Origin of the sequence: Zobellella endophytica, from assembly GCF_003012775.1 — a bacterium.
GTDB classification, from domain to species: Bacteria; Pseudomonadota; Gammaproteobacteria; order Enterobacterales; family Aeromonadaceae; genus Oceanimonas; species Oceanimonas endophytica.
This window is the reverse complement of the sequence record NZ_PXYG01000010.1, coordinates 56383-111188: the sequence shown is the minus strand read 5'-3', so window position 1 is coordinate 111188 and position 54806 is coordinate 56383. Positions and strand designations below refer to the sequence as shown.

The following is a 54806-nucleotide window of genomic DNA, read 5'->3' as shown; positions in this document are numbered from 1 at the left end:
TGACTTCATTTGCCCTTGGCATGGGTACTCTCCAGAAAATCAGACGCCGCATCTTAGCCAAGGCCAGAGGGCCGCACCATACCCCGGACCCAGGATTTGAGATCACGGCGACAAATACCGCCCTGCGGGAAGATGCATCCTACCCCTGCAGCACCTTGTCCAGGGCCCGCTCGAAGGTCGCCACGGTCCGCTCCACATCCTGCAGCTTGTCGAGCCCGAACAGGCCGATGCGGAAGGTCTGGAAATCCGCCGGTTCGTCGCACTGCAGCGGCACCCCGGCGGCAATCTGCAGCCCTTCGGCAGCAAACCTGCTGCCGTTCTTGATGGCCGCGTCCGTGGTATAGCACACCACCACCCCCGGCGCGGCGAAGCCGTCGGCGGCCAGGCTCTTGATGCCCCGCGCCGCCAGCAGCGCCCGTACCCGCCCGCCCAGTTGCTGTTGCCGCTGCTTGAGCAGGCCAAAGCCCAGGCTTTCGGTTTCCCGGATGGTATCGCGGAAGCGGGTCAGGGCGTCGGTGGGCATGGTGGCATGGTAGGCATGGCCACCCCGTTCGTAGGCTTCCATGATCTGCAGCCACTGCTTCAGGTCACAGGCGAAACTGCTGCTCCGGGTGTCCTCGATGCGTTCCCGGGCAAGCTGGCTCAGCATCACCAGGCCGCAGCAGGGCGAGCTGCTCCAGCCCTTCTGCGGCGCGCTCAGCAGCACATCCACCCCGCAGGCCTTCATATCGACCCAGATGGTGCCGGAGGCGATACAATCGAGCACCAGCAGGCCGCCCACTTCATGCACCGCCTCGGCCACGGCCCTGATGTAGTCGTCGGGCAAGATCATGCCGGCGGCGGTTTCCACATGGGCGGCAAACACCAGCGCGGGCCGCTGCGCGCGGATGGCGGCCACCACCTCCTCGATGGGCGCCGGGGCAAAGGCCGCCTGGGCCCCCTCCTCCACCGGCCGCGCCTTGAGCACGGTTTCCCGCGCCGGGATCCGCCCCGCCTCGAAGATCTGGCTCCAGCGATAGCTGAACCAGCCGTTGCGGATCACCAGGCAGTCGCGATCGGTGGCGAACTGGCGCGCGACCGCCTCCATGCCGAAGGTGCCGCTGCCCGGCACCACCACCACCGAGTGGGCATGGTAGAGCGCCTTGAGGCTGGCGGAGATATCCCGCATCACCTGCTGAAAGCGTTGCGACATGTGGTTAAGGGAGCGGTCGGTATACACCACCGAATATTCCAGCAGGCCATCGGGGTCGACATGGGACAGTAATCCGGACATAGGCACCTCTCGTGTAAGCGTCGGAATTCAATACTGCCCAATCTGTTCACAAATAACAAAGACCCGGTACACAAAAATCCGTCGCCGTCCCCCCTGCCAGCATGGCCCCCGCCGGTGTTACCATGGGCACACTATTTTCAACCAGGACGACGATACACAATGAGTGAACAGTTCAGCCTCGAAGGCCATCCCTTTATTCCCCTGCATAACCTGCTGAAAGTGATCGGCTGGTGCGACTCCGGCGCCGTGGCCAAGGCGGTGATCGACGACGGCCAGGTACGGGTGAATGGCGAGGTGGAAGTGCGCAAGCGCTGCAAGATAACGGCCGGCCAGGCTGTCAGCTTCGCCGGCCAGGAGGTGGTCACGGAATAAAAACAAAAAGCCCTGCAGCGATGCAGGGCTTTTTGTTGAATCTGGTCGGCATGAGAGGATTCGAACCTCCGACCCCTTCGTCCCGAACGAAGTGCGCTACCAAGCTGCGCTACATGCCGTCAACGGGGCGAGAATTTACATAAACGGCGCGGGCCTTGCAAGCTCTTTTTCAATAAACCCCTCAATTAGGCCCCATCAACCGCCGGCTCCAGTCGTCCACCTGTCCCGCGGCCAGGTAATCTGCTGCTTTTCCACGCCAACTGGTTGATAAACAATCCAATTCGGCCAGCTCCTGCAGCCCGGCCGGATCGAAGGCCTGGTTGAACACAATATCGCCGGCCCGTTTCACCGGCATCTGCGGGCAGGGCCGTTCCACCAAAGCCATGTGCGCCTCGGGGGCCACCATGCCCTCTTCCAGCACCCGCAGCAGCCAGCCGGCCCGGCCGTTGGCCTGAACCAGCACCGAGAAAAAATCGTATCCGAAACGGGCGTTGAGCTTGTAGCAGGGGGAGCGGGGCTGGCTTATCTGCACCAGGGCGCCGTCCAGCCGGTAGATATCGCCGATGCAGGCCTGCTGCTCCAGCAGGCCGGTGCCGGAGAGGTTTTCGCCGAAGGCACCCGGCGCCAGCAACGCCGCGGCATCGGACAGACCCATGCCCCGGAACCAGTGTTGCCAGAAGCCGTAATGCTCACGCGGGTAGTAGTGCAGCGCCCGCTCCGGTCCGCCGTGAAAGCGGGTGGACACCTGGGTGTCGTCCGTCAGACCGGTAAAGCTGCAAAACTGGGCACGGGTCACGGGCCGCTTGTCGATGGCACTTTCGATGCGCGGATCCAGCATCTGCGCCTTGCCCGTCAGAATATTCACTTGCATTACAGCCTCCCTGTCAGCCATAAAAACACGAGTATGATAAGACAAAGCCCTGCCACTCAGGGTAGATTGAGTCTATAACAAGGTATCGGCCCTGACCGGCCGTCATGCTTATCAAGGAACCGGGCGTTATGTACAAATTGCTGTTGCTGCTGGCGCTGTGCAGCCTGTCTGCTCAGGCTAAACTGGTGGTGAACATACCGCAACCCGCCAGCGTACCTCCCCACCATGATTACTACCGGCAGGTACTCAACCTGGCCCTGGAAAAGAGCGGTGAGCCCTTCGTGGTCAACCCGGTGCCGCTGAACGACTCCCAGTTCCGCATCGCCCAGATGCTGTACCGGGGACAGCCGGTCAACCTCGCCTGGCTGGGCACCTCCGCCGAATACGAGCAGAAACTGTTGCCGGTACCGGTACCGCTGCTGCGCGGGCTGTCCGGTTTCCGGGTCCTGATCATCAACCGGTCGCGCCAGCCGGATTTCAGCCAGGTGCAGAGCCTCGACGAGCTGGCGGCCTTTACCGGGGTGCAGGGCATCGGCTGGAGCGATATCGAGGTGCTCAAGGGCGCCGGGCTCAAGATCAGCGCCGCCCGCCGCGCCGGCATCCTGGACATGCTCAACCGCAACCAGCACGTCGACTACTACCCGCGCAGCCCCATCGAAGCGCATGGCGAGCTGCGGGCCAACGCCGAGCAGTATCCGCTGCTGACCGTCGAGCCCAGGCTGCTGCTGCATTACCCCTTCGCCGTTTATTTCTTCGTCAGCCCGCAAGAGCCCGAACTGGCCGAGGCCCTGGCCCGGGGACTGGAACGGGCCTATACGGACGGCAGCTTCATGGCTCTGTTCGAGCGGCATCCGCTGGTCCGGGACAGCCTGCTCGAGCTGCGGCTCGAACGTCGCCTGCGCCTGGACATCGCCAACCCGGATCTAACCCCGGCCACCCGCGCGTTGCCGGCCCGCTACTGGCACCCCGGCGCCCAGCCTTGAAAAAGCGGGGATTACCGCACACTATCTTGGAACAACGGCCATCTTTGGGAGCAACCACCAGGTGAACATCGCCTTTTTCAGCTGCCAGCCCTATATGCAGCAGCCCTTCGCCGAGCAGAATGCCCGATACGGTTTCGACATCACCTGGTTCGAGGTGCGGCTGGAAGCCCATACCGCCCCGCTTTGCAGGGGCTTCGACGCCGTCTGCGTGTTCGTCAACGACAAGGTCGACGCCGAAGTGATCACGGTGCTGGCCACCGGAGGCGTCAAGGTCATCGCCCTGCGCTGTGCCGGTTACAACAACGTGGATCTGGACGCGGCCCGGGCGGCGGGCATCACCATAGTCCGGGTACCGGCCTATTCGCCGGAGGCGGTGGCCGAGCATACCGTCGGGCTGATGCTCACCCTCAACCGTCATATCCACAAGGCCTACCAGCGCACCCGGGACGCCAATTTTTCCCTCAACGGCCTGGTCGGCTTCAACATGCACGGCAAGACCGCCGGCGTAGTGGGCACCGGCAAGATAGGCGTCGCCACCCTGCGCATCCTCAAGGGCCTGGGCATGACACTGCTGGTGCACGACCCCTACCAAAACCCCGAGGCCCTGGCCCTGGGCGCGCGTTATGTGCCGCTGGCGGAGCTGTTCGCCGAGGCCGACGTCATCAGCCTGCACTGCCCGCTGTTCAAGGAAAACTACCACCTGCTCAACCGGGACAGCTTCGCGCAGATGAAGGACGGGGTGATGATCATCAACACCAGCCGGGGCGGCCTGCTCAATGCCGAACACGCCATCGAGGCCATCAACGGCGGTAAGATCGGCGCCCTGGGGCTGGACGTGTACGAAGAAGAGGAGAACCTGTTCTTCGTCGACAAGTCCAGCGAGATCATCCACGACGACACCTTCCACCTGCTGTCAGCCTACCCCAATGTGATCATGACCGGGCACCAGGCCTTCCTCACCCGTGAGGCCCTGGCCGCCATCGCCGACATCACCCTCGACAACCTGCAACGGCTTTCCCGCGGGGAGCCCTGTGATAACAAGATCAACTAAGGAGCACAGCATGAAACTCGCTTTTGCCGCCACCACCGCCCTGCTGCTGACCGCCTGCGCCGGTGGGCTCGACACCGCCCACTCCGACCTGCAACACCAGCGCTGGACCCTGGCCACCGTCAATGGCGAGCCGGTCGCCGTCGACATCGGCTCGGAGCTGGCCATCGGCGAGCACATGGCCATCAGCGGCCTGGCCGGCTGCAACCGCTTTTTCGGCAGCGCCAGGGTCGAACAGGGCCGGCTCAGGGCGGATCCCCTGGCCAGCACCAAGATGGCCTGCCTGTCCGGCCGGATCCAGCGGATCGAAACTGCGGTACTGACCACCCTCAACCAGGGCGCCGCCATCAGCCTCGACGACCAACAGCTGACCCTGACCGGCAGCGACTACACCCTGGGCTACCGGCTGGCCGAGGCGGACTGATATCATGAGCGAACATTTCCTGATCTGCCCGGCCTGCGGGGCCAAGAACCGGGTGCCGGCGGCCCGGCTGCTACAGGCCCCCCAGTGCGGCAAGTGCAGGGCGGCGCTGCTGCCCGGCGCGCCGCTGGAGCTCGACGGCCCCCGGCTCGATCGCCTGCTCGCCCACGAAACCCTGCCGTTGGTGGTCGACTTCTGGGCGCCCTGGTGCGGCCCCTGCAAGATGATGGCGCCGGTGTTCGCCACCGCAGCCGGCGAGCTGGCCGGCCGGCTGCGCCTGGCCAAGCTGGATACCGAGGCCCACCAGGCCGCCGCCGCCCGCTTCGGCATCCGTTCCATCCCCACCCTGCTCGTCTTCTCCGGCGGCAAGGAACTGGCCCGCCAGTCTGGCGCCCTGCCCGCCGGCCAGCTGCGCCAGTGGTTGAGTCAGTTTTATTGAGTAGAAACGGTTAACCTGCCCGAGCACGCGACCGATGGGCCGCGTGCTCCCCTCCCTTCCTTGGCGTCATATCGCTCATCTTCACGCCTTGAAACGCGGATGAAGGGCCAGCAGTAACTTCAAATTTATTGAATAACTAACTCTAATATCCCCGCTGGCTATCCCTGCCCGGTCGTCCACAATAGTCCTATCACCACAACGGAGGGACAAGATTATGGGCAAGCTGGTAGAAGGCGTCTGGCATGACGTCTGGTACGACACCAAAGCCACCCAGGGCCGTTTCGAGCGCAGCCAAAGTCAGTTTCGCCACTGGATCACGCCGACCGGCGAGGCGGGTCCCAGTGGCCAAGGGGGCTTCGGGGCCGAGCCGGGCCGTTATCACCTCTATGTGTCCCTGGCCTGTCCCTGGGCCCACCGCACCCTGATCATGCACAGCCTCAAGGGGCTGGAGGACATGATTTCCGTGTCCGTGGTGCACCCGGTGATGCTGGAGCACGGCTGGACCTTCGCTACCGACTTCGAGGGCGCCACCGGCGACGGCCTCCATGGCTTCGACTACCTGTACCAGCTCTACCTCAAGGCGGATCCCCGCTATTCCGGCCGGGTCACGGTGCCGGTATTGTGGGACAGGCAGCGGCAGACCATCGTCAGCAACGAGTCCGCCGACATCATCCGCATGCTGAACGGCGCCTTCGACGGCCTCGGCGCCACCCCGGGCGACTACTACCCGCCGGATCTGCGCGAGGAGATCGACGACATCAACACCCGGGTCTACGACCAGGTCAACAACGGCGTCTACCAGGCCGGCTTCGCCACCGATCAGCAGGCCTACGACGCCGCCGTGTCGGCGCTGTTCCACGGGCTGGACCGGCTGGAACAGCGGCTGACCGGCCGGCGCTATCTGGCCGGCGACCGGCTGACCGAGGCCGATATCCGGCTGTGGACCACCCTGGTGCGCTTCGATGCGGTCTATCACACCCATTTCAAGTGTGATCGCCGTAAAATAGCGGAATATCCCAACCTGTACGGCTATCTGCGCGATCTGTATCAACTCCCTGGCGTGGCCGATACCCTGGATATGGCCCATATCCGCCATCATTACTTTCGCAGCCACCCGACCATCAATCCCCACGGCATCGTCTCCGTGGGACCGGTCCAGGACTGGCGCCAGCCCCACGACAGGGCCAACCGTTTCAACTGAGGAGCAACCGATGCCATCCCGTAAGATCACCGCCCTTTATCCGGCCATGGAAACCCGCGACGGCGCCGGCGTGCGCCTCCAGCGCGCCCTGGGCCAGCACCAGGATCAGCGCATGGATCCCTACCTGATGATGGATCATTTCTCCTCGATTGATGCCGCCGACTATATCGCCGGCTTCCCCGACCATCCGCACCGGGGCTTCGAGACCATCACCTACATGCTCGACGGCCACATGCTGCACCAGGATCACATGGGCAACCAGGGCCACCTCAAGGCCGGCGACCTGCAGTGGATGACCGCCGGGCGCGGCGTCATCCACTCGGAAATGCCCCAGCAGGAAGCGGGTCGGATGCGCGGCTTCCAGATCTGGCTCAACCTGCCCGCCGCGCTCAAGATGCAGCCGGCCAGCTATCAGGACATCCCCGGAGCCAGCCTGCCCCGGGCCCCGCTGGACGGCGGCGGTGAGCTTATCCTGCTGGCCGGCGAGCTGGAGCTGGCCGGGCAACGGCTGCGAGGGCCCATCCACAGCGAGCATACCCGACCGCTGATCGCCGACATCCGGCTGGCGCCCGGCGGCGGCCTGAGCCTGCCGCTGGCGGCCGAACTCAACGCCCTGGTGTACGGCTTCGAAGGCGAGGCCCGCATCGCCGGTCAGGTGCTGTCCGGGGAGCACTGCGCCCTGCTCGGCGCCGGCGACCGGCTCGAACTGGCGGCGGGCGAGGCCGGCGCCAGGCTGCTGCTGCTGGCGGGCCGCCCCCTGCATGAACCCGTGGTGCAATATGGCCCCTTCGTGATGAATTCCGTTGCCGAAATTGAGCAGGCGATAATGGATTACCGGGCGGGCAAACTGGTATAAAGAGGTTTTTATTCCGTTAGGTATGCCCCATGGACGCGCTTGAGCAAGATCGCTTGAAACGTATTCTTTCCAACACCCGCAGCATCGCCCTGGTCGGCGCCTCCAACCGCCCGGATCGGGCCAGCTACCAGGTGATGGAGTATCTGCTGCAACACGGCTACCAGGTTTATCCGGTCAACCCGCAGCTGGCCGGCGCCGTCATCCTCGGCCAGACCTGCGTGGCCGGCCTGGAAGACCTGGATCAGCCGGTGCAACTGGTCAACGTGTTCCGCCGTGGCGAGTTCGCCGCCGACATCGCCCTGGAAGCGATCGAGCACGAAACCCTGTGCCTGTGGCTGCAGGAGGGCATTACCAGCGAGCAGGCCGCCGAGTCCGCCGCCGAGGCCGAACTGGAATACGTGGAAGATCGCTGTATCAAGGTGGTGCACCAGCAGTTGCTGGGATAATCTGAGTCAAAAGGGGCCATAGGCCCCTTTCAGCTTGATGGCAACGTCGTTGTCATGACCGCATAAGCCGTTCCCTTTGTCCGCCTGTTCTGACATAGACGTTGACTGTCCAGGTAAGCCTGAAGGTTTGCCAGCAGTCTGCTTTTTCTTTTATCGGGTGTCCGCCTCCAACCTGGCCGGCACGCCCGCTTCCTGCTCCGGCGCTTCCGCCCGCTGACCCAGCAGCCGCAGCCCCAGCCCCATGACCCCGGCGCTGGCAATCAGCCCCAGCCACCAGGGCAGGCCGTAGGCCACGGGAACGATGGCGCATACCGTGCTGATCACCCCCACGAACAGGGCGTAGGGCAACTGGGTGCGCACATGCTCCACCAGGCCGCAACCCGAGGCCATGGCCGCCAGCAGGGTGGTCTCGGCCAGCGGCGAACAGTGATCGCCCCATACCGCGCCGGCCAGCACCGCCGCCACCGAGGCGTAGAACAGGTGCATGGCTTGCGGATCGCCGGCCAGGCCGTGGTGCTGCAGCACCGCCCAGGCCAGGGGCACCACCAGTGGCATCATGATACCCATGACTCCCCAGGAGGAGCCGGTGGCGAAGGCGGTGAAGGCAGACAGCAGGAAGACGCTCACCGGAATAAGCTCGGGACTCAGGCTGTCGCTCAGCACACTTACCAGATAGTCGCTGGTGTGCAACGCCTCGTTCACCGACGACAGCGCCCAGGCCATCATCAGTATGGTGATCGGCAGCAACATCGACTTGACCCCCTCGAACCAGTAGTGGGCGGTCTCGTCCATACTGAGCAGGCCCTGCAGCCGGGTCATGGCCAGCGCCACCAGGGTACTGAGCAATGAGCCCCACATCATGGCGGTAAAGGAATCGCCGTTGCCGAACACGTCACGCAGGCTGGCTTCGGCGGGAAAACCCAGCTCGCTCATGCCGGTGTACCAGATACCGCCCAGGGTGGTGAACACCAGCACCGTCATCGGGATGATGGCATTCAATGCCCGATGGGGGATGCCCGGCTTGGCGTCGATACTGGCCTCTTCGGCGATGGCTTCCCGGTCGGTGAGCGCCTCGTCCTGCTCGCCGTGCTGCTGTACCGCCCGGATTTCCGCCTTCAGCATGGGGCCGAAGTCGCGGCCGCTGAGGCTAATCATAAACACGAACAGCAGCGCCAATATCGGGTAGAAGCTGTAGCCGATGGCGGCCAGGAACACGCCGTAGGCAGAGCCCTCGAAGCCCTCCAAAGGCCGCAACGCCTCGTCGATCAGCCCCACCTGAAAGCCTATCCAGGTGGTCACCAGCAGGATGGCGGATACCGGCGCGGCGGTGGAGTCGACGATATAGGCCAGCTTTTCCCGGGAGATGCGCAACTTGTCGGTGATGTTGCGCATGGTGTTGCCGACGATCAGCGCGTTGGCGTAGTCGTCGAAGAAGATGGCGGTACCCAGCAGGCCGGTGGTGGTCTGGGCGCTGCGCCGACCGCGCACGAAGCGGGTGATATGGCGGGCGATGCCGACGGTGCCGCCGTTGCGGGAGATGATGCCCACCATGCCGCCGATCAGCAGGCAGAACAGCACCACCGACATGTGTTCCGAGTCACTGGCGGCGGTCAGCACATGCACATTGACCGAATCCAGCACACTGGTCAGCAGCCGCTCGCCCGCCAGGCCATAGCCCAGCCAGCCGCCGATGCAGATGGCGACGAACAGCGCCAGTATCACCTGGCGGAACACCAGCGCCAGCAGGATGGCGAGCAGGGCCGGCAGCACCGACAGCCAGGCGGCGATGGCCGGGCTTTGAGCCTCTGCCAGCACCCCGCCGTTGGCGTCCACCAGCGTCAGGGCGGCACGGTCGGCATCGGTCACCAGGCCCTCCACCACCGCCTCGCCGCCCTCGAACTGCAGGCCGTGGCGTTCGCCGTCCAGCGCCAGCCACAGGGGCTGCGCCGGTATCCCTTCCACCGTGACCTCGAAGGGCACGCCCTTCAGTACCAGGGCCGGCGGGCTCAGTTCCCATTCCTCCCCCGCGGCCCTGAGGCCGCCCGGCCACAGCAGCACCAGGGCCAGCAGGGCCGTCAGCAGCCGCCCGAATGATTGTTGATATCCTTCCATGGTTTTTTCCTCTTTACACCGAACGCAGATACCAGTCGTACTCCTGAGAGCTGACATGGCGCATAAACAGCTGCCGCTCGCCGTAGCGGTTGGCGTGGTAAACCCGGCAGAACTCCGCCCCCAGGTAGGACGGCAGCACCTCGTTGCGCTGCCACTGATCCAGCGCCTGGATCCAGCTGTTGGGCAGGCTGGGAGGATGACTGGCGTAGGCGTTGCCGGTCACCGGCGTCGGCGGACTCAACCGCTGGCTGATGCCGAGGTGGATGCCCGCCAGTATGCTGGCCACCAGCAGGTAGGGGTTGGCGTCGGCGCCGGCCACCCGGTGCTCCAGCCGGCGCGCCTCGGCGCTTCCGCCGGGAATGCGCACCGCCACGGTGCGGTTGTCGGCGCCCCAGGTCTGGCTCATGGGCACATAGAAACCGGGCTGGAAACGGCGGTAGCTGTTGGCGTTGGGGGCGAACACCACCATCGACTCGGGCATCAGCGCCAGCACCCCGGCCACCGCCTGGCTCAGCGTCTCGCTACCCAGGCCCTGGTCATTCTCGCTGGCGAAGCAGTTGCGGCCCTGCTCGTCAAGCAGGCTCACATGAATATGAGTGCCGCTGCCCGCCTCCTGGTTGTAGGGCTTGGCCATAAAGGTCGCCTCCATGCCGTGGCGGGCCGCCACCCCCTTGATCAAGCGCTTGAGCAGCACCGCCTCGTCGCAGGCCTGCATGGCGTCGGCCCTGTGCTTGAGGTTGATCTCGAACTGACCCGGGGCGCACTCGGCGATGGCGGTGTCCACCGGCAGCTGCTGGGTCAGGGCCGACTGATGAATGCTTTCGATAAAGTCGCAGTAGTCGTCCAGATCCGACAGGGAATACACCTGGCACTGCTTGTCCCGCTTGCCGGTCACCGGCGACAGGGGCGGCTGCAGCTGGTGCTGGCCGTCCCGCTCCCGGTCCACCACGTAAAACTCGGTTTCCACCGCCACCACCGGGGTCAGCCCCAGCTCGGCGAAGCGGTCCAGCACCCGCCGCAGCACATGACGGGGATCGTAAACGAAGGGGCTGCCATCGTTTTCAAACATGCTCATCAGCACCTGGGCGCAGGGCCGGTCCTGCCAGGGCACCCGGCTCAGGGTGCCCGGCACCGGGAAGCACAGCCGATCCCCCTCTCCCTGATCCAGACCCAGCCCGGTTTCTTCGATGGTATTGCCGTTGATATCCAGCGCGAACAGCGATGCCGGCAGGCAGACCCCTTCTTCGTAGGCCTTGAGCAGGCTGTCCCGGGGGATGCGCTTGCCGCGCACCACCCCGTTGATGTCGCCGATCATCAGGTCGATGGAATTGATATCCGGGTTCTGCTCCAGAAACGCCCGGGCCTCTTGCATGCCCCTGTCACCCATAGTGAACTCCATGTTGTCTTTTAATAACCACCCCAAATTCAATATCGTTATAAAATAATCAACATGCCAGGGCAATCCACCAGACGGAAATAAAGTTAAATTGTTGTAACAAACAGTTAACCACATCACATTTTAGGCATAAATACGGATTTTTATTCCCTTTTCACTCTGGCATTAACGGCCGTCACGTGCTCTTATTCTTTACATGAGCAACACCGCTGGTGTTGAATATATAAAACAATCATATTTATCGGGTAGCAATATGGAAAGAAAAATGCACAACCCCGTGGTGGGCGTCAGCGCCTGCCAGCGTCAGATAGAGGGGCATGGCTGCCATATGGTGGTTAACAAGTACGTCACGGCCCTGCGCCAGTCGGCGGAGGTGGAGGTGGTGCTGCTGCCGGCCCTGAGCGAGGGACTGAACCCGGCGATCCTGGCCCGGCTCGACGGCCTCTGCCTGACCGGCAGCTACAGCAATGTGGAGCCCCGCCATTTCGGCCAGGCTCCCTGGCCCGGCGACTGCCGCTACGATCCGGCCCGGGACGGTTCGGCCCTGTCGCTCGTCCATGAAGCCCGCCGCCTGCAGCTGCCCCTGCTCGGCATCTGCCGGGGGCTGCAGGAAATGAACGTGGCCTACGGCGGCAGCCTGCGCCAGCCGTTGCAGGAGCTGCCCGGCCTGCTCGATCACCGGGAGCCGGCCGCCGACGACATGGACGAGCACTACCGGCCCGCCCACGGTATCCGCCTCAACCCGGACGGCCTGCTCGCCCGGCTCACCGGCGAGCCGGCCTTCGAGGTCAACTCCCTGCACCAGCAGGGCATCGACCGGCTGGGCCAGGGCCTGCTCGCGGAAGCCCTGGCTCCCGACGGCCTGATCGAGGCCATCAGCGATCCGGCCCAGCCCTTCGCCCTGGGCGTGCAGTGGCACCCGGAATGGCGCAGCGACGAGCATCCGCTCTACCGGGCCATCTTTACCGCCTTCGGCGCCGCCTGCGCCCGGCACCGGCAACGTATCCTCGCCTGAAAAAGGCGCTTTATTCCGAAAGAGGGACAGGCTACTGCCCGCCCCGCTAGCACTTAAACAGCTGTTCCAAACCGTGATAGGTCATTTGGGACAGCGACCGGGTAGCGCTAAGCAGACCCTCCGCGCCAGGGATGGCGCGGCGGAGCCCCGAGGGGGCGAGCTTGTCTCGCCGGGACGAACTGTTTCAGCCAAACCGAACATCCAGAGAATGTTCGCAGTTGGCTGAAACAGTGAGTGCCACACCTCACGGCGAGTCTGTGTGCGGTATCCGGTCGATGTAGCACCATTGGGAACTGTTACTCGAACAACCCTGAACACGCCTGAACAGGCCCGGACGACAAGGACATCATCATGCAACAACACGACACCCACACCCTGCGCCAGGACGACGGTCGCCACCACCTGCATCCCTTCACCGACACCAAGGCGCTGGGCAGCGGCAGCCGCATCATCACCGGCGCCGACGGCATCTATATCCACGACTCCGAAGGCAACCGCATCCTCGACGCCATGTCCGGCCTCTGGTGCGTCAACCTGGGCTACGGCCGTCGCGAGCTGGTGGAGGCCGCCGCCACCCAGATGACCGAGCTGCCCTACTACAACAACTTCTTCAAGACCGCCCACCCACCGGCGATCAAGCTCGCCAAAAAGCTGACCGAGCTGGCGCCCGAGCACATCAACCATGTGTTCTTCACCGGCTCCGGCTCCGAGTCCAACGACACAGTGGTGCGCATGGTGCGCCGCTACTGGCAGCTCAAGGGTCAGCCGAACAAGACGGTGATCATCGGCCGGCGCAACGGCTACCACGGCTCCACCCTGGCCGGCGCCAGCCTGGGCGGCATGGCGCCGATGCACGAGCAGGGCGGCCCCATGCTGCCGGACGTGGAGCATATCGCCCAGCCCTACTGGTTCGGCGAAGGCCGGGAAATGAGCCCGCAGGAATTCGGCCTGCTGGCGGCCCGCTCCCTTGAGCAGAAGATCAAGGAACTGGGAGTGGAACGGGTGGCCGCCTTTATCGCCGAGCCGGTGCAGGGCGCCGGCGGCGTCATCATTCCGCCCGACAGCTACTGGCCCGAAATTCAGCGCATCTGCGACCAGTACGGCATCCTGCTGATCGCCGACGAGGTGATCTGCGGCTTCGGCCGGCTGGGCCAGTGGTTCGGCAGCCAGCACTTCAACATCAAGCCCGATCTCATGCCCATCGCCAAGGGACTGTCTTCCGGCTACCTGCCCATCGGCGGCGTGCTGGTCGGCGACCGGGTGGCCGAGGTGCTGATCGAGCAGGGCGGTGAGTTCTACCACGGCTTCACCTATTCCGGCCACCCGGCCTGCGCCGCCGTGGCACTGCGCAACCTGGAGCTGATGGAAGAAGAAGGCATCATAGCGCGAGTGCGCGAAGTCACCGCGCCCTACTTTGCCAAGCAGTGGGCGACCCTGGCCGATCACCCCCTGGTGGGCGAGGTGCGCAGCCTGGGCTTGCTCGGCGCCCTGGAGCTGGTGGCCGACAAAGCCACCCTGGCCCGCTTCGAGCCGGGTGTCGGCGGCCAGTGCCGGGACAACTGCTTTGCCAGCGGCATCGTGATGCGCTCGGTGGGCGAGACCATGGTGGTGTCCCCGCCCCTGGTGATCACCGAGGCGCAAATAGACGAGCTGGTGCGCCTGGCCCGCCAGAGCCTGGATCTCACCGCCCGCCAACTGGGCCTGATGGACTGAGGTTAGCCGATGAGTGAAAAAACCTTTGCCGACTGGCAGGCCCTGAGCGAAGGCCTGCAACCCGAGGGTCGGGCCTTTGTTCAGGGACGCTACTGCGAGGCGGCGGGCGGTGATCGCTTCGCCACCCTCAACCCGGCCAACGGCCTGCCCCTGACCCTGGTGGCCAGCTGTGACGAGCAGGACGCCGAGCTGGCGGTGGGCCACGCCCGCGCCGCCTTCCGCCGGGGCGACTGGTCGACACTGGCCCCGGCCGGGCGCAAGGCCGTGCTGCTGCGACTGGCCGGGCTGGTGGAACGACATGCCGAGGAGCTGGCCCTGCTCGACAGCCTCGACATGGGCAAACCTGTCCGCGATGCGCTGCAGGTGGATCTGCCCGCCGCCGTGCACTGCCTGCGCTGGAACGCCGAGGCCATCGACAAGATCTACGGCGAGGTGGCCCCCACCGGCCCCGACAGCCTGGGGCTGGTGACCCGTGAGCCGCTCGGGGTGGTGGCCGCCCTGGTGCCCTGGAACTTTCCGCTGATGATGGCCTGCTGGAAAATCGCCCCGGCGCTGGCCGCCGGCAACGCGGTGATCCTCAAGCCCTCGGAGAAATCGCCGCTCAGCGCCATCCGGCTGGCGGCCCTGGCGCGGGAGGCGGGCATTCCCGACGGGATCCTGCAGGTACTGCCGGGCTACGGCCACACCGTGGGCAAGGCCCTGGCCCTGCACCCGGAGGTGGACGCCCTGGCCTTTACCGGCTCCACCCGGGTGGGCAAGCTGCTCACCCAGTACGCCGGCGAGTCCAATATGAAGCGCACCTTTATGGAATGCGGCGGCAAGAGCGCCAACATCGTCTTCGCCGACGCCGGGGATCTGGAGCGGGTGGCGCGGGAGGCCGCCCAGGCCATCTTCTACAACCAGGGCGAGGTGTGTATCGCCGGCTCCCGGCTGCTGGTGGAAAACACCGTCAAGGAGGAGCTGGTGGAGCGGATCCTGCACCACGCCCGGGCCTGGCAGCCGGGCCATCCGCTGGACCCCCAAAGCCCCATGGGCGCCATCGTGGACGCCGCCCAGCTCGACGGTATCTGCGGCCATGTGCACCGGGCCCTCGCCCAGGGCGCCCGGCTGCGCCTGGGCGGCGAGCCGGTGCTTACCGACGGCGGCGGCTGTTATTTTCCGCCCACGGTGTTCGACGAGGTGCACAACGGCATGGCCCTGGCCCGGGAGGAAATCTTCGGCCCGGTGCTGGCGGTGATCGGCTTCGACAGTGCGGACGAGGCGGTGGCCATCGCCAACGATTCCCCCTACGGCCTGGCGGCGGCGGTGTGGACCCAGAGCCTGGACCAGGCGCTGACCACGGCGCGACGGCTGGAGTCGGGCCAGGTGTTCGTCAACAACTACGCCGGCGGCGACATGACGGTGCCCTTCGGCGGGGTCAAGCAGTCGGGCAACGGCCGGGACAAGTCGCTGCATTCCCTGGCGGAATACAGCCAGCTGAAGACCACCTGGATAGCCCTGAGCGGCCACTGAGGTTTCCTTTACCAAAACGGAGGGCTCCATCATGGAGCCCTCCGCTTGATGGCCAGGTTGTCTGCCATGCCCGTAGAGGTCGGCCAAAGGGCACGATTCCGCCGACACGCTGTGAATACCTCCCTGTACGCTCTCTGTTTCGTCCCTGAAACAGAAGGTCGGCCGAGTCGTGCCCTTTGTCCTCCTTTAGGCACTGATACCGCCTGTTGGCGGCAGCCAACTCGGCAACCAGGGGAGAGGCAATAGGGAGTCCTCCGCCGACCGTGAAATGCCAGGGATGGCATTTCCGAGCGTACAGGGGGCGAGCTTGCTCGCCGTGATGAGTCGTTTCAGCCTGACCGAACATCCAGTGAATGTTCGCAGCAGGCTGAAACGGCGAGTGTCAGGTTCCGAAGCGTGTCGTCGGAGGTGGCCCTGTTGCCTCTTATCTACGCTCACAACAGACGGCCCGATGTGATTAATGGCCAAGCTCCGGAGGCCCTATGCGGGAGCGATCATCTTGCCGATAAGCCCACAGAGGGCCTGCAGCTCCCGCCGCACCGGCTCCTCGAAGGGAAAGCCGATATTGATGCGCAGACAGTCCCGATAACGATCGGAGGCGGTGAACAACGCGCCGGTGCGGATATCCAGCCCCGCCCGTTCCGCCGCTCGATCGAGGGCATCGCCGTCCAGCCCCGGCACCTGGATCCACAACACCAGGCCGCCGTCGGGCTGGCTGATGCGGCACCCTTCGGGCAGGTGGCGGACCAGATAGTCGAGATACAGCGGCTTGTGCCGGGCCAGCCGGTCACGGCTGCGCCTGAGGTGCCTGGCGTAGGCACCGCTGTCGATAAAATCGGCCAGCGCCAGCTGCATCAGGGTCGGCACCCCCAGCGCCCGTTGCACAAAGGGCCGGAAATAGCGGCCCGGCCGGCACCAGCCCAGGCGATAGCTGGGCGACAGGGTCTTGGACAGGGAGCCGCACCAGATCACGAAGCCGCCCTCGTCATGGTAGGCGGCCGGCAGCGGCACATGCGGGTGGTGCGCCAGCTCGAGGTAGACATCGTCCTCGATCACCGGCACCCGGTAGCGGTTGGCCAGCTGCGCCAGCCGCCGCTTCTGCGCCACCGACATGGTGATGCCCTGGGGGTTCATGTGCGTGGTACAGAACAGTCCCGCCTGCACGGTGCCGAGCCGCAGGTGGTGCTCCAGCTGCGCCAGATCGATGCCCTCTTCCAGCGACGGGATTTCCACGATGCGCAATGACAGCTGCGCCAGCACCTCCAGCAGGCCGTTGTAACAGGGCGAGCTGATGGCGACGGCGTCACCGGGCCGGGTACAGACTTCGAGCGCGGTCTTCACCGCGTCCATGCAGCCGTGGCCGATCACCAGCTCGTCGGCATCCATCGCGAAGCCGCACTGGCCGAAGTGGCCGGCCAGGGCCTCGCGCAGCGCCTCCTCCCCCTGCGGCGCCGGATAGCGGTCGAGGCGTTCGGCGGTCGCCCTCATGGCCCGGCGGAAGCTGCGCTCCAGGGCGGCCCGGCTGGCCTCCTCCAGGGACAGGCGCGAGGTGCCCAGGGGGCCGCTCAGGGTGGCGGGGTGGCGATAGGCCACCGCGGGGGTGGCGAGCCGGCTTTCGAACGGCGCCCATTCGGGCCTTTGGGTGGCGGGGCGGCGCGATGCGACGAAGAAACCCGCCTTGGGCCGCGCCTCCAGCCAGCCGAGGGATTCCAGCTCGGCGTAACAGCTGACGGCGGTGGACAGGCTGACCCCCTGCTGCCGGGCGAACTGCCGCAGCGACAGCAGGCGATCGCCGGCGGCGAGCCTGCCCGCCCGGATGTCGCCGATAAATTTCTCCGCCAGCTCCCGGTATTTCGCCATGCCCACCTCATCTGTACCCATTAAATTTCCAAAAATTGTATCTGTACCGATTTCTGCCCGCAAGCGACACTGGCTCCGTCACATATCAACAGGGGGAACGGGATCTATGCAGGGTCGGGATTTATTGCTCATCGTATCGGTGATGGCGATTTGGGGATTCAACTTTTCGATGATCAAGCTCGGGGTCACCGGGATGGATCCGTTGTTGATCGCGGCGGCGCGCTTCGCCTGCGCCACCTTTCCCATCATTTTCTTTATTCGCCGGCCCAAGGTGCCCTGGCGCTACCTGATGGGCTACGGCCTGCTGTTCGGCACCGGCATCTGGGGCATGGCCTCGTGTGCCATCACCTTCGGCCTGTCGTCGGGCATGGCGTCGGTGCTGTTGCAGCTCGACGTGCTGACCACTGTGCTGGTGGGGGTGCTGCTCTACAAGGAGATCATCTCCCCGCGCATGTGGTTCGGCATGGGGATGGCGCTGGTGGGCCTGGTGGTGTCGATCCTCTACACCAACGGCAACGTGACCCCGGCGGGGGTAGCCTTCATCCTGATCTCCGCGATCTGCTGGCCGCTGGCCGGAGTCATGGTGCGCCAGTCGGGCACCCGCTCGCCCTTCGCCTTCAATATCTGGGGCATGCTGTTCGCGCCGCTGCCGCTGATCGGCCTGAGCCTGCTGTTCAACGGGGTGGAGGTGCTTGAGATCACCTACCGGCAGTGGAACGCCGAGGCCTGGATCTCGGTGCTGTTCCAGGCCTACCCCACCACCCTGTTCGGCTACTGGGTGTGGAACAAGATGCTGCTCAAATACCCCATGAGCCAGATGGCACCGCTCACCCTGCTGGTGTCGGTGTTCGCGCTGGCCAGCGGCTACCTCATCTACGGGGAGCGGTTGTCCGCCGCCCAGTGGGTGTCGTGCAGCGCTTTCCTGCTGGGCGTCGGCCTGGTGCTCTACCGGGGGCCCTTGCCCGGCGCGGCCAGGGCGGCGGGGCAAAAGGCGGCTCCTTAAGGTTGATCGCGCCGGCCTTGATGTTTCAAACACGGGTCCGGCAGCAGCGAGGGCGTCCTATGGTGGCACTTTCGGTTTGTGGACGAAGTTGCCTGAACAGCTCGAGTCGGCCTTTTGAACGGATAGTGGTAAACTCCCGGCCATCTTTTTCGTTGCGGGAAAATCCTTTATGACTATCGGCATTATCGGCGCCATGGAGCAGGAAGTGGCCGAGCTCAGGTCCCGGCTGGCGGATGCCCAGACCACCACGGTGGCGGGCTGCGAATTTTACCGGGGCCGGCTGGCCGGCAGGGAGGTGGTGATCACCCGCTCCGGTATCGGCAAGGTGGCCGCCAGCATGGCCACCACCCTGCTGCTCGAGCGTTTCGCTCCCGCCTGCGTGATCAACACCGGCTCCGCCGGCGGCTTCGATCCGGCGCTGCACGTGGGCGACGTGGTGATCTCCAGCGAGGTGCGTTTCCACGACGTGGACGTCACCGCCTTCGGTTACGAAATGGGACAGATGGCGCAACAACCGGCGGCCTTTGCCGCCGATCCCGCGCTGATCGAACTGGCCCGGGAATGCCTGGCCGAGCAGCAGGACATCGCTTCGGCGGTGGGCCTGATCTGCACCGGTGATCAGTTTATGCACCGGGAAGACCAACTGAACAAGGCCGTCACCGATTTTCCCCTGATGAAAGCCTGCGAGATGGAGGCCGGCGCCATCGCCCAGGTGTGCCACCAGTTCCGGGTACCCTTCGTGGTGGTGCGCGCCCTGTCCGATATCGCCGGCAAGGAGCAGGCCGAGTCTTTCGAAGCCTTCCTGGACGTCGCGGCCCGCCACTCCTCCGCCATGGTGCTCGCCATGATCGAGCGGATGCAGGGCTGACTCCCATGCCCTACCCCGCCCTGTTCGAGCAACCACTCACCCTGCTGAGCATCGCCGTGGTCCTGAGCCTGCTGCTGCCCGCCGGCACGGTGCAGGGCTGGCAGCTCAGGGGCCTGGCCTTGCTCGGGACCCGCCTCAACGGTGAGCACTACTCGGCCCGCTACCTGCGGGCGGCGGGCGCCGCCCTGCTGCTGTGCCTGCTACTGCCGCTGCTGGCCGCCTACTGGGCCCTGGCCACGCTGGCCCCCTGGCCGGCGCTGCTGGAACCCCTGCTACTGTGGTGCTGCCTGGATCTGGGCCGGCTCAGCCGCGCCCTGCCCCGGTGTCTGGCCCAGATAGAGACGCAACGTCCGCTGGCCCGGCTGACGCTGGCTCCCCTGTGCCTGCGCCAGACGGATCCGCTGTCGCCCCTCGGCCTGCACAAGGCGGTGGCGGAAGTGGCGCTGCTGCGCCTGGCCGGTGACTTCGCCCTGCTGTGCTGGTACCTGGCCGGGGGCATCTACGCCGCCCTGCCGTTTGCCCTGCTGCGCGGCCTGGTGCAGGCCTGGCCGGTCAAGCTCAGCCACTGGCGCGCCTTCGGCGCCACCCCCTCCCTGCTGTACCGGGCCATGGCCTGGCTGCCATTGCAGCTGCTGGCGCTGACCCTGCTGATTTACCCCGGCTCCGTCCGGGCGGCGAAAGCCTGGCCCCAGGGACGGTTGTGGCCCTATCCCGCCGCCGGCCGCCTGCTGGCCGTGGCCGCGGCAGGAATCGACGTCGGGCTCGGCGGCCCGCGCCGTTACACCGATGCCACCGATTACTACCCCAAGCTCGGCAGCAGGAACTATATCAACGAGACCGGTGCACGGGCGCTGTTGCGGCGCCTGCTGATGGCTTTGCTGTTCTGGTGGACCTTGGCCTGGGCCGCGATACTGGCGCCGCTGCTCCATGGTTAGGCCGCTGCTCCTGTTGCTGACGCTGCTGGCCGGCGCCGGAGCGACCGCCGCCGAACCGGCCCGCCGTATCGTCAGCCTGACCCCCCATATTACCGAGATGCTGTTCGCCATCGGCGCAGGCCCGCAGGTCATCGCCACCGACGAGGCCAGCGATTATCCGCCGGAAGGCACCGCCCTGCCCAAGGTCGCCAATTACCGATCCATCAACCTGGAACGGATACTGGCACTGCAACCCGATCTCATCGTCGCCTGGCGCAGCGCCCAGCACCTGCAGCTTCAGCCGCTGGTACAACTGGGCATCCCCGTCGCCTATTCCGAGCCGGCGCAGCTGCGGGATCTGGCCGACGAGCTGGAATACCTGGGCAGGCTGACCGGGCGGGAACAGACCGCCGCCCGGGTCGCCGAGCACTACCGGCAACAGTTGGCGGAGCTGGCGCAGCGACACCGCCAGGCCGCCCCGGTGACGGTGTTTTACCAACTGGGCGCCACCCCGCTGATGTCGGCCAACGGCAGCACCTGGATGGGGCAGGCGATCCGCCTCTGTGGCGGCATCAATATCATGGCCGACAGCCAGGCACCCTATCCCCAGGCGGACACCGAGTTTGTGCTGGCCCGGGATCCGGACGCCATCCTGGGCGAGAGCGCAGCGGAATTGCACTACTGGCGACAATGGCCGGCCTTGCAGGCGGTGCGCCGGGGCCATCTGTTGACGGTGAACGCGGACTTGCTGCACCGTATCACCCCCCGCACCCCGGAGGGCATCCGCCAGCTGTGCCAACAGCTGGACCGGGTGCGGGTCGATTAGGGGCGCCATTGTGTTCGGCTGGTCGCCTCTATACAATGGCGCCCCTTTTATTCGAGGTAGAGAGAAATGCTGCCCCTGGTCGATGCGGTATTCTACTGGAGTGATTTGTTCGGCACCGCCGTGTTCGCCTTTTCCGGTGTACTGGTGGCGGGCCGTTTGCGCATGGACGGCTTTGGGGTGATAGTGCTGGCGGCGGTCACCGCCATCGGCGGGGGGACCATCCGGGATCTGATCATCGGTGCCGAACAGGTGTTCTGGGTCGCCGATACCGTCTATCTGTGGGTGATACTGGCCACCGCCCTGCTTGGGCAGTATATCGCCCGGCTGCCACGCCGGCTGCCCTGGTACATACTGCCGCTGGCCGACGCCTTCGGCCTGGCGCTGTTTACCGTGATCGGCACCGAGAAGGCGCTGGGCCACGGTACTTCCGGCATGGTGGCGGTGGTGATGGGGGTGATCACCGGGGTGGCCGGTGGCATGATCCGCGATGTGCTGGCCCGGGAAGTGCCCATGGTGTTGCAGCGGGAGATCTACGCCACCGCCTGCATCCTGGGGGGAGTGCTCTATACCGGCTCGCTGTCGCTCGGGGTAACTCCGCTGCTGGCCACCCTGCTCGGCATGCTGGGTACCTTTGTGCTGCGGGTCGCCGCCATTCGCTGGCACCTGTCGTTGCCGGCCTTTTCCCTCAACCGGTAGAGAACGGGAAGCGGGAGAGAGAAACAACAGAAGCAGGCCATTGGCCTGCTCCCGTAAGGCTCAACAAGCCCGCTTTAAGCACCGGGCCGGATTCAGGCCACCGTCACCCGGGCGAACTTGCGCTTGCCCACCTGGTATACCGCCTGGCCGGGTTGCACCACCAGCTTGCCGTCGTCCAGCTTGTCGCCGTCCACCTTGACCGCACCCTGCCTGATCATGCGCAGCGCCTCGGAAGTCGAGTCCACTAGGCCGGCATCCTTCAGCAGGTTGGCGATGGCGATGCCTTCGGCACCGGCAGTCAGGGTGACTTCCGGCAGATCCTCGGGAATGGCATTCTTCTGGAAGCGCAGCACGAAGTCCTGGTGCGCCTGCTCGGCCGCCGCTTCACTGTGGTACCGGGTGATAATTTCCTTGGCCAGCAGTATCTTGATATCGCGTGGGTTGGCGCCTTCGGCCACCTGGCGGCGCAGTCCGGCCAGCTCGTCCAGGCTGCGCCGGGACAGCAGCTCGAAGTAACGCCACATCAGTTCGTCGGACAGGGACATGATCTTGCCGAACATCTGCTCGGGAGCCTCGTCCACGCCGATGTAGTTGCCGGCGGACTTGGACATCTTCTTGATGCCGTCGAGCCCTTCCAGCAGCGGCATGGTCAGCACCACCTGGGGCGACTGGCCCGCGTCCTTCTGCAGCTCGCGGCCCATCAGCAGGTTGAACTTCTGATCGGTGCCGCCCAGTTCCACATCCGCCTTCAACGCCACCGAATCGTAGCCCTGCAGCAGGGGGTACATGAATTCGTGGATGGCGATGGACTGGCCCGAGCCATACCGTTTCTTGAAATCGTCACGCTCCAGCATCCGCGCCACCGTCAGCTTGGAGGCGAGCTTGATCATGCCGGTGGCGCCCAGCTCGCCCAGCCAGCTGGAGTTGTAGACGATCTGGGTCTTGTGCGGGTCCAGCACCTTGAACGCCTGCTCGGCGTAGGTCTTGGCGTTGTCGGCCACCTGCTCGGCGGTGAGCGGAGGACGGGTGCTGTTCTTGCCGCTGGGATCCCCGACCTGGGCGGTGAAGTCCCCGATCAGCAGCAACACCTCATGGCCCAGATCCTGGAACTGACGCAGCTTGTTCAGAATGACGGTGTGCCCCAGATGGATATCTGGCGCCGTGGGATCCATGCCCAACTTGATCCGCAGCGGCCGGCCTTCCTTCAGTTTGGCAACCAGTTCTTCTTCAACCAGTATCTCTTCGGCACCGCGCTTGATTTCCGCTAATGCCGCTTCCAGTTGGGACATGGCAACTATACTCCTGTGCTGTGAACGTAGACGACCTAAACAAATAAGGAAGGCATATTACTGGAATGGCGGTAAAATTGGAAAGACTGTAAAATCCGCCAGGGATTCAGGGAAGAGCCAAGCATGCCTGTGATCAGAATATTCAAGTTGTTACCCCGCGGCCATCGCATCGCCATCGGCGCCCTGAGCGCCGCCATGCTGCTGCTGCTGCTGGCTCCCACCGAGTCGGCCCTGGCCAGCCGGGATCAGGCGGATCCGCGCCAGAACGAGGGCGAACGCCGCCGGCTGGCCCTGGAAGTCGAGGACCGGCCCTTCGACGACGAGGGCCATGCCGCCAGGGAAGTCGTCGTCAGGGTCGCGGCCGGGGACACCCTGTCCTCCATTTTCGCCCGCCAACGTCTCTCTTCGGCCCTGCTGCACGATATCGGCCAACTGGGCGAGCACGCCGAGCTGCTGAAAAAAATTCACCCCGGTGATCGGCTCACCTTCCAGCTCGACCACCAGGGAGGGTTCAGCGCCCTCAGCTATCCCCTGGACGCCGCCCGCACCCTCGACATCCGCCATACCGCCCGGGGCATACAGAGCCGGATCCTCAGCGCCGAACTGGAACAGCGAACCCAGTATGCCCAGGCCGAGGTCAGTTCCAATTTCTGGAATGCCGGGGTCACCGCCGGACTGAACCCGGGGCAGATCCTGAGTCTGGCCGCCATGTTCGCCTGGGATCTGGACTTCGCCCTGGATATCCGCGCCGGCGATCGTTTCGCGGTACTGTACGAGCAGAGTTACAAGGACGGCATCCATGTGGATACCGGCCACATCATCGCCGCCGAGTTCATCAATCAGGGCAAGGTATACCGGGCGGTACGCCACGAGGATGGCAACTATTACTCTCCCGAAGGGCGTGCCATGCGCAAGAGTTTTCTGCGCGCGCCGGTTAACTTTTCCCATATCAGCTCCAACTTCAACCCGCGCCGGCTGCACCCGGTCACCGGCCAGATCAAGGCGCACCGGGGCATCGATTACGCCGCCCGCACCGGCACCCCGGTGGTGGCGGCGGGCAGCGGCGTGGTGGTGGAGTCCGGCTACAGCCAGTTTAACGGCAATTACGTGGTGATCCGCCACGACGACACCTACCTCACCAAGTACCTGCACCTGCATCAGCGCATGGTCAAGAAGGGGGAAAAGGTGAAACAGGAGCAGCAGATCGGTACCGTCGGCGCCACCGGCCGGGTGACGGGACCACACTTGCACTATGAATTTCTGGTCAATGGCGTGCACCAGGACCCCAAGACCGTCAAACTGCCCCTGGCGGCCATACTGTCGAACGCGGAGCTGGCCCGCTTCCGGCCCGAGGCCAGCCGGTTACTGGCCCAGTTGGATAGGGTCAGCGAGATCATGCTGGCAAAACAGTAACAAACGCCCGGGCAAACCCGCAGGGACTGCCCGGGCGTTTTCCTGCCAAAATATATCTTCATGTAAAACTTTATGTGAAAATTGTGCGCTACGCCGGGTTTCGCTGCTCCTGCCGTTGTTATATTGACTGGCAGCGCGAACAGGCGGGCATGGTGCGGGCTCAAGCCGTTGATGAACTCGCCATCTGCCCTGCTGCTGCGCCATCGACGGCCCCCGCCTTCTACAGTCGGGCCTCGCTAAACTCACTAATGGAATGAAGAGTAAGAATAATGAGCGGATATCAGCATATTCTCGTCACCATCGATCTTTCCCCCAATTACCAGAAGGTATTGGACAAGGCCGTCGCCCGGGCCAGGACCAACCGGGCCAAGCTTTCCATCGTCCACGTCAATCTCAAGATGCAGAGCCTGTACAATCAGATGTACGAAGTGTTCACCCACGAGCTGCAAGACCAGCCGCTGCTGGCCGCCAGAAAGGAGCTGGAGCAGATGCTGGCATCGGTGGACTATCCGCTGGAGAAGCAGATACTGATCAGCGGTGATCTGGTAGAGCAGGTTTGTGAGGCCATACGGTTCTGCGAGGCGGATTTGCTGATCTGCGGTCATGAACACCACCTGTTTCGCCAGCATTCGTCCGTGGCTCATCAGCTTATCGAGAACATTGACTGCGATCTGCTGGTCATCCCCCTCGGCAAATAAGCAGCGGGGGGGCGATGGCCCCCTGCTCACTCAGCCCGGAGAACACTCGCCGGAAATGTGAAGCTCAATGGCTGGAAAAACCTTCGAGGTCCGCCAGTCGCTGTTGCCAACGTTCGGCTTCCGCCTGGGGATCGGGATAGGGTAAGGAGGGGTGTTTGCCCCAGATGGGGCCAGGCCAGGCATCGTCGCCGATAAAACGGGCCACGTGATGCAGATGCAGTTGCGGCACCATGTTGCCAAGCGCGGCAACGTTGAGCTTGTCCGCCGCCAGTTCCGTTTCCATCAGGCGGGCCAGGGCGCAGGACTCCCGCATCAGCTGTTGCTGATCCTCCTCGCTCAGCCGGTGGATCTCCCGGATGCCGTCCCGCCTGGGCACCAGGATCAGCCAGGGGTAGCGGCCGTCTTTGGCCAGCAGCACCCGACACAGGGACAGCTCGCCCAGCACCAGGCAATCCGCCGCCAGTTGCGGATGCAGCCGAAACTCGCTCATGCCCGCTCTCCGAAGTGACGGCGCAGATAGGCGATGATATCCATGGACTCGTACAGCCAGTAATACTGTCCTGGCGCGTGCTCGATGCGCAGGCAGGGCACCATCCGCTGACCGCCGCCGGCCAGCAGCGCCTGCAGGTGCGCCGGCTCGTTGGTGTCGTATTCCGTGATCTCGAGATCCAGCTCACCGATCACCGCCTTGACCCGCTGACAATAGGGACACCAGGCCTTCTGATAGAGCGCCAGCTTGTCGAGCGAGTCCACCACCGGCGCCGGCGCGCCTTCATGATCGGCTCCCTTGAACCAGTCGAACAAAGACATGGGGCAACCTTACACGCTGAAGGAAGAGCCGCAGCCGCAGGTGCTGGTGGCATTGGGGTTGGTCACCAGGAAGCGGGAACCTTCCAGGCCTTCCACATAATCGACGGTACCTCCCACCAGATACTGCAGGCTCATGGCGTCCACCACCATGATGACGCCGTTCTTCTCGATCACGGTGTCTCCGTCGTTGGTTTTCTCGTCGAAGGTAAAACCGTACTGAAAGCCGGAACAACCACCACCGGTGATGTAGACTCTGAGCTTGAGCTCGGGGTTTTCTTCCTCCGAGATCAGGGCTTTAATCTTGTTGGCCGCCGAATCGCTCATCTGGATCGGCAAGGGGACTGCATCGCTCATCACTACCTCTTGTGGTTGGTTACCGGAGAAATTATCCAATACCCGAGTAAACAGTTCAAGTATTGTCCGGGATCGGCCAGTTCAGGCTCAGGGTTCTGTTGCTCCTGTCATCCAGTTCCAGCTGCAGTTCCAGGGTCTGCGCCCGGGTCTCGGCGGGCAGCGCCAGGCTGCCCGACAACACCTGGAAATGACGGAAGTCCAGGGTGACGGGCGCCACGCCCAGGGCCTCCTCGTTGAGGGTGACCGTATTACCGCCCTGCAGCGCCCGGATACGCAGCCGGGCCGTCCCGGTTACCCGGGTGCCGGCGCTGCCCGGCTGCAACAGCACCAGCCGGTAGCTGAACCGGCCCGGTTCACCCTGGGCCATGATCTCTTCCTGGGCCAGCAGCAGCTCGGGGCCCTCGTCCGGAGCCAGCACCTGGCGGTACAGGGCCAGTTGCTGCGCCTGCTCGGCCAGCAAGCGGGACTGCTCCTGCAGTTGTGCCAGTTGGCTGCTCTCCGCCGTCAGCAGGGCCTGCTGCTCCACCTTCAACGCCAGCAGTTCCTGCCGGCTCCGCTCCTGCTGCTCACGGCTCACCGCCACCGCGGCCTGCATGTCCCGGTGGCGCAACCCCAGGTAGGCGGCCACCACCACCAGCGCCAGGTTGAGTATCAGGGAGCACAACAGCAGACGACTGAAAACAGGCTTGCTCATCATCGGGAACCCCGCCAAAAAAGAGCGCGAATTGTGCCAAAGCCGGAACCCCGGCGCCAGCAGGAAAACGGCGGCGATTCTCGCCCCCGCCGGTTTTTGTTATAGTCTGGCCACCCTGGCCGCAAGCGCCACCTCCGACCCTATTCAAAGGATGACGACATGTCCAAGTCTGATGATCTGTTTGCCCAAGCCCGCCGGGTGATCCCCGGCGGCGTCAACTCCCCGGTGCGCGCCTTCAACGGCGTGGGCGGCACCCCCCGTTTCATCGAGCGGGCCGATGGCGCCTATCTGTTCGACGTGGACGGCCAGGCCTATGTCGATTATGTCGGCTCCTGGGGCCCGATGATCCTCGGCCACAATGCCCCCGAGGTGCGCGCGGCGGTGCTTGACGCGGTGGAGCGCGGCCTGAGCTACGGCGCTCCCACCGGGGTCGAGGTGACCATGGCGGAAATGGTGCACCAACTGGTGCCCTCCATGGAGCAGGTGCGCATGGTCAACTCCGGCACCGAAGCCACCATGAGCGCCATCCGCCTGGCCCGCGGCTTCACCGGCCGGGACAAGATCCTCAAGTTCGAGGGCTGCTACCACGGTCACGCCGACTGCCTGCTGGTCAAGGCCGGCTCCGGTGCCCTCACCCTGGGCCAGCCCAATTCCCCGGGCGTGCCCGCCGATTTCGCCAAGCACACCCTGACCGCCACCTTCAACGACCTGGACTCGGTCAAGGCCGCCTTCGAGGCCGCCCCAGCCGATATCGCCTGCATCATCGTCGAGCCGGTGGCCGGCAACATGAACTGCATCCCGCCGGCCCCCGGCTTCCTCGAGGGCCTGCGCGCCCTCTGCGATAAGTTCGGCGCCCTGCTGATTTTCGATGAGGTGATGTGCGGTTTCCGTGCCGCCCTGGGCGGTGCCCAGCAGCGCTACGGGGTCAAGCCCGACCTCACCACCCTCGGCAAGATCATCGGTGGCGGCATGCCGGTCGGCGCCTTCGGCGGCCGCCGCGAGGTGATGAAGCACCTGGCCCCCACCGGGCCGGTTTACCAGGCGGGGACCCTGTCCGGCAACCCGGTGGCCATGGCCGCCGGCCTGGCCACCCTGAACGCCATCAGCCAGCCGGGCGTGTACGAGGCGCTGGAGCAGAAAACCCGGACCCTGGTGGAAGGACTGCAGGCGGCGGCCGACCGGCACGGCATCCCCTTCACCACCACCCGGGTGGGCGCCATGTTCGGCTTCTTCTTTACCGGGGAGAAAGAGATCAGCCACTATGAGCAGGTCACTCGCTGTGATCTTGAGGCCTTCAAGCGCTTCTTCCACCTGATGCTGGCAGAGGGCGTCTACCTGGCTCCCAGCGCCTTCGAGGCCGGCTTCATGTCCCTGGCCCACGGCGACAAGGAGCTGGCCCACACCCTGGCCGCCGCCGATCGGGCCTTCGCGGCATTGAAGGGATAACCCTATTCGGGCTGCTGGATCTCCACCAGCGGCCCCTCCAGCAATTCCACGCTATTGCCGTCCGGATCCAGGATAAACACATAACGGGTACAGGTCTGGCCTTTAACCGGTGACGGTTTCTCCGCCAGCATGCCGGCCCCGTGCAGGGCGCTCAACGCCTTGTCCAGATCGTCCACCAGCAGCGCAAAGTGCCTAAGCCCCAGTCGAAACCCATTGGCCCAGGGCGGGACCCCGGACAACTCCGGCTCTTCCTCCGGACGAAAGCAGTAGAGCTCCAGCAAAGCCTGCCCCAGACGCAGGTGGCAGATCTGCAGGCTGCCGGCATTATCCTGCCAGCGATAGACCGGCTCGAACCCCAGTCCTTTATAAAACCCTTCCGCCGCGGACAACTCCCGCACGCTCAGGGTGACATGATGAAAAGAAAACATGGGAAGCCCCTCCATCTCCATATCATTCAGCATATACAGAGATGGGGGCTTTCACCCTGCGTTAACGAGCGAAATTGAAAATGTCCCGCAGCCAGTCGCTGATGGGCTCGCCGGTGGCGGGCTCTTGCTGTCGGGGCGAAGCCGGGCGGCAACCGCGGATCCCCGGCAGCCCACTGGATCTGGCCGGCAGCAGCAGGGTTTGCTCGCAGCGGGGATCCGCCGGCTGGCCGTCACGAATGGCGAAGTTCACCTGGTCGATACCGGCCGGCGCCGCCAGCTCCAGCGAGTCCACCCCGCGCCCGTCCAGGTAACGGCTGTAGACCCGCAGGGCGCCGCTGGCCCCGGTCAGGCCGGTCACGCCGTTATCGTCCCGGCCGACCCAGGTGGTCACCAGCTCTTCGTTGTCCATGCCGGCATACCAGGCATCGCGCAGATCATTGGTGGTGCCGGTCTTGCCCGCCATCACCCGGTTGGGGAAACGCGCCGCCAGGTGCGCCGCGGTGCCGCCGGCCACCACCCGGGTCATGGCATAGAGCGCCAGGTAACCGGCTTCCGGCTCCATCACCTGGGTGGCCCTGGCGCTGTGCTGATAAATCAGCTCGCCGTGCTCGTCCTGGATCGCCCGGATGGAGGTCAGCGGCTGATAGAGCCCCTGGTTGGCCAGGGTCAGGTACATCTGGTTGACCTCGAAGGGGGTCAGCTCCAGGGTGCCGAGCAGCAGCGACGGATAGGCCTGCATCGGCTGCTCCACTCCCAGCCGCTTGAGATTGTCGACCACCTTGTCCAGGCCGATGGCCATCCCCAGGTTCACCGTCGGCACGTTCAGCGACTTGGCCAGCGCCTCATGCAGCATCACCTGGCCGCGGAACTGACGGTCGTAGTTGTTGGGTCGCCACACCTGGCCGCCGTCGCTGCGCAGGCTGATCGGCTCGTCCTTCAATGGGCTGGCCAGGGTATAGCCGTTGGCCAGTGCTTCGGCAAACACCGCCGGCTTGATCAGCGAGCCGATGGCCCGACGCGCGGCCAGGGCCCGGTTGAAGCCGGCAAAGCTGGGATCCGCCCCACCCACCACGGCGCTCACCTCGCCCTTGCGCCAGTTGGACACCACCATGGCCGCTTCCAGATCGTCGCGCTTGGTGTTGGCTTTCAGTTGCTTGAGCTGCTCCACCACCGCCTGTTCGGCGGTATGCTGGGCGATGGGATCCAGGCTGCTGAAAATTTTGATCCCGGACTGGCTGAGGAACTCGGCGCCGAAGCGGCTCTTCAGCTCCTGGCGCAACAGCCCCATGAAGGCCGGGGTCCGGCCGTAGCCCATGCGGCCCCGCTCGATCAGCTGCAGCGGTGCGCTGCTGGCCTGTTCGTAGGTTTCCCGGTCGATATGGCCTTCGTTGGCCAGCAGGCGCAGTACCAGATCACGCCGCTCCTGAGCCCGCTCCGGGTTGCGCCAGGGATCGTAGAACGAGGGGCCTTTCACCAGCGCCACCATCAGTGCTATCTGGTCCGGATTGAGCTCGTTCAGCGGCAGGCCGAAATAGAAATAGCTGGCCAAGCCGAAGCCGTACACCCCCTGGGCCCCGTTCTGGCCGAGGTAGACCTCGTTCAGGTAGGCTTCCAGGATCTCGTCCTTGTCGTAGCGGAAATCGATGATCAGCGCCATGTAAGCTTCCTGCACCTTGCGCCACAGGCTGCGGTCCTGGGTCAGGAAGAAGTTTTTGGCGAGCTGCTGGGTCAGGGTGCTGCCGCCCTGCACCGTGCGGCCGGCCTTGATGTTGACCACCAGGGCCCGCAGTATGGCCAGCGGCGAGACGCCGTCATGCTGATAGAAATCCCGGTCCTCCACCGTCAGCAGGGTGGTGACCAGCAGCTCCGGTACCTGATCCAGCCGCACCAGCAGCCGGTCTTCCCGCTGCTCCACGTTCAGCCGGTCGAGCAGCACCGGATCCATGCGCGCATAGCCCAGCTCCCGGCCGTTGGCCGGATTCTGCATGCGCGCCAGCCGCTGGCCGTCGAAGGTCAGCAGGATGGAGCGGGCCGCCTCGGCGCCGTCGGAAAAATTGAAGGGGCGGCGGTGGATCTCGATACGGTTGTTGGTCACCGCATATTCGCCGGGGCGGGCCGGATCGGCCACCTTGCGGTAATTGAGCAACTGCAGCTCCCGCAGCATCTGCTGGTAGGACAGCTTCTGCCCCGGGAACAGCTCCAGCGGACGGCTGTACACCAGGGCGGGCAGCGCCCACTTCTGGCCCTCGAAGCGCGCCCTGACCTGGCTGTCCAGATAAATGCCAAACACCCCCATCAACACGGCCGCGACCAGGCCGAGCTTGAACAGCAGGCCCCACCTGGCGCGGCGCTTGGGTGAGGGTTTCTTCGTCGATTTCCGGGTTCGGGTCTGTTTTGCCATAATCAGTGCTTCATCTGCCTCTTGGTGTGCCGGGTCGGTGCCGTATTGGCCGGATCATCGGGCCACACATGTTTGGGGTAACGCCCCTTCATCTCTTTCTTCACGTCCTGATAGGAGCCGGCCCAGAAGGCGGCCAGATCCCGGGTAACCTGCAGCGGGCGCCGGGCCGGCGACAGCAGCTCCAGCACCAGGGGCACCCTGCCCCTGGCCAGCTCGGGGGAGCCCGACTGGCCGAACATTTCCTGCAACTGCACCGGTAGCACGGGGTCCTCCCCCTGCCGGTAGCGGATGGCGGCCCTGGTACCGGTGGCCAGCTCCAGCCAGCCGGGTAGCAGAGTATCCAGCAATTGCTGTTGTGACCAGTCCAGTCTGCTCCTGAAAATGGCGGCCCAGTCCAGCCGGCTCAGCTCTTCCCAGCGCCCCAGGCCCGCCAGGTAAGGCAGCAGCCAGTGTTCGGCCTCCGCCAGCCAGCGATTTTCGTCGCAGGGTTCGAAACCGAAATCGGCCAGCTTTTGTCCGGCCAGGGTCAATCTGAGCCAGTATTGCCGGGCATCCTCTCCCAACGGCAGCGCCGGCCAGCCACGCCGAACCACTTCGTCCAGCAGGCAGCGGGCTTTCTGCTCCGGGCTGATCGCCGTCAGCGGCGTGCGCTGCAGCACCAGGCCGCCGAAGCACCACTGGCGCTCGGCCCGTACCCGGTCGGCATCCGCATCCCACTGCAGGTGGGCCCGCTCGTCAAAACGCGCGGGCACGAACTGCTGCAGCTGCGCCACCGAAACCGGCTCGGCCCCCTGGATAAAGATGCCCTTGTCGTTGCTGCTCAGCTCCGCCACCGCCAGCATGCCCTTGCCGGTGAGCGGGCTGTCCGGTGGCAGGTCGGCGCTCAGGCCGCCTGCCAGCTGATAGCGGCTGTTCTGGCGCAGCAGCGCCACCCAGTCGGGGCAGGCATTGGCCAGCAAGGGGCCCAGATACTGGCCGACGGGGGCGGCGTCGGGCTGGTTCAGCCGCTTGAACCAGCGCCGGGCCGCGGGGTGCAGCCGGCCCTGCCGGGCCAGGATCTGCCCCGACAGGGGTCCCTTTTCCAGCCGCCCTTCCTCCAGCAGCGCCACCAGATAGACCGCATCGGCCAGGGCGCCGGCCCGCCCCTGCTGCTGCCACGCCTGGGCCGTCAGCAAGAGCTGGCCCAGCCAGGGTTCGCATCCCAACTGCCATACCCGGCGGCCGAACGGGGTCAGTTGCTGGCCGGCCAGCAGCCCCAGGCCTTCCAGCTGGCGGCGGGCGGCCGCCAGCTGGGCTGCCGGGGGTGGGGTCAACAGCGGCAGCCGCTCCGGCTCGGCGCCCCAGGCGGCGCATTCCAGCACAAAGCCAGCCAGGCAGCTCTGCTCGATCTCCGCCGGCCGCCGCGGCGCCAGCCGCGCCTGCTGCTCCTGGCTCCACAGCCGCAGGCAAACGCCGGGCTGCAGGCGCCCGGCCCGTCCGGCGCGCTGGGTGGCGGACGCCTGGCCTATCTGCCGGCTCTGCAGGCGGGTGATGCCCGCCGCCGGATCGAACTGGGCCTGTCGCTCCAGCCCCGAGTCCACCACTATGCTGATGCCGTCGATGGTCAGCGAGGTTTCCGCCACATTGGTGGCCAGCACCACCTTGCGCCGGCCCGCGGCCACCGGGGCGATGGCCGCCCGCTGCTCGGCCAGGGTGAGCCGGCCGTACAAGGGCCGGAGCTCGACCGCGCTGGCCACCCTGTCGCTCAGCCAGTCCCGGACCGCGCGGATCTCCCGCTCGCCGGGCAGGAAGGCCAGCACGCTGCCGGGATGCAGCTCCATCGTCGTCAGTATGGCCCGGCCCATGGCCTCGTCCAGCCGGCTGTGCAGGTTACGCGGCTGGTAGTGCAGCGCCACCGGAAAGCTGCGCCCGGCGCTGCTGACGGTCTCGGCGTCGGGCAGCAGGCGGTCAAGCGCCAGCCCTTCCAGGGTGGCGGACATCACCATGATCTTCAGATCCTCGCGCAGCGCCTGGCATTCCAGGGCGAAGGCCAGGGCCAGATCCGCCTGCAGGCTGCGTTCGTGGAACTCGTCGAAGATCAGCAGGCCCACGCCCTCGAGTTCGGGATCCGCCTGCAGCATCCGGGTCAGCACCCCTTCGGTCACCACCTCCAGCCGGGTCTGCCGGCCGATCCGGCTCTCGCCGCGCATCCGGTAACCGACCCGCCCGCCCGGCTCCTCGCCGAGCTGTTCGGCCAGGTATTGCGCTATGCTGCGAGCGGCCAGCCGGCGGGGCTCCAGCATGATGATACGCCCGGCCAGACCACTCTGCTCCAGCAGCCAGAGCGGCAGCCAGGTGGATTTGCCGGCACCGGGCGGCGCCTCGACGATGATGCGGGAGGCCGTTAACGCCTGCCGCAACCGGGGCAGGGCCTCGGCGATGGGTAGCTGATGCACGCTCTTACCTGAATGACTGAAGAGGGTTATATTGTGCCAAAAGCACACTGAAAGGACTATGGTAACGGCCATGGCTGACAACCGGCTTTTTCTCGCCTTTCCCGCCGACCGGCTGGCCGTCCCGCTGGCGAGGCTGCAGGATCACCTGGTCCTGCCCGGCCGGCGCATTCCCCCGGAGCAGCTGCACCTGACCCTGCGTTTCCTGGGCGAGACCACGGCGGCGCACCAGCAGGCGCTGCAACGCCACCTGAACCGGCTCGCCCTGCCCGCTTTCGCCCTGACCCTCGATCGGCTGGGCTATTTTCCCCGCGCCGGCGTGGTCTGGATAGGCCCGAGCCGGCCGCCCGAGGCCCTGATGGGGCTGGCCGATGAGCTGGAGCTGGGCTGCCACGCCCTGGGGACGGCGCCTTCGCACCGGGCCTTCCGCCCGCATGTCACGCTGTTCCGGCACTGCAATGGAACGACATTGCCGGCCATCTCGCCGCTGACCTACGTCCCCGAGCGTCTCGCCCTGTACCGCTCCACCCTGACGGAACAAGGCCCCCGCTACGACTGCCTGCAGGCCTGGCCGCTCAGGGAATGAAAGGCAGCGTCCTGGCCAGGCGCATGCCGTCCGGGGTGATCTCCGCCTGCCAGGCCAGGCACTCCACTCCCGCCGCCAGCGCCTCGTCGATCAGCCGGCCGTAGGCCGGGTCCAGGTGTCGGGCGGAACTGACCCGTTCGATGCCGGTATGCAGCACACAGAACAGCATCACCGCCCGATGGCCGGCCCGGGCGCAGCCGATCAGCTCGCGCACATGCTTCTGGGCCCGCAGGCTGACCGTATCCGGGAAGTACCCCTGCCCGTCCTGCTCCAGCAGGGTGACGCTCTTGACCTCGATATAACAGTCGGGCAGCCCGTCGCCACCCAGCAGAAAGTCGATGCGGCTGCCTTCCTCGCCGTAGCGGACCTCGCTCTCGAGGCGGGAATAGGCGGCCAGTTCGGGAATGTGCCGCTCGGCCAGCGTCTCCGCCGCCAGTTGGTTGGCCCGGGCGGTATTGACGCAGATGAAGTGGCCCCGGTCGTCAGCCACCAGCTCCCAGGTATGGGCGTATTTGCGCCTGGGGTTGGCGGAGGTGGAGAAATACACCGCCCAGCCCGGTTCGGCGCAGCCGGTCATGCGGCCGGTATTGGGACAATGCAGGGTCAGTGGCTGATCCTGGTAGAGCACGTCGGCCAGGAAGCGCTTATAGCGCCGCACCAGCCGTCCGCGGCATAAAGAGGAAAACTGCACAATTGTACCTATAGTTCATAAATGGAGCGTCATGGTAACCGGCGGTAAAGCGCCACCACCACCCTTGAAAGGCGCATTCCCCATCCCCATATGGAGGGCTTACCAAAGAGCGGCCACCCTCTTCATCATTCGGCTCTGGTGGCAGGAGAAGTCGGCCCCATCGTATTTAGGGAGCTATTCCTGCAGAAAATACAATGCAAAATTGCCTTGTTAATATGCTTTCTGCTATAGATAGCCGCTTCTCAAATTTGGTTGGCGCAATATTGCTTTTTAGGAGATACGGAATGCCAGCAATCGAAACCAAAAAATCTCTCGGTATTCTGGCCATTGCCGGCGTCGAGCCTTACCAGCCCAAAGCCGACGAAGAATACATGAACGAGGCGCAGAAAACGCACTTCCGCAAGATTCTGGGCGCCTGGCGCAATCAGCTGCGCGAAGAGGTGGATCGCACCGTTGGCCACATGAAAGACGAGGCCGCCAACTTCCCCGACCCGGTGGACCGGGCCGCCCAGGAAGAAGAATTTGCCCTCGAGTTGCGCGCCCGGGATCGGGAACGCAAGCTGATCAAGAAGATCGAGAAGACCCTGCAGAAAATCGAAGATGACGATTTTGGCTACTGCGAACACTGCGGCGTGGAAATCGGTATCCGCCGGCTGGAAGCTCGCCCCACCGCGGATCTGTGCATCGACTGCAAGACCCTGGCCGAAATCAAGGAAAAACAGATGGCCGGTTACTGAACCGGCCCCACCAGCATGAACCACCCGGCGCCCGACCGCAATATTGGGCGCTTTGCTCCCTCGCCCAGCGGTCCCCTTCATTTCGGTTCCCTGATCGCCGCCCTCGGCAGCTACCTGCAAGCCAGGGTCAGCCATGGCCGATGGCTGGTGCGCATCGAGGATCTGGATCCGCCCCGGGAAATCCCCGGTGCCGCCGACGATATCCTGCGCACCCTCGAGGCCTTCGGCCTGCACTGGGACGGCGAGGTGGTATACCAGAGCCGGCGCCACGCCCACTATCAGGCGGTGCTGGATGACTGGGCCGGCCGCGGGTTGAGCTACAACTGCCATTGCACCCGCAGGATGATCGGCGCCGCCGGCGGTTTCTACAACGGCCACTGCCGGGAGCTGGGCCTGCCGGCGGCCGGAGCGGCGGTGCGGCTGAAGCTGCACCAGCCGGTTTACGGCTTCGAGGATCGGCTGCAGGGTCCGGTGGTGGTTTCCCGGGCCCTGGCGGAGGAGGATTTTATCGTGCACCGGCGCGACGGCCTCTATGCCTACAACCTGGCGGTGGTGATCGACGACCGGGACGCGGGCATTACCGAGGTGGTGCGCGGTGCGGACCTGCTCGAACCCACGGTGCGCCAGATAGCCCTGTACCGGCTGCTGGGCGCCCCCGAGCCCGGCTGGCTGCACCTGCCGCTGGCGGTGCAGGCCGGCAGCAAGCTGTCCAAGCAGAATCATGCGCCGCCGCTGGACAAAACCCGTGCCGGTGATCACCTCTGGCAGGCGCTGGCATTTCTCGGACAGCAACCGCCCGCCGAGCTGAAGGGGGCGGACTGCCACCAGTTACTGCACTGGGCGATAGCACACTGGCGACTCGAAAAAGTCCCGAGCTGCCCACAGATAGAGCTGAATTACGCAGATAGTTCGCATTTCCAGCGCCCTGCGCTATCATAGTGCGCCGATTTTCTTAGCTTAAGGCCTTGCGAGGTGTCCCATTTTTTCCCAGATTGCCGGCTTTTGTAAAAAGCTGCTCACCCGACAACAGGAGGCGTTGCCGTTGCAACCCGTGGTGCTAGAGCGCGACCAGCATGGAATTTCGCGCCGACAAATCAGTGAGAACGCCCTCAAAGTGTTGTATCGCCTGAACAAGGCCGGCTTCGAAGCCTACCTGGTGGGCGGCGGGGTGCGTGACTTGCTGCTGGGCCGCCAACCCAAGGACTTCGATATCGCCACCAACGCCACCCCTGAACAGGTCAAGCAGCTTTTCAGCAACTGCCGCCTGGTAGGGCGTCGCTTCCGTCTGGCCCATGTACTGTTCGGCCGGGACGTGATTGAAGTAGCCACCTTTCGCGGTCACCACCATCAGGTGAACACCAATAAGCACATTTCCGCCCAGTCTTCCGAAGGCATGCTGTTGCGCGACAACGTCTACGGCACCATTGAAGAAGACGCCGAACGGCGCGATTTCACGGTCAACGCCCTCTACTACAACATCGCCGACTTCAGCGTGCTCGGCTTCGCCGGGGGGCTCAAGGATCTGGAAGCGCGCCGGCTGGAACTGATTGGCGATCCGGAAACCCGTTACCGGGAAGACCCGGTGCGCATGCTGCGGGCGGTGCGTTTCTCCGCCAAGCTGGATCTGGCGATTAGCCCACGTACCGAGGCTCCCATCCAAAGCCTGGCGCCGCTGCTGTCCGACATCCCCCCCGCCCGTCTGTTCGAGGAAACCCTCAAGCTGTTCCTCGCCGGCCAGGGCCAGGAAACCTACCGCCAAATGCAGCACTACGGCCTGTTCGCACCGCTGTTCCCGGAAACCGCCGAGGTGATGGGCCGGGGCCACAACCGCTACGGCCGCTTTATCGAACTAGCCCTGGCCAACACCGACGAGCGTATCGCCCAGGACCTGCGGGTCACCCCCGCCTTCCTCTATGCCGCCCTGTTGTGGGGGCCGGTGGAAACCCGCACCCAGGAATTCGTCAACGACGGCGGCCTCGGCTATTACGATGCCTTTATGCTGGCCGCCGACGAAGTGATCAGTCGCCAGGTGAAGACGGTGGCCATTCCCCGCCGCTTCAGCAGCGTGGTCAGGGACATCTGGCAACTGCAGGAGCGGCTGCCCAAGCGGGCCGGCAAACGCCCCTACCGGCTGCTCGAACATCCCAAATTCCGCGCCGGTTACGACTTCTTGCTGCTACGCGCCGAGCTGGATCCGCGGCTCAAGGAACTGGCCGAGTGGTGGACCGACTTCCAGGCCGCCAACCCGGTCGACCGCCAGCAGCTGGCCCGCACCGCCGACGACCAGGAAAACGGGGATGCGGAGCCGGGCCCGCGTCCGCCCCGCAAGCGGCCCCGTCGCCGCCCGCGCCGGAGAAAAGAGACGTGACCCGGGTCTTTGTCGCCCTCGGCGCCAACCTGAATGACCCAGCGGCCCAGCTCCGGGCCGCCCAGCTGGCGCTCACGAAGCTGGCCGCGCCCGGCAGCCTGCGCCACTCGCCGTTGTACCGAAGCCGCCCCATGGGACCAGCGGACCAGCCGGCCTATGTCAACGGCGTCTCAAGCTTCGACACCCTGCTCTCCCCCCATGCCCTGCTCGACGCCCTGCAGGCGATAGAGCTGGCCCATGGACGGGTGCGCAAGGACGAACGCTGGGGCCCCCGCCCCCTGGATCTGGACATACTGCTCTACGGCGAGCTGCAGATCCGGGACGAGCGGCTGACCATCCCCCACTACGGCATGAAACAAAGGGAATTCGTGCTTTATCCGCTGGCCGACCTGGCGCCGGAGCTGGTGCTGCCCTGCGGCACACCCCTGGCCCGGCTGCTGCAGGACTGCCCGCCCAACGGCATGATCCGGTTGCCAGCGCAGTAACAGGAAACCACCATGAGCAAAATCACCACGGCCCGCCTGCGGGCGATGAAACAGGCCGGCCAGAAAATCGCCATGATCACCGCCTATGACGCCACCTTCGCCGCCCTGTTCGAACAGGCCGGGGTGCACTCCATCCTGATCGGCGACTCCCTCGGCATGGTGCTGCAGGGCGAGGCCAGCACCCTCAAGGTCAGCGTGGACGACATCGCCTATCACACCCGCTGTGTGGCCAATGGCAGCAAAAAGGCGCTTATCGTCGCCGACATGCCGTTCATGAGCTATAGCACCCCGGAACAGGCCTGTGCCAGCGCCGCTACCCTGATGCGGGCTGGCGCCCACATGGTCAAGCTGGAAGGCGGCGACTGGCTGGCGGACACCGTCACCCAACTGACCCGCCAGGGGGTGCCGGTGTGCGGCCATCTGGGGCTCACCCCCCAGTCGGTACACGTGTTCGGCGGCTTCAAGCTGCAGGGCCGCGAGACCGAGCAGGCGGAGCAGATCAAGCGTCACGCCAAGGCCCTGGAGGCGGCCGGCATGCAGCTGCTGGTGCTGGAATGCGTGCCCAGCAAACTGGCCGCCGACATCAGCCGGGAGCTGAGCATCCCGGTGATCGGCATCGGCGCAGGCCCCGATACCGACGGCCAGGTGCTGGTGATGCAGGACGCCCTGGGGCTGACTTCCGGCTATGTGCCCAAGTTCACCAAGAACTTCCTGGCCGAAAGCGGCAACGTCAGGGCCGCCATCGAAACCTATGTGGCCGAGGTGGCCGAGGGCCGCTTCCCCGGTCCCGAGCACAGCTTCAACTGAGGGCAGAAGATGCAACTGGTCAGTACCATAGAGGAACTGAGGGCCGTCATCACCGGCTGGCGCCGCAACGGCGAGCGCATCGGCTTCGTGCCCACCATGGGCAACCTGCACCAGGGCCACCTGGAGCTGGTGCAGCAGGCCCGGGCCCGCGCCGACAAGGTGGTGGTGAGCATTTTCGTCAATCCGCTGCAGTTCGACCGGGCCGCCGATCTGGCCGCCTACCCGCGCACCCTGGAGCAGGACTGCGAGCGCCTCGGCGGGCAGGCGGATCTGGTATTTATCCCCACCCCCGAGCTGATGTACCCGGCCGGCCAGCAACAACAGACCCGGATCAGCGTGCCCGGCATCGCCGAGGTGCTGGAAGGGGCCCTGCGTCCGGGCCACTTCGACGGCGTCAGCACCGTAGTGTGCAAGCTGTTCAACCTGGTACAGCCGGATCTGGCCTGCTTCGGCGAAAAAGACTACCAGCAGCTGGCGCTGATCCGTAAAATGACCGCCGATCTGAACCTGCCGGTGGAGATCCTGGGCGTGCCCACGGTGCGCGCCGAGGACGGCCTGGCGCTGAGCTCCCGCAACGGTTACCTGAGCGAGGCGGAGCGGGCCCTGGCACCGATGCTTGCCGCCACCATGAACCGGCTGGCCGAACGCCTGGCCGCGGGCGAGCGTGACCTTGAACAATTGGTGAAAGAAGGCGTCACCCGGCTGGACGGCGCCGGCTTTCGCACCGACGGCATCGATATCGTCGATGCCGATACCCTCGCACCGCTCGGCGAGCAAAGCCGGGCCGCGGTGATTTTAATGGCCGCCTTCCTGGGCAAGGCCAGACTGATAGATAACCAGGTAGTGCCCCTGTAGTGACACTCAGGTCTTGCTGGGAGGGGGAGCCAGGCTCTAAGCCGACCGTTGGCGCCAGGGATGGCGCCGTCGAGCCCCCAGGGATGGGTTCACGGCGAGTCGGCGTGAGCCTGGCTCCCCCCTCCGGGCACTGTCGCAAAACCATAAGCCCTCAGGGCGGTAATTGACGGAGACAAGCTAAACATGGATATGCAACGCATCATGCTCAGGGGCAAGCTGCACCAGGCCCGGGTCACCCACGCCGAACTCAACTACGAAGGCTCCTGCGCCATCGATCAGGATCTGCTGGACGCGGTCAATATCCGCGAGTACGAGCAGATCGACATCTACAACATCGAGAACGGCGAGCGCTTCCATACCTACGCCATTTCCGGCGAGCGCGGCTCGAAGATGATCTCCCTGAACGGCGCCGCCGCCCGCAAGGCCGCAGTGGGCGATCGCATCATCATCTGCGCCTACGCGCCCATGACCGAACAGCAGCTGGAACACTACAAGCCCAGCCTGGTGTATCTGGACGCCCACAACAACATAGTGCGCACCAGCAAGGACATCCCCCTGCAGCTGGCCTGATCGCGGATTCTCCCTTTCAGTTAGAGAAAAAAGGCAGCCGATTGGCTGCCTTTTTTCGCTCAGTGTCGCAGTCCCCGGCCGGTATGGATCAGGTACCAGGCGGCGCCGTAGAACAGGGCGATAAAGCCGATGATGATACCATAGGCGGTCACCAGCGGCACGTCGGTGATGCCGAGGAAGCCGTAGCGGAAGGCGTTCACCATGTACAGCACCGGGTTGGCCTGGGAGACCGTCTGCCAGAAGCCGGGCAGCAGCTCGATGGAGTAGAAGACCCCGCCCAGGTAGGTCAGCGGCGTCAGCACGAAGGTGGGGATGATGCTGATATCGTCGAAGGTGCGGGCGAAGATGGCATTGATAAGCCCGGCCAGCGAAAACAGCACCGCGGTCAGAAAGACGGTAAAGACGATGCTGAACAGGTGGCTGACCTGCAGCTCCACGAAGAACAGCGACACCAGGCTGACGATCAGCCCCACCGCCAGGCCGCGCACCACGCCGCCGCCCACGTAGCCGGCGATGATCACATAGGTGGGCACCGGCGCCACCAGCAGCTCCTCCACGTTGCGCTGGAACTTGGCGCTGAAAAACGACGACGCCACGTTGGAGTAGGAGTTGGTGATCACCGACATCATGATCAGGCCTGGCACGATAAAGGCCATGTAGGAATAACCACCCATCTCGCCGATACGGCTGCCGATCAGGCTGCCGAAGATCACGAAATACAGGGTCATGGTGATGGCCGGCGGCACCAGGGTCTGCACCCAGATGCGGGTGAAACGCACTATCTCTTTGTGCAGAATGCTGCGAAAGGCGATGTAGTATTGCCTGGCGTTCATGCTTTCCTCCCCTGCTCCACCAGTGTCACGAACAATTCTTCCAGCCGGTTGGCCTTGTTGCGCATGCTCAGCACCCGGATGCCCTGCTCGTTGAGCTGGCCGAACACGCCGTTGAGCCCCTGCTCCTTCTTCACCTCCACCTCCAGGGTGTGATCGTCAACCAATTGCCAGTTGAAGCCGGACAGAAAGGGCTCCCGGCTGTCGGGGGCCAGATCCAGGATAAAGGTTTCCACGTTGAGCTTGCCGAGCAGCCCCTTCATGGTGGTGTTTTCCACCAGCCGGCCCTTGTCGATGATGCCGATATGGCGGCACAGCATCTCCGCCTCTTCCAGGTAATGGGTGGTGAGGATGATGGTGATACCCTGCTGGCTGTTGATCTCCTTGAGGAAATCCCACATGGCGCGGCGGATCTCGATATCCACCCCGGCGGTGGGTTCGTCCAGGATCAGCAGGCGGGGTTCGTGCATCAGGGCGCGGGCGATCATCAACCGGCGCTTCATGCCGCCGGACAGGGTGCGGGCCGGCTGGTCCCGCTTCTCCCACAGATCCAGCTGCTTCAGGTAGCGCTCGGCGCGTTGTTTGGCCTCCTTGCGCTCCACCCCGTACAGCCCGGCCTGGTTGACTACAATCTGCTCTACCTTCTCGAACTGGTTGAAGTTGAATTCCTGGGGCACCAGGCCAATCTGGGACTTGGCCTGCTCCAGCTGGCTGTCGATATCGTAACCGAACACCTTTACCTTGCCGGCGGTTTTGTTCACCAGGGAGGAGATGATGCCGATGGTGGTCGACTTGCCGGCCCCGTTGGGCCCGAGCAGGGCGTAGAAGTCGCCCTGCGCCACGGTCAGATCGATGCCCTTGAGCGCCTCCACGCCACCGGCGTAGGTTTTGCGCAGGCCCTCGATCTCCAGTGCTTTGGTCATGCTTGGCTCCAGATCAAAAACATATGCCTGGGCAAGGACCAGGCATATGAAGGTACATTAGCAAGAAGGGAAATGACTTTCCGGACTTATTCCAGCGGCACTACCTTGCCGATATAGGGCAGGTTGCGATAGCGCTGGGCATAATCGATGCCATAGCCTACCACGAACTCGTCGGGGATGGTAAAACCGACCCAGTCCACCGGCACCTGAGCCTCGCGCCGCTCGGGCTTGTCGAGCAGGGTGCAGATGCTGAGCGAAGCCGGGTTGCGCAAGGACAGGATCTCCTTCACCTTGCTCAGGGTATAACCGGTATCGATGATGTCCTCGACAATCAGTACGTGCTTGCCGTGGATCTCGTCGTCCAGATCCTTGAGGATACGCACATCCCGGTTGCTCTCCATGCCGCTGCCGTAGCTGGAGGCGGTCATGAAGTCGAGCCGTACCGGCAGCTCGATTTCGCGGCACAGATCGGCCATGAACACGCAGGAGCCGCGCAGCAGCCCGACCATCACCAGTTCATCGACGCCCGCGAAGTGTGCGTTGATCTGCTCGCCCAGGGCCCGGATCCTGGCGCTCACCTCTTCGGTACTGATCAGGACGTCCACTCGGTGTTTCATGTTTTAGCTCCATTCGGGCCCAAAACCCGGCTGTGATTAAAGCGGCATTCTAGCGGAATTTGCGAAAATCTGCATGCCGGGTCAGCTTTCGCCGCCGCCGTAGCCCCAGCGTTGCACCAGATCCTGCTCCAGCCCTAGGTGATCCAGGATCCGCGCCACCATAAAATCGACCAGATCCGCGATGGATTGGGGCTGGTGATAGAAACCCGGCGCCGCCGGCATGATGGTGACCCCGAGCCGGGCCAGCTTGAGCAGGTTTTCCAGGTGCAGGGCCGAGAAGGGGGTCTCCCGCGGCACCAGGATAAGCTGCCCCTTCTCCTTGATCACCACGTCGGCGGCCCGCTCGATCAGGTTGTCCGACACCCCCGCCGCGATGGAGGCCACCGTGCCCATGGAGCAGGGGCAGATCACCATCCGCCTGGGCGCCCCCGAGCCCGAAGCCACCGGCGAGAACCATTCCTCCTTGCCGTAGACCCGGATCTGCCCGGGCACCGCGCTGTAACGCTCGCCCAGCCAGGCGGCCAGCACCTCCGGCTTGCCCGGCCACTGTTCTCCCTGCTCGGTGGCCAGCACCACCCGGGCGGCGCCGGACACCAGCAGGTGTACCTGGATGCCGGCGGCCAACAGCCGCTCCAGCAGCGCCAGGGCGTAGGGGGCGCCGGAGGCGCCGCTCAGGGCCAGGGTGATCTGCCGCTCGCGCGGATATTCAGCCATGGGCCGCCTCCAGCGCCGCCAGCAGCCGGCCGTGGATGCCGCCGAAACCGCCGTTGCTCATCACCAGTATCTGATCGCCGGGCCGGGCCTCGGCCACCAGGGCGGTGACGAGGGTATCCAGTTCCTCGAACAGCCGCCCTTGGGGGCAGGCCGCCGCCACCGCCGCCAGATCCCAGCGGATTTCCGACGGCCGGAACAGGTAGGTGGCGTCGGCCCCTTGCAGGGAATCCGCCAGCTCCTGCTGGTGCACCCCCATCTTCATGGTGTTGGAGCGGGGCTCCAGCACCGCCAGCACCCGCCCCTCGGTGGTGCGGGCCTTGAGCCCGGCCAGGGTGGTCTGGATGGCGGTGGGATGGTGGGCGAAGTCGTCCCACACCCGGATACCGGCCACCTCGCCCTTCTGCTCCATCCGCCGTTTGGGCGGCACGAAGCGGCACAGGGCGTCGATGGCTTGTGCCACCGGCACCCCGGCGTGGCGGGCGGCGGCCAGCGCCATCAGGCCGTTGTGCACATTGTGCAGGCCGATGCAGGGCCAGCTCACCTCGCCCACCGGCCGGCCCTCGAGCAACACGGTGAAGCGGCTGCCGTCGGCGGCCAGGGGCTCGGCCTGCCAGAGGCCGCCCTCGCCCAGGTACTCCAGCTCGCTCCAGCAGCCCATGGCCCTGACCTCTTCCAGTGCCGGGGTCCGGGTCGGCATCAGGATGCGGCCATGGCCGGGCACCATCCGCAGCAGATGGTGGAATTGCCGTTGGATCGCCGCCAGATCTGGGAAGATGTCCGCATGATCGAATTCGAGGTTGTTGAGGATCAGGGTGCTGGGCCGGTAGTGCACGAACTTGGAGCGCTTGTCGAAGAAGGCGCTGTCGTACTCGTCCGCCTCGATCACGAAAAAGGGCGCTTCACCCAGGCGGGCGGACACCTCGAAGTTGCCGGGCACGCCGCCGATCAGGAAGCCGGGCTTCAGCCCGCAGTCTTCCAGGATCCAGGCCAGCATGCCGGAGGTGGTGGTCTTGCCGTGGGTACCGGCCACCGCCAGCACCCAGCGGCTTTGCAGCACGTGCTCCAGCAGCCACTGGGGTCCCGAGGTATAGGGGATACGCCGGTCGAGCACCGCTTCCACGCAGGGGTTACCCCGGCTCATGGCATTGCCCACCACCACCAGATCGGGCACCGGCTCCAGCTGGGCCGGATCATAACCTTCGATCAGATCGATACCCTGCTGCTCGAGCTGGGTACTCATCGGCGGGTAGACGTTGGCATCGCTGCCGGTCACCCTGTACCCCAGCTGTCGGGCCAGCACCGCCAGCCCGCCCATGAAAGTACCGCAAATACCCAGAATGTGAATGTGCATAACCTGCCCCTGGCCGCTGTGAAGCCTGCATTCTAACAATCCGTTGCCGCTTTGGGCACTTGTATGGTGATCCCTGCGACAGCGGTTATAATGTCGCCCCTGAAGCCCCCTTACCCATTTGTATAACAGATGCGCAGGGGTCACGGTGGTAAACTCGGTTAACAACCCAGTCACAGACAACATTAAAGGAAACGTCATGAGCCTGAACCAGGTCCCGGCCGGAAAGAGCCTGCCCGAAGATATCTATGTAGTCATCGAGATCCCGCAGAACGCCGATCCCATCAAGTACGAGATCGACAAGGACACCGGTGCCGTGTTCGTGGATCGTTTCATGGCCACTCCCATGTTCTACCCCTGCAACTACGGCTACGTGAACCAGACCCTGTCCCTGGACGGCGACCCGGTCGACGTGCTGGTGCCCACCCCGCATCCGCTGGTGCCCGGCGCCGTGATCCGCTGCCGCCCGGTGGGCGTGCTGAAGATGACCGACGAGTCCGGTGAGGACGCCAAGATCGTGGCCGTGCCGCACAGCAAGCTGACCAGGGAATACGACCATATCCAGGACGTAAACGACCTGCCCGAGCTGCTCAAGGCCCAGATCAAGCACTTCTTCGAGCGCTACAAGGAGCTGGAAGCGGGCAAGTGGGTGAAGGTGGACGGCTGGGAAGACAAGGCCGCCGCCGAAGCCGAAATCCTGACCTCCGCCGAGCGTTACAACAACGCCTGATCGCCCCGGCATCCGGATTCAAGAAGAGCACTTCGGTGCTCTTTTTTTATGCTTATTTATTTGACAAAAAATCAACATTCTTTAGGCTGAGCAGGTCAGACCTCACACCACCAGGAGCGAAACCGATGAAAGCATGGATACTGCTGGTCTGCCTGCCCTTCCTGGCCTCGGCCCACAAGCTGCAATTCAACCAGCCGCTGCCGCCGGTCAGCGTCAGCGACAGGGGCGAGCTGATACTGGATGGAGAACGGCTCGGGGAGCGTATCTGGGGCGTCAACGAACTGCCGGGCAAGGTACGGGTGATCCAGCATATCGCCGGACGCGGCGGCGCCAAGGAGCTGAACGCGCCGCTGATCGAGGCGATCAAGGCCGCCGGACTGCCCCGGGACCGCTACCAGACGGTGACCATCATCAACGTGGACGACGCGGTTTTCGGCACCGCGCCCTTCGTGCGCGGCAGCGCCGAAGGCAGCAAGCAGGAGTTCCCCTGGTCTTCCATCGTGTTGGACGAGCAGGGACGGGTCGCCCAACAGTGGCAACTGCAGCCGAAGAACTCAGCCATCATAGTGCTGGACAGGGAAGGACTGGTGCGTTTCGCCAAGGAAGGCGCCCTGAGCCCGCAGGAGGTCGAGCAGGTGCTGATACAGGTGCGGCAAGCGCTGGTCCAATAACAAAATAAGGCCCTGAACGGGCCTTATTTTTTATTTGGGGTTACTCTATCATGGTGGCCAGTATCCCGAGGCTCGAGATATAGCCAACAAACAGAAGCAACCAGGTCATTCTGGGTTTACCTTTTTGCATCCGGCGCTCCTTTTAAAATTCGGTGGTGAATTTTAACATGGGGTCAACATAATTCACAATCGAAAGCCGAAGCCGATGGCGCACAAACCTGCCGCACTGGATCACAAAGTCAGAAACAGCAAGACCCTGCTGTTGCAACTCGCCGAGCAACGCGGCCTGGCCGGACTGCTGCACGGCGATTCCCCCCAGAGTTTCGGCGACCGTTTCAACATCCGCCGGCAACTCGAACAGGCCGCCCGCCAGAAAAATCTCGAGACCATCATGGCACTGGCCAACCAGGAAGCCTCCGATCAGGTCGGCAACGAGCCGGATCCGGACTGGCTCAGTCATTTCCTGCTGCTGGCGGAAAACATCCGTCATCCGGCCATGCAGCAGTTCTGGGCCAGCATCCTGCTCCAGGAGATAGCCCGGCCGGGGCACTGTTCCATCCAGGCGCTGAACTGCCTGAAAAACATGACCCAGAAGGATGCCCTGCTACTGCAGAAGGCCAGTGCGCTCAGTTGCCATTTCGGGGATGAGAATCTGCGGCTGATCTTCGGTTACCAGCACAGAACCCTGCTGCAGGGCCTGCGCCAGCAGAAGCTGAACCTGGGCAAATACCGACTGCCCTACGCCGGCCTGATGCAGCTGTTCGAGCTCGGTCTGCTGCACCAGACCGAGCTCGAGTCCGGCGATCTGGCGGCCATGGCCCAGCTCAAGCTGCACCTGGCTCCGATCCGGCTGCTGCTGCATCCCCACCGCAAGGGCACCCGCCTGCTGTATTATCGCTTCAGCGCCATCGGCAACGAGCTGGCCCGGCTGATGTCCGAGCCCACGCCGGATGACTACCTGCAGGAATTGAGTACCCTGCTGGCCTTTCTGGGACGGCTCGAACAGCAGGAGTAAGCCGGCGGCCTAGCCGCAGCGCCCGATGGCTGCGGCCGAACCGTTCCCGGTCCGGGTATTGAACCAGGCCAGGGAATCGGCCAGGGCCGCCACCGAACCTATCACCATCAGCGCCGGGCTTTCCACCCGCTCCGCCAGCTCGCCCAGCTCCCGGAGCTCCCCCCGGACCACCCGCTGCCGCGCCGTGGTGCCCCGTTCGATCAGCGCCACCGGCGTGGCGCCATCCAGACCCTGTTGCATCAGCTGCCGCCGGATATGGCTCGCCCGCATCAGCCCCATGTAGATCACCAGGGTCTGCCGCCCCTTGGCCAATGCGGCCCAGTCCGGCTCCTCGCCATCCTGCTTGCAGTGGCCGGTGATAAAGACCGCGCTCTGGGCGTGGTCCCGGTGGGTCAGGGGAATGCCGGCGTAGGCGGTGGCACCGGCGGCGGCGGTGATGCCCGGCACCACCTGGTAGCGGATCCCGGCCGCCTTCAGGGTCTGCAATTCCTCAGCACCGCGGCCGAACATAAAGGGATCGCCCCCCTTGAGCCGCACCACCCGCTTGCCGGCCTGAGCTTGCTCCACCAGCAACTGGTTGATCTGCTCCTGGGGCACGCTGTGGTGACCGGCCTTCTTGCCCACCGAGATCCGCTCCGCTTCCGGGCGGATCAGCGCCAGTATCTCCTCGGACACCAGTTGATCGAACAGCACCACGTCGGCCTTCTGCAGTTCGTTCAGCGCCTTGATGGTGAGCAGATCCGGATCGCCGGGGCCGGCCCCGACCAGGATCACCTCACCCGCCGCCGGCTCGGTCATCGCCTGCCGCAGCCAGGCCTCGGCCCCCGCCTGATCCTGTTGCTGCAACAGGGACTTCAACGCCGGCTCGTCCTGGACCCGGGCCCAGAACCGGCGTCGTTCATCGCTGTTGCCGAAAGCCTGCTGCACCTGCCGGCGCAGCTTGCCCGCCACCTGGCCGAGCGCCCCCAAGTGCCGGGGCAACAGGACATCGAGCCGGGCCCGCAGCAGGCGGGCCAGCCAAGGAGCCCCACCGCCGGTGCTGAAGGCGACCTGCAGGGGAAAGCGTTCGACGATGGAGGGAAAGATCACCGCCGAGCGCTTGCTGTCATCGGCCTTGTTGACCATCAGGCCACGCCGGTTGGCGAGCTGATAGATACGGGCGTTGACTTCGGCGTTGTCGGTGGCGGCCACCACCAGGAACTGGCCGTCGAGGTGATGCTCGGCAAAGGTCGCGGGCAGCCAGTCGAAACGCTCGCGCAGGGCCTGCAATTCCCCGCTCAAGGCCGGGGCGACCAGCGTCAGGCGGGCGCCTCGCGCCAGCAGCAAACGGGCTTTGCGGGCGGCCACGGCTCCACCACCCACGATCAGGCAGGGGCGATGTTGTATCTTGATAAAAAGAGGCAGGTGTTCCATGGCCGGTTCCGTATATCCGTTGGTATGGACCGACTATAGACAGAAATGCTTATCCCACAAAATATTAAAAAATGATTTTTTATGCTTTATGGTTATTTAATCAGGACTCGAAGCAAATCCTTCCAAGACACCACGCCTTGCAGCAGCAGGTTGTCCACGACCGGCAGGCAGCTGATGTTACGCTCCAGCATCAGGCCGGCGGCACTGGCCAGGGTCGCTCCGGATGAGATGGTGACCGGCTCCCGGCTCATCACCTGATGGGCGCGCCGTTGCAGGGTGTCCCGATCCCGCTCCAGCTCGGCATCGGTCGCCAGGTAGGGGCTGAGGGCGCGGTACATATCGGCATGGGTGATCACCCCGCACAACCGCTCCTCGTCATCCACCACCAGCAGGTGACGGAAAGGCGCCTGTTCAAAAATGTCCTTCACCACCTCCAACCGATCGTCCTGGTGCACGGTGGCGATACGACGGGTCATGATATCCTGTAGCTGCATCTTGTCTCCTTGTCCGGAGCACGACAGCTCAGATACCGCTGCCGTCGGCTTCCGGAATGTCGTGCAGGCCGCATTCCCGCTTGATACCAAAGAAACGGGTATCCGCCTCGTCCATCCCCGGTTCCCACTTGACGGTGGTATGCACGTCCCCCACCGACACATAACCCTCTTCCCACAGCGGATGGTAGGGCAGGTCGAATTCCTTCAGGTAATAGTGCACCTCTTTGTTGCTCCAGTCGATGATCGGCAGGAACTTGAACAGGCCATTCTGCAGGCTCAGCACCTGCATGTTCTGCCGGGTATCGGACTGGCTGCGGCGCAGGCCGGAAAACCAGGTCGCGGCCTTGAGTTCGCGCAACGCCCGCTGCATGGGCTCCACCTTGTTGAGCTGGTTGTAGCGGGTGATGCCCTCTACCCCCTGCTCCCACAGCTTGCCGTAGCGCGCCTCCTGCCAGGCGGCGGAGGTCTGGGCCCGGTACACCCTGAGGTTCAGCTTCAGCCGCTCGGTCAGCTCGTCGATAAAGCGGTAGGTTTCGGGAAAGAGGTAGCCGGTATCGGTGAGGATCACCGGGGTATCCGGCTTCTCCCGCGTCACCAGATGCAGCATCACCGCCGCCTGGATCCCGAAGCTGGAGGAGAGCACCGGCTCTCCTTCCAGGGTGTCCAGCGCCCAGCGCACCCGCTCGGATGCGCTCATGGCCGCCAGTTCCTGATTAAGCGGGGCCAGGGCCTCCGCTTGATCCGCACGCGACAGGCTGTTCAGCTCTTCCAGGCTGGGTAACAGACTATACGGCATAGAAATCCCTCGCTGAGTCCACCACCGGCGCCACCACGCCGGCACGCACCACGAAGTCGCCGAAGCCCTCGCCGGCTTCCCGCTCGGCGGCCCAACGGCCGACCAGGCTGTCGATCTCGGCCAGGATCTGGCGGTCGGTGATGTTTTCCTTGTACATGCGCGGGATGCGGGTCCCTTCCCGATTGCCGCCCAGGTGCAGGTTATAGCGTCCGGGCGCCTTACCCACCAGGCCGATCTCGGCCAGCATGGCGCGGCCGCAGCCGTTGGGGCAGCCGGTGACCCGGAAGATGATGCTGTCGTCGGTCACCCCGTGCCTGGCCAGCACCCCTTCTATTTCGGTGACGAACTCCGGCAGGAAACGCTCGGCCTCGGCCATCGCCAGCGGGCAGGTGGGCAGCGCCACGCAGGCCATGGAGTCCTTGCGCTGCTCGGACACCGCGTCGTCGATCAGCCCGTGGGCCCGGGCCAGCTTCTCGATTTTAGCCTTGTCCTTCTTGGGCACGCCGGCGATGATCAGGTTCTGGTTGGCGGTCAGGCGGAAATCGCCCTTGTGTACCCTGGCGATTTCACGCAGGCCGCTCTTAAGCGGCTTGCCCGGGAAGTCCAGGATGCGGCCGTTTTCGATGAACAGGGTCAGGTGCTGCTTGCCGTCGATGCCTTCCACCCAGCCGAAACGATCGCCGCGGCCGGTAAATTCATAGGGACGGCTCTCGGTGAACTGGATGCCGGCCCGCTTCTCCACCTCGGCCTTGAACACCTCCACGCCCACCCGCTCCAGGGTGTACTTGGTCTTGGCGTTCTTGCGCTCGACCCGGTTGCCCATGTCACGCTGGGTGGTGACCACGGCTTCCGCCACCGCCAGGGTGTGGGACAACGGGATAAAGCCGAAGTCGGTGGCCTTGCGCGGATAGGTGGCGGTGTCGCCGTGGGTCATGGCCAGGCCGCCGCCCACCAGCACGTTGAAGCCCACCAGCTTGCCGTTGTCGGCGATGGCCACGAAGTTCAGATCGTTGGCGTGCACGTCCACGTCGTTCTGCGGCGGGATCACCACCGTGGTCTTGAACTTGCGCGGCAGGTAAGTGGAGCCCAGGATGGGTTCTTCGTCCGGGGTGTCCAGGCGCTCGCCGTCCAGCCAGATCTCCAGGTAGGCCCGGGTCTTGGGCAGCAGGTGCTCGGAGATCTTTTTGGCCCACTCATAGGCCTCCTGGTGCAGCTCGGACTCCACCGGGTTGCTGGTGCACAGCACGTTGCGGTTGACGTCGCCGGCGGTGGCGATGGAGTCGATACCGGTGCTGCTCAGGGTCTGGTGCATCAGCTTGATGTCGCGCTTGAGCACCCCGTGGAACTGGAAGGTCTGGCGGGTGGTCAGGCGGAGGCTGCCGTACATGGTGCTTTCTTCCGCGAACCGGTCGATCACCAGCCACTGCTCGGGGGTGATAATGCCACCGGGCAGGCGGGCGCGCAGCATGACGTTGTGCAGCGGCTCCAGCTTCTGGGCGGTGCGCTCGTTGCGGATATCGCGGTCGTCCTGCTGGTACATGCCGTGGAAACGGATCAGCATGAAGTTGTCGCCGTTGAAGCCGCCGGTCAGTTCGTCCTGCAGATCCTGGGTGATGGTGCCGCGCAGAAAATTGCTCTGCCCCTTGAGGCGTTCGTTATCGGACAGTTTTTGCTCGCTCATAATCAGTAAACATCCCTTTGGTAACGCTTGGCGCTGCGCAGCGCATCGACATATTCTTCGGCCTGCTCACGGCTCTTGTTGCCGTGCTCGGCCACCAGCTCGATCAGGGCCTCGTGCACGTCCTTGGCCATCTTGTTGGCGTCGCCGCACACGTAGAAATGGGCGCCCTGCTCCAGCCAGGCATAGACCTCGGCCCCCTGCTGCCTGAGCTTGTGCTGCACGTAGACCTTTTCGGCCTGATCCCGGCTGAACGCCAGGGAAATCTTGCTCAGCAGGCCGGACTTGACGTAACGCTGCCACTCCAGCTGGTAGAGGAAATCCTGGGTGAAGTGGGGGTTGCCGAAGAACAGCCAGTTCTTGCCCTCGGCGTCCCGCGCTTCCCGCTCCTGCATAAAGGCGCGGAAGGGGGCGATGCCGGTGCCCGGCCCTACCATGATCACCGGGGTGTTGTCGTCGGCGGGCAGGCGGAAGTTGTCGTTGTGCTCCACGAACACCCGCACCTGGCCGCCCTCGGCCAACCGGTCGGCCAGGAAGGAGGAGGCGCCGCCGGCGCGGGGCTCGCCTTTGCTGTCGTAGCGCACCACACCCACGGTCAGGTGCACTTCCTCTTCCACTTCGGCCTGGGAGGAGGCGATGGAATAGAGCCGCGGCGTCAGCCGGCGCAGGGCGCTCTGCAGCTGCTCGGCGGTGAGCCTGGTTTTCTTCTCCCGGGCGATGTCCAAGATCTGGTGGCTGGCGCAGTACTCGCGCAGGGCGGCCTTGTCTTCCGCCAGCTTCTGCAGCTTCTTGGCACCGGACAGCTCCGCATAGGCCTGCACGAAGCTGGCATAGCCCTGGGTCAGCTCGTAGTGATGGATCAGCGCCTCGCGGATGGAGATCACCTCCTCGTCCACCTTGACCTTGGCCTCGGCGTCCACGCCCAGTTGGGCCAGCAAGGCGTCCACCAGGGATTCGTCGTTGGCGAACCAGACTCCCAGGGCATCACCGGGCTGATAGGTCAGGCCGGATTCTTCCAGGGAGATCTCGATATGGCGGATGTCCTTGTCGGAATCCCGGCCGGTGATCTTCTGGTTGGTGACCAGTTCGGCGGTGAAGGGGTTCTTCTTGGTGTAGAGGCTGGCCACCCCATGGGTGGCGGCGGCGGCCGGTACCGTATGGTTAGCGGCTTCCACCTGCAGGGCATCCTTGAGCAACGTCACCGCGGACTTGTTCCAGCCCTCGGCGGCCCCTTCATAGTCCACGTCGCAGTCGATGCGTTCAAGGAGTCGGGTGGCTCCGGCCTTGGCCAGGTAGTCGTCGAAGTCCTTGCCGGTCTGGCAGAAAAACTCGTAGGAAGAATCCCCCAGGGCCAGCACGCCGTAGTGCAGGCCGTCCAGCTTGCCGACCTTACCGGTTTTCAACTGCTTGTGGAATTCGATGGCGTCATCGGGCGGCTCGCCCTCGCCGTTGGTGCTGGTGACGATCAGCACGTGGGTCTCTTTCTTGAGCTGCTTGACCTTGTAGTCGGCCACGTTGAACAGCTCCGCCTGTACCCCGGCGCCATCGGCCTGGGCCTTGAGCGCCTCGGCCACGCCCTTGGCGTTGCCGGTCTGTGAAGCGTAGAGGATGGTCAACTTGCCGGCCGCCTGGGCGGCGGCCGCAGGCACGGCCACGGGACCACCCTGGGCCTGCTGGCTGATGCCGTAAAAATAACCGCTGACCCAGGCCAGCTGGGTTGCACTCAGCTCGGCAGCCACCTGAGTGAGCTTATGCACTTGTTGTTCATTGAGCGGGCTGGCTGCCGCCGCGAGTTCCTTTAAAAGCATGACTTTGCCTTCCACTTTTCCAGATAGCGGATAGCTTAAGCCAGGTCAACGAACAACAATAAAGAATAAAAGATGATTTTTTATATCACCAAGTAATAACAATGCTCACCGCGCCCTGCCGGTCAATGCTGGTGGCCATGCCCGTACTGCATCTGGGCCCGGATATCCCGAACCGGCAGGGTCAGTTGCTCGGTGTCGCCATTGTCCCAGTGCAGCTCCAGGGTAACCTCGTCCTCCTCCGCCAGCGGCTGCTTTACCCCCAGCAGCATGATATGCAGGCCGCCCGGCTGCAGGCTGACCTTGCCCCCGGCCGGGACCGGGATACCGTCCACCGGCCGCATCTGCATCACCCCGTCCTGCTCCTGCACGCTGTGCAGCTCCACCTTTTCCGCCGCCGGCGAGCTGACCGCCACCAGAATGCGCTCCTGATCGCCGCCATTTTCCAGCTGCATAAAGGCCGCCGTGTTCGGCCCCATCGGCGGGGTCGCCCGCACATAGCCTTCGCTGACCGTCACCTGAGCCCAGGCGGCGCCACTCAGCAACATCACCGCACACAGCAAGCCGGTTTTTTTCATCATGAAATCCTTATGGAGCAAAGAGGGCCCAAGCTTACCCCAGCGAGCGGGGTGAAACCATGACCCAGCGCAGGGGGGGCCGCGCCTGGCAGACCAAGAAAAAAGGGCCCCCTTGCGGGAGCCCTTGTCTTATCAGCGAGTCGAGATAGCTTATTCTTCGTTACTACCGGCAGCATTCAGCAGATCGGCCAGACTTTGCTCGGCTTCGTCCGCCGAAATCTGTGCCGGCTGCTCCGGCTGACGTTTGGCCTGGCGGCCCTGATGGTAGGCAAAACCGGTACCGGCCGGTACCAGACGGCCCACGA

Annotated in this window: 57 protein-coding genes and 1 tRNA gene (2 of these 58 only partly in view); 30 read left to right on the top strand and 28 right to left on the bottom strand. The window is 64.6% G+C overall.

Annotation, left to right across the window (positions count from 1 at the left end):
- Together efpL and C7H85_RS17705 are read right to left on the bottom strand one after the other, a co-directional pair.
- Positions 1-22 carry the beginning of an elongation factor P-like protein EfpL gene (gene efpL, locus C7H85_RS17710; RefSeq protein WP_106731036.1) on the bottom strand. 548 nt of this gene lie to the left of the window's left edge, so 22 of the gene's 570 nt are visible here — the first part of the coding sequence; it begins with the start codon at positions 20-22; its stop codon lies beyond the left edge, outside the window.
- Between the two features lie 117 nt (positions 23-139).
- Positions 140-1273, bottom strand: coding sequence for an aminotransferase class V-fold PLP-dependent enzyme (locus C7H85_RS17705; RefSeq protein WP_106731035.1), 1134 nt, complete (start codon positions 1271-1273; stop codon positions 140-142).
- A 159-nt stretch (positions 1274-1432) separates the two neighbouring features.
- On the opposite strand from C7H85_RS17705, the gene C7H85_RS17700 reads away from it, so the two are divergent.
- Positions 1433-1645 carry an RNA-binding S4 domain-containing protein gene (locus tag C7H85_RS17700; RefSeq protein WP_106731034.1) on the top strand — a complete coding sequence of 71 codons (213 nt, stop codon included), beginning with the start codon at positions 1433-1435 and terminating at the stop codon, positions 1643-1645.
- 42 nt (positions 1646-1687) lie between these two features.
- On the opposite strand, the gene C7H85_RS17695 is transcribed toward C7H85_RS17700, so the two are convergent.
- Together C7H85_RS17695 and C7H85_RS17690 are read right to left on the bottom strand one after the other, a co-directional pair.
- Positions 1688-1764, bottom strand: a tRNA-Pro gene (locus tag C7H85_RS17695).
- Between the two features lie 62 nt (positions 1765-1826).
- Positions 1827-2516: an MOSC domain-containing protein gene (locus C7H85_RS17690; RefSeq protein WP_106731033.1), complete on the bottom strand. Its 690-nt coding sequence runs from the start codon at positions 2514-2516 to the stop codon at positions 1827-1829.
- Between the two features lie 128 nt (positions 2517-2644).
- On the opposite strand from C7H85_RS17690, the gene C7H85_RS17685 reads away from it, so the two are divergent.
- From C7H85_RS17685 to C7H85_RS17655, 7 genes are all read left to right on the top strand, one after another.
- Positions 2645-3499 carry a type 2 periplasmic-binding domain-containing protein gene (locus C7H85_RS17685; RefSeq protein WP_106731032.1) on the top strand — a complete coding sequence of 285 codons (855 nt, stop codon included), beginning with the start codon at positions 2645-2647 and terminating at the stop codon, positions 3497-3499.
- Positions 3500-3560: 61 nt separating this feature from the next.
- Positions 3561-4550 (top strand): 2-hydroxyacid dehydrogenase, encoded by a 990-nt coding sequence (locus tag C7H85_RS17680; protein ID WP_106731031.1) that lies wholly within the window; start codon positions 3561-3563, stop codon positions 4548-4550.
- Between the two features lie 10 nt (positions 4551-4560).
- Positions 4561-4971, top strand: a complete 411-nt coding sequence (locus tag C7H85_RS17675; protein ID WP_106731030.1) for an META domain-containing protein — start codon at positions 4561-4563, stop codon at positions 4969-4971.
- Between the two features lie 4 nt (positions 4972-4975).
- Complete coding sequence (gene trxC / locus C7H85_RS17670) at positions 4976-5407, top strand: thioredoxin TrxC (RefSeq protein ID WP_106731029.1); 432 nt, start codon at positions 4976-4978, stop codon at positions 5405-5407.
- A 214-nt stretch (positions 5408-5621) separates the two neighbouring features.
- A complete protein-coding gene (locus C7H85_RS17665) occupies positions 5622-6608 on the top strand; it encodes a glutathione S-transferase family protein (protein ID WP_106731028.1) in 987 nt (328 codons plus the stop codon).
- Between the two features lie 10 nt (positions 6609-6618).
- The gene (locus C7H85_RS17660; RefSeq protein ID WP_106731027.1) at positions 6619-7464 is read left to right on the top strand and encodes a pirin family protein; all 846 of its coding nucleotides are present in this window, start codon (positions 6619-6621) and stop codon (positions 7462-7464) included.
- Positions 7465-7517: 53 nt separating this feature from the next.
- On the top strand, positions 7518-7910 hold the full coding sequence (locus tag C7H85_RS17655) for a CoA-binding protein (RefSeq protein ID WP_245879711.1): 393 nt from the start codon (positions 7518-7520) through the stop codon (positions 7908-7910).
- Between the two features lie 150 nt (positions 7911-8060).
- On the opposite strand, the gene C7H85_RS17650 is transcribed toward C7H85_RS17655, so the two are convergent.
- Together C7H85_RS17650 and C7H85_RS17645 are read right to left on the bottom strand one after the other, a co-directional pair.
- Positions 8061-10022 (bottom strand): Na+/H+ antiporter NhaC family protein, encoded by a 1962-nt coding sequence (locus C7H85_RS17650; RefSeq protein ID WP_106731025.1) that lies wholly within the window; start codon positions 10020-10022, stop codon positions 8061-8063.
- Between the two features lie 13 nt (positions 10023-10035).
- Positions 10036-11409, bottom strand: coding sequence for a glutamine synthetase family protein (locus tag C7H85_RS17645; protein WP_106731024.1), 1374 nt, complete (start codon positions 11407-11409; stop codon positions 10036-10038).
- A 274-nt stretch (positions 11410-11683) separates the two neighbouring features.
- Between C7H85_RS17645 and C7H85_RS17640 the strand changes: the two genes are divergently transcribed.
- The 3 genes from C7H85_RS17640 to C7H85_RS17630 all read left to right on the top strand — a co-directional run bounded on the left by C7H85_RS17640 (position 11684) and on the right by C7H85_RS17630 (position 15658).
- Positions 11684-12433, top strand: a complete 750-nt coding sequence (locus C7H85_RS17640; protein ID WP_106731023.1) for a gamma-glutamyl-gamma-aminobutyrate hydrolase family protein — start codon at positions 11684-11686, stop codon at positions 12431-12433.
- Between the two features lie 351 nt (positions 12434-12784).
- Positions 12785-14146 (top strand): aspartate aminotransferase family protein, encoded by a 1362-nt coding sequence (locus C7H85_RS17635; protein WP_106731022.1) that lies wholly within the window; start codon positions 12785-12787, stop codon positions 14144-14146.
- 9 nt (positions 14147-14155) lie between these two features.
- On the top strand, positions 14156-15658 hold the full coding sequence (locus C7H85_RS17630; protein ID WP_106731021.1) for an aldehyde dehydrogenase: 1503 nt from the start codon (positions 14156-14158) through the stop codon (positions 15656-15658).
- A gap of 480 nt (positions 15659-16138) precedes the next feature.
- Here C7H85_RS17630 and C7H85_RS17625 read toward each other — a convergent pair whose 3' ends face one another.
- Positions 16139-17539, bottom strand: coding sequence for an aminotransferase-like domain-containing protein (locus C7H85_RS17625; RefSeq protein WP_210433689.1), 1401 nt, complete (start codon positions 17537-17539; stop codon positions 16139-16141).
- On the opposite strand from C7H85_RS17625, the gene C7H85_RS17620 reads away from it, so the two are divergent.
- The 5 genes from C7H85_RS17620 to C7H85_RS17600 all read left to right on the top strand — a co-directional run bounded on the left by C7H85_RS17620 (position 17475) and on the right by C7H85_RS17600 (position 21825).
- Positions 17475-18521: an EamA family transporter gene (locus C7H85_RS17620; protein ID WP_342749351.1), complete on the top strand. Its 1047-nt coding sequence runs from the start codon at positions 17475-17477 to the stop codon at positions 18519-18521. The two genes, C7H85_RS17625 and C7H85_RS17620, sit on opposite strands and share 65 nt — an antisense overlap.
- Positions 18522-18690: 169 nt before the next feature.
- Complete coding sequence (gene mtnN, locus C7H85_RS17615; RefSeq protein WP_106731018.1) at positions 18691-19389, top strand: 5'-methylthioadenosine/S-adenosylhomocysteine nucleosidase; 699 nt, start codon at positions 18691-18693, stop codon at positions 19387-19389.
- Between the two features lie 5 nt (positions 19390-19394).
- Entirely contained in the window at positions 19395-20324 is a 930-nt protein-coding gene (locus tag C7H85_RS17610; protein ID WP_106731017.1) for a cobalamin biosynthesis protein, read from the top strand.
- Entirely contained in the window at positions 20317-21129 is an 813-nt protein-coding gene (locus C7H85_RS17605) for a cobalamin-binding protein (RefSeq protein ID WP_106731016.1), read from the top strand. Before C7H85_RS17610 ends, C7H85_RS17605 begins: the two co-directional genes overlap by 8 nt.
- A 66-nt stretch (positions 21130-21195) precedes the next feature.
- Positions 21196-21825, top strand: a complete 630-nt coding sequence (locus tag C7H85_RS17600) for a trimeric intracellular cation channel family protein (protein ID WP_106731015.1) — start codon at positions 21196-21198, stop codon at positions 21823-21825.
- Between the two features lie 92 nt (positions 21826-21917).
- Here C7H85_RS17600 and tyrS read toward each other — a convergent pair whose 3' ends face one another.
- Entirely contained in the window at positions 21918-23114 is a 1197-nt protein-coding gene (gene tyrS, locus C7H85_RS17595) for a tyrosine--tRNA ligase (protein WP_106731014.1), read from the bottom strand.
- A 123-nt stretch (positions 23115-23237) separates the two neighbouring features.
- Here tyrS and C7H85_RS17590 point away from each other — a divergent pair, with 123 nt between their 5' ends.
- Together C7H85_RS17590 and C7H85_RS17585 are read left to right on the top strand one after the other, a co-directional pair.
- Positions 23238-24527, top strand: a complete 1290-nt coding sequence (locus C7H85_RS17590; protein ID WP_106731013.1) for a peptidoglycan DD-metalloendopeptidase family protein — start codon at positions 23238-23240, stop codon at positions 24525-24527.
- Positions 24528-24796: 269 nt separating this feature from the next.
- Positions 24797-25225: a universal stress protein gene (locus C7H85_RS17585; RefSeq protein ID WP_106731012.1), complete on the top strand. Its 429-nt coding sequence runs from the start codon at positions 24797-24799 to the stop codon at positions 25223-25225.
- Positions 25226-25289: 64 nt separating this feature from the next.
- Here C7H85_RS17585 and C7H85_RS17580 read toward each other — a convergent pair whose 3' ends face one another.
- Genes C7H85_RS17580 through C7H85_RS17565 form a run of 4 tightly spaced genes read right to left on the bottom strand, consistent with a single transcriptional unit; the run spans position 25290 to position 27083 of the window.
- Complete coding sequence (locus C7H85_RS17580) at positions 25290-25715, bottom strand: HIT domain-containing protein (RefSeq protein ID WP_106731011.1); 426 nt, start codon at positions 25713-25715, stop codon at positions 25290-25292.
- A complete protein-coding gene (locus tag C7H85_RS17575) occupies positions 25712-26035 on the bottom strand; it encodes a glutaredoxin family protein (RefSeq protein ID WP_106731010.1) in 324 nt (107 codons plus the stop codon). Before C7H85_RS17575 ends, C7H85_RS17580 begins: the two co-directional genes overlap by 4 nt.
- Positions 26036-26044: 9 nt before the next feature.
- Positions 26045-26389 carry an iron-sulfur cluster insertion protein ErpA gene (gene erpA / locus C7H85_RS17570; protein ID WP_094041024.1) on the bottom strand — a complete coding sequence of 115 codons (345 nt, stop codon included), beginning with the start codon at positions 26387-26389 and terminating at the stop codon, positions 26045-26047.
- Positions 26390-26444: 55 nt separating this feature from the next.
- Entirely contained in the window at positions 26445-27083 is a 639-nt protein-coding gene (locus tag C7H85_RS17565) for a DUF6776 family protein (protein WP_146140480.1), read from the bottom strand.
- Between the two features lie 159 nt (positions 27084-27242).
- Here C7H85_RS17565 and hemL point away from each other — a divergent pair, with 159 nt between their 5' ends.
- The gene (gene hemL / locus C7H85_RS17560) at positions 27243-28529 is read left to right on the top strand and encodes a glutamate-1-semialdehyde 2,1-aminomutase (RefSeq protein WP_106731008.1); all 1287 of its coding nucleotides are present in this window, start codon (positions 27243-27245) and stop codon (positions 28527-28529) included.
- Between the two features lie 2 nt (positions 28530-28531).
- Here the strand turns inward: hemL and C7H85_RS17555 are convergent, their stop codons facing one another.
- The 3 genes from C7H85_RS17555 to hrpB form a co-directional block, all read right to left on the bottom strand.
- Positions 28532-28957, bottom strand: a complete 426-nt coding sequence (locus C7H85_RS17555; protein ID WP_106731007.1) for a VOC family protein — start codon at positions 28955-28957, stop codon at positions 28532-28534.
- Positions 28958-29018: 61 nt separating this feature from the next.
- Positions 29019-31358: a penicillin-binding protein 1B gene (mrcB, locus tag C7H85_RS17550; protein WP_106731006.1), complete on the bottom strand. Its 2340-nt coding sequence runs from the start codon at positions 31356-31358 to the stop codon at positions 29019-29021.
- Between the two features lie 2 nt (positions 31359-31360).
- Positions 31361-33793: an ATP-dependent helicase HrpB gene (gene hrpB, locus C7H85_RS17545; RefSeq protein WP_168388277.1), complete on the bottom strand. Its 2433-nt coding sequence runs from the start codon at positions 33791-33793 to the stop codon at positions 31361-31363.
- Positions 33794-33863: 70 nt separating this feature from the next.
- On the opposite strand from hrpB, the gene thpR reads away from it, so the two are divergent.
- The gene (gene thpR / locus C7H85_RS17540) at positions 33864-34376 is read left to right on the top strand and encodes an RNA 2',3'-cyclic phosphodiesterase (protein ID WP_106731004.1); all 513 of its coding nucleotides are present in this window, start codon (positions 33864-33866) and stop codon (positions 34374-34376) included.
- On the opposite strand, the gene sfsA is transcribed toward thpR, so the two are convergent.
- Positions 34366-35067, bottom strand: coding sequence for a DNA/RNA nuclease SfsA (gene sfsA, locus C7H85_RS17535; RefSeq protein ID WP_106731003.1), 702 nt, complete (start codon positions 35065-35067; stop codon positions 34366-34368). The genes thpR and sfsA overlap by 11 nt on opposite strands.
- Before the next feature lie 284 nt (positions 35068-35351).
- On the opposite strand from sfsA, the gene dksA reads away from it, so the two are divergent.
- The 7 genes from dksA (at position 35352) to panD (ending at position 40889) form a co-directional block, all read left to right on the top strand.
- Positions 35352-35804 (top strand): RNA polymerase-binding protein DksA, encoded by a 453-nt coding sequence (gene dksA / locus C7H85_RS17530; RefSeq protein ID WP_106731002.1) that lies wholly within the window; start codon positions 35352-35354, stop codon positions 35802-35804.
- Positions 35805-35819: 15 nt separating this feature from the next.
- Positions 35820-36743, top strand: a complete 924-nt coding sequence (gene gluQRS, locus C7H85_RS17525) for a tRNA glutamyl-Q(34) synthetase GluQRS (RefSeq protein WP_106731001.1) — start codon at positions 35820-35822, stop codon at positions 36741-36743.
- Between the two features lie 52 nt (positions 36744-36795).
- Positions 36796-38172 (top strand): polynucleotide adenylyltransferase PcnB, encoded by a 1377-nt coding sequence (gene pcnB, locus C7H85_RS17520; RefSeq protein ID WP_168388278.1) that lies wholly within the window; start codon positions 36796-36798, stop codon positions 38170-38172.
- A complete protein-coding gene (folK, locus tag C7H85_RS17515; RefSeq protein WP_106730999.1) occupies positions 38169-38657 on the top strand; it encodes a 2-amino-4-hydroxy-6-hydroxymethyldihydropteridine diphosphokinase in 489 nt (162 codons plus the stop codon). The genes pcnB and folK overlap by 4 nt, the downstream gene beginning before the upstream one ends.
- A 12-nt stretch (positions 38658-38669) precedes the next feature.
- A complete protein-coding gene (gene panB, locus C7H85_RS17510) occupies positions 38670-39464 on the top strand; it encodes a 3-methyl-2-oxobutanoate hydroxymethyltransferase (RefSeq protein ID WP_106730998.1) in 795 nt (264 codons plus the stop codon).
- Positions 39465-39473: 9 nt separating this feature from the next.
- Positions 39474-40319: a pantoate--beta-alanine ligase gene (panC, locus tag C7H85_RS17505; RefSeq protein WP_106730997.1), complete on the top strand. Its 846-nt coding sequence runs from the start codon at positions 39474-39476 to the stop codon at positions 40317-40319.
- A gap of 183 nt (positions 40320-40502) precedes the next feature.
- Positions 40503-40889 (top strand): aspartate 1-decarboxylase, encoded by a 387-nt coding sequence (gene panD, locus C7H85_RS17500; protein ID WP_425445082.1) that lies wholly within the window; start codon positions 40503-40505, stop codon positions 40887-40889.
- A gap of 59 nt (positions 40890-40948) precedes the next feature.
- Here the strand turns inward: panD and C7H85_RS17495 are convergent, their stop codons facing one another.
- From C7H85_RS17495 to mpl, 5 genes are all read right to left on the bottom strand, one after another.
- Positions 40949-41722, bottom strand: a complete 774-nt coding sequence (locus C7H85_RS17495; RefSeq protein WP_106730996.1) for an ABC transporter permease — start codon at positions 41720-41722, stop codon at positions 40949-40951.
- The gene (locus tag C7H85_RS17490) at positions 41719-42642 is read right to left on the bottom strand and encodes an ABC transporter ATP-binding protein (protein ID WP_106730995.1); all 924 of its coding nucleotides are present in this window, start codon (positions 42640-42642) and stop codon (positions 41719-41721) included. The genes C7H85_RS17495 and C7H85_RS17490 overlap by 4 nt, the downstream gene beginning before the upstream one ends.
- 86 nt (positions 42643-42728) lie before the next feature.
- Complete coding sequence (hpt, locus tag C7H85_RS17485) at positions 42729-43259, bottom strand: hypoxanthine phosphoribosyltransferase (RefSeq protein WP_106730994.1); 531 nt, start codon at positions 43257-43259, stop codon at positions 42729-42731.
- A gap of 81 nt (positions 43260-43340) precedes the next feature.
- Positions 43341-43973: a flavin prenyltransferase UbiX gene (locus C7H85_RS17480; protein ID WP_106730993.1), complete on the bottom strand. Its 633-nt coding sequence runs from the start codon at positions 43971-43973 to the stop codon at positions 43341-43343.
- Entirely contained in the window at positions 43966-45324 is a 1359-nt protein-coding gene (mpl, locus tag C7H85_RS17475; protein ID WP_106730992.1) for a UDP-N-acetylmuramate:L-alanyl-gamma-D-glutamyl-meso-diaminopimelate ligase, read from the bottom strand. The genes C7H85_RS17480 and mpl overlap by 8 nt, the downstream gene beginning before the upstream one ends.
- Before the next feature lie 196 nt (positions 45325-45520).
- On the opposite strand from mpl, the gene ppa reads away from it, so the two are divergent.
- The 3 genes from ppa to C7H85_RS17460 all read left to right on the top strand — a co-directional run bounded on the left by ppa (position 45521) and on the right by C7H85_RS17460 (position 47737).
- Positions 45521-46051 carry an inorganic diphosphatase gene (gene ppa / locus C7H85_RS17470; protein WP_106730991.1) on the top strand — a complete coding sequence of 177 codons (531 nt, stop codon included), beginning with the start codon at positions 45521-45523 and terminating at the stop codon, positions 46049-46051.
- Between the two features lie 125 nt (positions 46052-46176).
- A complete protein-coding gene (locus tag C7H85_RS17465) occupies positions 46177-46722 on the top strand; it encodes a YtfJ family protein (protein ID WP_106730990.1) in 546 nt (181 codons plus the stop codon).
- A 205-nt stretch (positions 46723-46927) separates the two neighbouring features.
- The gene (locus tag C7H85_RS17460) at positions 46928-47737 is read left to right on the top strand and encodes a TIGR03899 family protein (protein ID WP_106730989.1); all 810 of its coding nucleotides are present in this window, start codon (positions 46928-46930) and stop codon (positions 47735-47737) included.
- 9 nt (positions 47738-47746) lie between these two features.
- Here C7H85_RS17460 and cysG read toward each other — a convergent pair whose 3' ends face one another.
- The 7 genes from cysG to rpoC form a co-directional block, all read right to left on the bottom strand.
- The gene (cysG, locus tag C7H85_RS17455) at positions 47747-49150 is read right to left on the bottom strand and encodes a siroheme synthase CysG (RefSeq protein WP_106730988.1); all 1404 of its coding nucleotides are present in this window, start codon (positions 49148-49150) and stop codon (positions 47747-47749) included.
- A gap of 92 nt (positions 49151-49242) precedes the next feature.
- The gene (locus C7H85_RS17450) at positions 49243-49644 is read right to left on the bottom strand and encodes a CBS domain-containing protein (protein ID WP_106730987.1); all 402 of its coding nucleotides are present in this window, start codon (positions 49642-49644) and stop codon (positions 49243-49245) included.
- A 28-nt stretch (positions 49645-49672) separates the two neighbouring features.
- A complete protein-coding gene (locus tag C7H85_RS17445) occupies positions 49673-50440 on the bottom strand; it encodes a phosphoadenylyl-sulfate reductase (protein WP_106730986.1) in 768 nt (255 codons plus the stop codon).
- Positions 50430-52121: an assimilatory sulfite reductase (NADPH) hemoprotein subunit gene (gene cysI, locus C7H85_RS17440; protein ID WP_106730985.1), complete on the bottom strand. Its 1692-nt coding sequence runs from the start codon at positions 52119-52121 to the stop codon at positions 50430-50432. The genes C7H85_RS17445 and cysI overlap by 11 nt, the downstream gene beginning before the upstream one ends.
- Positions 52122-52123: 2 nt before the next feature.
- Positions 52124-53926 carry an assimilatory sulfite reductase (NADPH) flavoprotein subunit gene (locus C7H85_RS17435; protein WP_106730984.1) on the bottom strand — a complete coding sequence of 601 codons (1803 nt, stop codon included), beginning with the start codon at positions 53924-53926 and terminating at the stop codon, positions 52124-52126.
- Between the two features lie 122 nt (positions 53927-54048).
- Entirely contained in the window at positions 54049-54501 is a 453-nt protein-coding gene (locus tag C7H85_RS17430; RefSeq protein WP_158260117.1) for a copper chaperone PCu(A)C, read from the bottom strand.
- Between the two features lie 150 nt (positions 54502-54651).
- Positions 54652-54806, bottom strand: partial view of a DNA-directed RNA polymerase subunit beta' gene (gene rpoC / locus C7H85_RS17425; RefSeq protein ID WP_106730982.1) — the 3' portion only. 4057 nt of this gene lie beyond the right edge of the window; only the last 155 of its 4212 coding nucleotides appear in the window; its start codon lies off the right edge, out of view — the gene reads right to left on this strand; its stop codon occupies positions 54652-54654.

Bases quoted from the DNA above. Each gene is read 5' to 3' on its own strand.
- C7H85_RS17705 (WP_106731035.1), bottom strand. From the start codon at position 1,273: ATGTCCGGATTACTGTCCCATGTCGACCCCGATGGCCTGCTGGAATAT.
- C7H85_RS17700 (WP_106731034.1), top strand. From the start codon at position 1,433: ATGAGTGAACAGTTCAGCCTCGAAGGCCATCCCTTTATTCCCCTGCAT.
- C7H85_RS17690 (WP_106731033.1), bottom strand. From the start codon at position 2,516: ATGCAAGTGAATATTCTGACGGGCAAGGCGCAGATGCTGGATCCGCGC.
- C7H85_RS17685 (WP_106731032.1), top strand. From the start codon at position 2,645: ATGTACAAATTGCTGTTGCTGCTGGCGCTGTGCAGCCTGTCTGCTCAG.
- C7H85_RS17675 (WP_106731030.1), top strand. From the start codon at position 4,561: ATGAAACTCGCTTTTGCCGCCACCACCGCCCTGCTGCTGACCGCCTGC.
- trxC (WP_106731029.1), top strand. From the start codon at position 4,976: ATGAGCGAACATTTCCTGATCTGCCCGGCCTGCGGGGCCAAGAACCGG.
- C7H85_RS17665 (WP_106731028.1), top strand. From the start codon at position 5,622: ATGGGCAAGCTGGTAGAAGGCGTCTGGCATGACGTCTGGTACGACACC.
- C7H85_RS17660 (WP_106731027.1), top strand. From the start codon at position 6,619: ATGCCATCCCGTAAGATCACCGCCCTTTATCCGGCCATGGAAACCCGC.
- C7H85_RS17650 (WP_106731025.1), bottom strand. From the start codon at position 10,022: ATGGAAGGATATCAACAATCATTCGGGCGGCTGCTGACGGCCCTGCTG.
- C7H85_RS17645 (WP_106731024.1), bottom strand. From the start codon at position 11,409: ATGGGTGACAGGGGCATGCAAGAGGCCCGGGCGTTTCTGGAGCAGAAC.
- C7H85_RS17640 (WP_106731023.1), top strand. From the start codon at position 11,684: ATGCACAACCCCGTGGTGGGCGTCAGCGCCTGCCAGCGTCAGATAGAG.
- C7H85_RS17635 (WP_106731022.1), top strand. From the start codon at position 12,785: ATGCAACAACACGACACCCACACCCTGCGCCAGGACGACGGTCGCCAC.
- C7H85_RS17630 (WP_106731021.1), top strand. From the start codon at position 14,156: ATGAGTGAAAAAACCTTTGCCGACTGGCAGGCCCTGAGCGAAGGCCTG.
- C7H85_RS17620 (WP_342749351.1), top strand. From the start codon at position 17,475: ATGTCGCCGATAAATTTCTCCGCCAGCTCCCGGTATTTCGCCATGCCC.
- C7H85_RS17625 (WP_210433689.1), bottom strand. From the start codon at position 17,539: ATGGGTACAGATGAGGTGGGCATGGCGAAATACCGGGAGCTGGCGGAG.
- mtnN (WP_106731018.1), top strand. From the start codon at position 18,691: ATGACTATCGGCATTATCGGCGCCATGGAGCAGGAAGTGGCCGAGCTC.
- C7H85_RS17610 (WP_106731017.1), top strand. From the start codon at position 19,395: ATGCCCTACCCCGCCCTGTTCGAGCAACCACTCACCCTGCTGAGCATC.
- C7H85_RS17605 (WP_106731016.1), top strand. From the start codon at position 20,317: ATGGTTAGGCCGCTGCTCCTGTTGCTGACGCTGCTGGCCGGCGCCGGA.
- C7H85_RS17600 (WP_106731015.1), top strand. From the start codon at position 21,196: ATGCTGCCCCTGGTCGATGCGGTATTCTACTGGAGTGATTTGTTCGGC.
- tyrS (WP_106731014.1), bottom strand. From the start codon at position 23,114: ATGTCCCAACTGGAAGCGGCATTAGCGGAAATCAAGCGCGGTGCCGAA.
- C7H85_RS17590 (WP_106731013.1), top strand. From the start codon at position 23,238: ATGCCTGTGATCAGAATATTCAAGTTGTTACCCCGCGGCCATCGCATC.
- C7H85_RS17585 (WP_106731012.1), top strand. From the start codon at position 24,797: ATGAGCGGATATCAGCATATTCTCGTCACCATCGATCTTTCCCCCAAT.
- C7H85_RS17580 (WP_106731011.1), bottom strand. From the start codon at position 25,715: ATGAGCGAGTTTCGGCTGCATCCGCAACTGGCGGCGGATTGCCTGGTG.
- C7H85_RS17575 (WP_106731010.1), bottom strand. From the start codon at position 26,035: ATGTCTTTGTTCGACTGGTTCAAGGGAGCCGATCATGAAGGCGCGCCG.
- erpA (WP_094041024.1), bottom strand. From the start codon at position 26,389: ATGAGCGATGCAGTCCCCTTGCCGATCCAGATGAGCGATTCGGCGGCC.
- C7H85_RS17565 (WP_146140480.1), bottom strand. From the start codon at position 27,083: ATGAGCAAGCCTGTTTTCAGTCGTCTGCTGTTGTGCTCCCTGATACTC.
- hemL (WP_106731008.1), top strand. From the start codon at position 27,243: ATGTCCAAGTCTGATGATCTGTTTGCCCAAGCCCGCCGGGTGATCCCC.
- C7H85_RS17555 (WP_106731007.1), bottom strand. From the start codon at position 28,957: ATGTTTTCTTTTCATCATGTCACCCTGAGCGTGCGGGAGTTGTCCGCG.
- mrcB (WP_106731006.1), bottom strand. From the start codon at position 31,358: ATGGCAAAACAGACCCGAACCCGGAAATCGACGAAGAAACCCTCACCC.
- thpR (WP_106731004.1), top strand. From the start codon at position 33,864: ATGGCTGACAACCGGCTTTTTCTCGCCTTTCCCGCCGACCGGCTGGCC.
- dksA (WP_106731002.1), top strand. From the start codon at position 35,352: ATGCCAGCAATCGAAACCAAAAAATCTCTCGGTATTCTGGCCATTGCC.
- gluQRS (WP_106731001.1), top strand. From the start codon at position 35,820: ATGAACCACCCGGCGCCCGACCGCAATATTGGGCGCTTTGCTCCCTCG.
- panB (WP_106730998.1), top strand. From the start codon at position 38,670: ATGAGCAAAATCACCACGGCCCGCCTGCGGGCGATGAAACAGGCCGGC.
- panC (WP_106730997.1), top strand. From the start codon at position 39,474: ATGCAACTGGTCAGTACCATAGAGGAACTGAGGGCCGTCATCACCGGC.
- panD (WP_425445082.1), top strand. From the start codon at position 40,503: ATGGATATGCAACGCATCATGCTCAGGGGCAAGCTGCACCAGGCCCGG.
- C7H85_RS17495 (WP_106730996.1), bottom strand. From the start codon at position 41,722: ATGAACGCCAGGCAATACTACATCGCCTTTCGCAGCATTCTGCACAAA.
- C7H85_RS17490 (WP_106730995.1), bottom strand. From the start codon at position 42,642: ATGACCAAAGCACTGGAGATCGAGGGCCTGCGCAAAACCTACGCCGGT.
- hpt (WP_106730994.1), bottom strand. From the start codon at position 43,259: ATGAAACACCGAGTGGACGTCCTGATCAGTACCGAAGAGGTGAGCGCC.
- C7H85_RS17480 (WP_106730993.1), bottom strand. From the start codon at position 43,973: ATGGCTGAATATCCGCGCGAGCGGCAGATCACCCTGGCCCTGAGCGGC.
- mpl (WP_106730992.1), bottom strand. From the start codon at position 45,324: ATGCACATTCACATTCTGGGTATTTGCGGTACTTTCATGGGCGGGCTG.
- ppa (WP_106730991.1), top strand. From the start codon at position 45,521: ATGAGCCTGAACCAGGTCCCGGCCGGAAAGAGCCTGCCCGAAGATATC.
- C7H85_RS17465 (WP_106730990.1), top strand. From the start codon at position 46,177: ATGAAAGCATGGATACTGCTGGTCTGCCTGCCCTTCCTGGCCTCGGCC.
- C7H85_RS17460 (WP_106730989.1), top strand. From the start codon at position 46,928: ATGGCGCACAAACCTGCCGCACTGGATCACAAAGTCAGAAACAGCAAG.
- cysG (WP_106730988.1), bottom strand. From the start codon at position 49,150: ATGGAACACCTGCCTCTTTTTATCAAGATACAACATCGCCCCTGCCTG.
- C7H85_RS17450 (WP_106730987.1), bottom strand. From the start codon at position 49,644: ATGCAGCTACAGGATATCATGACCCGTCGTATCGCCACCGTGCACCAG.
- C7H85_RS17445 (WP_106730986.1), bottom strand. From the start codon at position 50,440: ATGCCGTATAGTCTGTTACCCAGCCTGGAAGAGCTGAACAGCCTGTCG.
- cysI (WP_106730985.1), bottom strand. From the start codon at position 52,121: ATGAGCGAGCAAAAACTGTCCGATAACGAACGCCTCAAGGGGCAGAGC.
- C7H85_RS17435 (WP_106730984.1), bottom strand. From the start codon at position 53,926: ATGCTTTTAAAGGAACTCGCGGCGGCAGCCAGCCCGCTCAATGAACAA.
- C7H85_RS17430 (WP_158260117.1), bottom strand. From the start codon at position 54,501: ATGAAAAAAACCGGCTTGCTGTGTGCGGTGATGTTGCTGAGTGGCGCC.